The following is a 51,292-nucleotide window of genomic DNA, read 5'->3' as shown; positions in this document are numbered from 1 at the left end:
CAGCGGACGGCCGCCCTGCGGTGGCCGCGGCGGCGGTGTGGACGGCGGAGTCGGCCGGCGCCGCGGATCAGGCGGGCCGGGCGGCTGCTGGTTCATCGAGTGGATCCCCCATGCGGTCGGCAACGCCGTTCGCCCAGGTGGCGGTTTCGGCGTTTCGGCGGTCAGCATAGATCGGCTGGCCTAGAGTGTGTGGCTGTGTTGACGAAATGGGGGACGGCGGTCGTGGCCGTCGCGGCGAGTACGGCCTTGATGGCCCCGCCGACGGATTCGAACGTGCCGAAGGCGCCCGAAGCGGGCCCTTCGCTGACCAACGCGCCGCAACTGCCGAAGCCGCCGCCGCTCGGCGCGCGCGGCCAGCTCGGGCTGCTCCAGCCGCCGAGCGGTTCGGCCGCGAACGTCGCGGTGAAGGTGGAACGCGACGGTTCCGTGTCGATCACCGAGCAGGTGACCGTCCCGGGTGGACAGCACCTGGTGCGGCGGATCCCGTTGAAGGTTCCCGCCACCGACGAGCAGGACCGCGTCTACGGGATCCGTGACGTCTCGGTGGAAGGCGCCGGGAAGACCGAGCTGACCGGTGAGCAGCTGATCGCCACCTTCGACGGCGGCGCGGCCACCCTCAAGTACAAAGTGGACGGAGCGGTCGCCGACATCACCGGCGCGCAGCAGGTGCGCTGGCAGGTCGCGAGCGGCTGGGACGGCGAACTGTCCAGGGTGTCCGCTTCGTTCAGCGCGCCGACGCGGGAAATGCCCACAGTGGACTGTTTCGCCGGGCCGATCGGCTCGGACCGGCAGTGTTCGCTCGCGGAGACCGACCACAGCGGCGTCGTCCGCATCGAACAGGACAAGCTCGCGGCCGGGGAGCGGGTCGACCTCGCCGTCCAGCTGCCGCCGGGCACCGTGCCGGCCAACGCGCGTTTCGAGCGGATCGCGTCGGTCGGTGGCGCGTTCGCCCTCACCACGCCCGCCGGCATCGGGTTCGGGGTACTGGCGCTGTTCCTGATCCTCGGCGCGGTCGCCGTCTGGCTGCTGCGCCGTCGCGACAAGGCGGCGCTCACCGCGGGCACCGGCCCGGTCGACGTGCTCATGCGCGACGGCGATCGGGTGTCCTTCGCCTCGCCGGACGGCGTGCTGCCCGGGCAGGTCGGCACGGTCGTCGACGAAACGGTCGACGTCGTGGACGTCAGCGGCACGGTGGTCGACCTCGCGGTCCGCAACTACCTGTGGATCGCCGAGGTCCGCGGCGCCGGGACCGTCGATTGGCAGATCGCCCGCCGCAACGCGCCGGACGAACACCTCGCCGGCTTCGAGCGCGAGATCTACACCGCGATCCTCCCCGAGGGCACCGATTCCGTGCTGCTGTCGGAACTCCGCGGCCGCGGCACCGTCGATCTCCGCGTCGCCGGTGAGGCCATGTACGCCGACGTCGTGCGCAAGGGCTGGTTCTCGCGCCGCCCGGACAAGTCCAGGAGCAAGTTCACGTGGGCGGGTGTCGGCCTGGTCGCGCTCGGGCTCGTGGGCACCGTGATCCTGACGTTCACCGCCGGGCACGCGCTGCTCGGCGTCGCGGTCGCGCTCGCCGGGGTCGCGGTGTTGCTGGGCGCGTCGTGGGTGCCGCCGAAGACCTCGCGCGGCAGGCGCCTCGTCGGTCAGGTGCGCGGCCTTCTCGAATACCTGCACACGGTCAAGGTCGCCGACATTCCGTTGCGGGACCGCGAAATGGTGTTCTCGCGCTCGCTGCCCTACGCGATCGTGCTGGGCGACACCGAGCACTGGCTGCGGACGTTCGAGGCGCTCGACCCGTCGGCGGACGGTTCGGCCGGGCTGTACTGGTTCGGCGGCCTCGAAGGCGACCGCGACCTGCGCCGGTTCGGCGCGCACCTGCCGTCGTTCCTGTCCGCTTTGGACGGTCTGCTCGCCGAATCCGGGCACCTGCGCTCGATCCGCCCGGAACCGGTCCCCGCCTGACGTGAAGATCTGCTTGTTGGTCGGCCTCCTGCTGGTGCTGGGCGCGGCACCGGCGGGAGCGCAAAGCGAACCGCAACTGCCGACGCTGCCCCACAGCGCGGAGATCTCGCTCAAGGTGGAACGCGACGGCGCGCTGTCGGTCGTCGAGGCGGTCTCCGTACCGAGCGAAGCGACGATGACCCGCCGCATCCCGCTGCGGACGGCCGCCCCGCACGCCCGGGACCGGCTCATCGGCATCCGCGACGTCGTCATCGAGGGCGCGGGCAACTCCGAACTGACCGACGACGAGTTCACCATCCGGCTCAAGGGCGGCACGTCGGTCGTCCGGTACACAGTGGACGGTGCGGTCGCCGAAGCCGACGGCCTGCTGCGGGTCGGCTGGCAGGTCGCGGGCGGCTGGGACACCGGCCTCGAACTCGTGCGCGCCAGCTTCGCCGCGCCCGCCATCCCGAACGCGGTCACCTGTTACGCCGGTCCCGAGGGCTCGCGCGCGCACTGCGGGGCCGCGCAGATCGCGCATTCCGGGCTGACCCGGTTCAGCCAGCAGAACCTCGCCGCCGGGCAGCGGATGGAGATCTCGGTCGAGCTGCCGGGCGGCACCGTCCCGGCGAACGCGCGGCTGGAGCCGTCGAAGACCTTCGCCGGGGCCTTCGTGCTCGCCGCGCCGGTCGGCTGGGCTTGGGGCGGCTTCGCGCTCGCGCTGGTCGTCGGGGCCGTGGCGCTGGTCCTGCTGCGACGGCGTGACAAACAGCCGGGCGACGCCCTCCCGGTCCGCCTGCTCACCGGGAAGGACGAACAGGCCGCTTTCGCCTCGCCCGACGGCGTGCTGCCGGGACAGGTCGGGATCGTCCTCTCGGGTCGTGCCGACGCCGTCGACCTGGCGGCGACGGTCGTCGACCTCGCGGTGCGGAACTACCTGTGGGTGAGCGAGGAGCCCGGCGAACTGAGCGACTGGCGGCTGGTCCGCCGCAACCCGCCGGACGAGCAGCTCACCGCGTTCGAACGCGCGGTGTTCGACCTCCTGCTGCCGGACAGGCGGGAGTCGGTGCTGCTGTCGGAGATCCAGTCCGCGGGGATCGGGATCGAAGCGGTCCGGGGCGCGCTGCACGACAGCGTGGTCGAACGCCGCTGGTATTCGCGGCGGCCCGGCGGGCTCACCCGGGCGGGCCTGCGGATCTGCGGCTACGGCCTGTTCCTCACCGTCCTGCTGGCACTGACCGTCGGCTACGCGCAACTCGGGCTGATCGTCATCGCCGCGGGCGCGGTAATCGCCGTCGCCGCCCGGTGGCTGCCGGTGCGCACCGGGGCAGGCGTCGCGCTGCACCGGCGGCTGCTCGGCGTCCGTGACGCGCTGCTGGCGACCAAGGCGACGGCCGTCCCGAAGCTCGAACGCGAGGTGCTCCTTTCGCGGGCGCTGCCCTACGCGCTCGCTCTCGGCGAACAAGAGCACTGGGTCGCCGGATTCGCCGGACTCAAGGGTCCGCCCAAGATCTACTGGTACGGCAGGGAAGCCGACGGCGAGGCGGAGATCGCGAGGGTGAGCGACTTCACCGCCGCGGTGGTGGGAACCTTCGCCGCGACCCGACAGGGTCGTCGCCTGAAGGCCTGACTAGCCCGTAGGGTGGTGCGCATGGCCGATCCCGAGCTTGTCCGATTCACCCTCGACAACGGTCTGCGCGTGGTGCTCGCGCCCGACGCGACCGCTCCGGTGGTGGGTGTCAGCGTCCACTACGACGTGGGCTTCCGTTCCGAGCCCGAAGGGCGCACCGGTTTCGCGCACCTCTTCGAGCATTTGATGTTCCAGGGGAGCGAGAGCCTGGAGAAGCTCGCGCACTTCCGGTACGTCCAGTCGAGTGGTGGCAGCTTCAACGGTTCCACCCATCCGGACTACACGGACTACTTCGAGGTGCTCCCCGCCGCGGCGCTCGAACGCGCCCTGTTCCTCGAAGCGGACAGGATGCGCGCCCCGAAGCTGACGCAGGAGAACCTGGCCAACCAGATCGACGTGGTCAAGGAGGAGATCCGCCTCAACGTGCTGAACCGGCCGTACGGCGGGTTCCCGTGGATCCTGCTCCCGCCGGTGCTGTACTCCACGTTCCCCAACGCGCACAACGGTTACGGCGGTTTCGAGGACCTCGAACAGGCGACCCTGGACGACTGCGCGGCCTTCTTCGACACCTACTACTCGCCCGCGAACGCGGTACTGACCGTCGCCGGCGACTTCACCGTCGAGCAGGCCCGCGAGCTGATCGAGAAGCACTTCGGCGACGTGCCGTACCGGCCCGCCCCCGTGCGCCCGTCGTTCGCCGAGCCCGCTCCCGAAGGTGAGCTGCGCGGCGAAGAGGTGGATCAGCACGCCCCGCTGCCCGCGGTCGGCGTCGGCTACCGCATGCCGGACCCGATCAACGACCTCGACGGCTACCTGGCGAACCTCGTGCTCGCCGGCGTGCTGACCGACGGCGACGGTTCCCGGCTGCAGCAGCGCCTGGTGCACCGCGAGCCGCTGGTCGTCGACATCGGCGCCGGCGCCGGGCTGTTCGGCCCGTTCGAGGCCCGCGACCCGGACACGTTCACCATCACCGCGATCCACCCGCACGAGGTGACCACCGATCAGGTCCTCGCCGCGCTGGACGAGGAGCTGGAGAAGCTGGCGGCCACGCCGCCGGAGGACCAGGAACTGAAGAAGGTCACCGCGCGCTGGGCCGCGAGCCTGCACTCCGAGCACGACAAACTGGTGTCCCGCACGCTGGCGCTGGGCTCGTTCGAGCTGCTGTACGGCGACGCGTCGCTGGTGTACCGGCTCGCCGAGAAGATGTCGGCGGTCACCGCGGAAGCCGTTTCGGCGGCGGCGAAGGCACTGCGCCCGGATTCGCGCGCCGTCCTCGTCATCCGTCCGGGCAGTGCCGATTCAGGACAGGGATCCTCAGACCAGGAAGGCACCGAGCAGTGAGCGCACCGCACCGCACCGCCGAGGAGATCGGCCGCACGGCCGCCGGGCCGCGTCCGGTCCCGTCGCTGGGGACGCAGCGCGCCGCCGCCGATTTGTCCCATGTGGACAGCACGCTGAGCAACGGGCTGCGGGTGCTCGCCGTCCGCAAGGCCACCGTGCCGCTGGTCGAACTGCGGCTGTGGATCCCGTTCGCCGGTGACGACGCCCTGCACCCGGCGACCGCCGAGGTGCTGGCCGAGACCCTGCTGACCGGCACCGCCCGCCGCGACCGCATCGAGATCGACGCCGACCTGGCACTGATCGGCGGTGACCTGGCGTCCGGCGTCGACCCGGAACGGCTGGCCATCACGGGTACCTCGCTGGCCGACGGCCTGCCGACGATGCTCGACGTCCTCGCCGACGCGCTCACCGGCGCGTCGTACGCGGACGCCGAGGTCGAGCGGGAACGCGAGCGGCTCATCGAGCGGATCGCCGTCTCGCGCACGCAGCCGAGGACGATCGCCCGCGAAGCCCTGCAGAAGCACCGCTACGGCGACCACCCGGCGACCCGTGAGGTGCCGAAGGCCGAAGACGTCGCGGTCGTGACGCCGGAGCAGGTCCGCGCGCTGCACCAGGCTTCGGTGCTGCCGCGGGGCTCCGTCCTGGTGCTCGTCGGCGACATCGACCCGCAGACCGTCATCGGCGATCTGGAGAAGGCGCTCGGCGGCTGGGCTTCGGACCGCTCCGCCGTCCGCCTGCCCGCGCTGCCCGTGCTCACCGGCGGCGACGTCCTGCTCGTGCCGCGTGCCGGTGCCGTGCAGTCGCAGATCCGGCTCTCCGCGCAGACGGTGTCGCGCACGGACCCGGGTTACGCCGCGCTGCAGCTGGCGAACCTCGCGTACGGCGGGTACTTCTCGTCGCGGCTGGTCGAGAACATCCGCGAGGACAAGGGTTACACCTACAGCGCGCATTCCGGATTCGAGTTCACCGACCAGACCGCGGTGGTGAACGTCGACGCGGACACCGCCACCGACGCGACCGCGGCCGCCCTGCTGGAGACCCGGTACGAGCTGGCCAGGCTCGGTCTCGTGCCGCCGACCGCCGACGAGGTCGAGTCGGTGCGTCAGTACGCGATCGGCTCGCTGGTCACGGCGGCGTCGTCGCAAGGGGGGCTGGCCGCGCAGCTGTCCGCGCTCGCCGCGACGGGACTGGGCGTCGAATGGCTCGCCGGGCATCCGGAACGGCTCGCCGCGGTCACCGCCGAAGACGTGGCCAACGCCGCGCTGGAGTTCTTCGCGCCCAAGCGCTTCACCGGGGTCGTCGTCGGTGACGCCGACGTCCTCGCGCCGAAGCTGAAGGCGCTGGGCGACGTGACCGTCGGGGAGCCGGCTGAATGAGCACACCGTTCGGGCTGGGGGCGCTCCCGACGCTTTCGCGCTCCACGGCGGACCGTCAGGAATCCTTGCGCACCAACCCGGACAGGCTCATCGAGCGCTGGCCGGACGCCCGGGTGGTGCTGCTCGACGAGCACGCCCGCACCCCGGTGATCGAGGGTTCCGGCACGCTCGCGACCCGCAAGACGCAGGACTTCGGCACCGAACCGCCCGCCGACGCGGTCTTCCTGGGTGAGTGGCAGGGCACCGACTTCTGGTCGCTGCCCGGCCACCCCGCCGGGGAGACGGAGACCGTCGAGATGGCGGGCAGCTGGGGCGTCGTCGAACAGGTCCCGCGCCACGAAGGTGAGATCTGGGTCGACCTGCGCGGCTACGGCGACCTGCTCGACGACACGTCGGCCGGGCTGTTCACCACCGCGCAGGCGCTGTGGAACTGGCGTCGGCAGGCGAAGTTCTGCGCGAGCTGCGGGAGCCCGGTCGAGGTGGTCCAGCTGGGCTGGGCGAGCAGGTGCACCGGCTGCGGCCGGGAGGAGTACCCGCGCACCGACCCCGCGGTGATCTGCCTCGTGCACGACGACGCCGGTGTCAACGGCGAGCACGTCCTGCTGGCCCGGCAGCCGATCTGGCCGCCGGACCGGTACTCGATCCTCGCCGGGTTCGTCGAGGCGGGGGAGTCGCTCGAAGGCTGTGTCGAGCGGGAAATCCGCGAAGAGGTCGGCGTCGAGGTGCGTGACGTGCGCTATCTCGGCAGCCAGCCGTGGCCGTTCCCGCGGTCGATCATGCTCGGCTTCACCGCGCGGGCCGACATCGCTTCGACGATCGTGCCCGCGGAGGGCGAGATCGAAGAGGCGTTCTGGGTTTCGCGTGAGGAGGTGCGGGCCGCGTTCGCGAACAGCCAGCTGCGGAACGCGGGCGCCGTGCCGACGCCGATCGCCGGGGGTACGCGGCAGCTGGTGCTGCCGGGGAACTCGTCCATCGCCCGGGTGATGCTGGCCGCGTGGGCCGGAGTTTGACGTTCCTGTTCTGTCCGTGAAGGACTCCTTGAGGGACTCTGGGCCCCTCAAGGAGTCCTTCACGGACAGCGCGTCAGGAACGGGTGAAGCGCAGGACCCAGGCTTGCTCCTGGATCTCCTCGTCCGCCAGGGTCCAGCCCTGCTCGCCGGCCACGGCCAGCACGCGCTCTTTCGGAACTTCCTTGTAGCGTGACCAATCGAGCTCGATCCGGGCTCCTGGCACGGCGACCGAATCGCGCAGGGCCCGCACCTGCGCCTCGCGCCGTCCGCGCAGAGTGCTCTCGGGAACGCCGATGGCCTGGACGATCCCGAGGACGACCACGACGGCCAGCGCCGGGACGACGAGGAGCAGGTTCACGGCGTTCTCAGTCATCGAGCGACAACTTCCTCTTCGTGCGCGGTGCTTCGAAGAGCAGGGTGCGCGCCCCGTTGTACGTCCGGCGATCTCCGGTGTACCGGAAGCCCTTGCTCGCCGCGAGTTCCTTGATCATCGGTTCGGACAGCGGGTGAGCGGTCCAGACCGGCACCTGACCGTGCCGCGAAAGATCCTTCAGCGCCCGGTCGCAGCCCTGGCTCAGGGTCTGCCGCGAGCGCCGGACGAAGCCGATGACGAACCACAGTGCCAGTAAGGGAAAGGCCGCGTAGAGAACGATCATCGCTCAGCCGAGCTGGTTCGTGATCGACGACGGCGGAGCCGGGGGATCGAACGAGACACTCTTCGCCACTCCGTTCAAGATCGCCAGATAGGCCCGCCAGTCTGCCAAATCCTCGGTGGCCACGGACAGGATGGCCAGCCGCCGCCTGTCCGGGAAGGCGAAGATGATCTGCGCCTGCCGCATCCGGTGGGTGACCGGTCTCCGCCCGCCGAGCGGGGTGAACGGGAGCGACACCGTGACCTCCTCGCCGACGACGAGTGCCTCGCCCGCGGGGAAGTCCGCGTACCCGATCTCCCGTGGCTCGCCCCGGACGGTGAGCCCGCCGGCGATGGCCGCGAGCGGCTGTTCCGCCCGCAGGTCGGCGGGTTTGACCATGATGGCCAGCTGACCGGTGGTGACGCGGGCCGGGTCGTGGTCCGACCGGGCGAAGATCTGCCCGACGTAGACGGCGCCCTCCTCACGGAGCTTGGCCAGGGACATCTCCTGCGTCAGCGCGAGGTGGACCGCCTGGTGCGGGGTCAAGCCGCGCAGCGCGGCCGGCCATCGTTCGAGCGCCCGCCGGATCCGCGCGTCGGCAGGCTCGGCGAAGTCGACTTCGTGCAGTTGCTCGGGAACCGTGAACCGGAACGGGACCTTCGTCGCCGGGGCGGCGCCCGGTTCGAGTGTGGTGATCATTTCAGCGAGATACCCCCGAGGATCGCGCCGATGGCGCCGGTCGTGTTCTTCGCGTTGGTCGTCGCCTCGGTGGTGTCGACCAGCCCGAGCGCGCTCGGGATCTGCAGTGCGACGCCGGTGCCGCCCTGAATGACCTTGGCGACGTTGTTGCTCATGGCGACCAGTTCCGGCGAGGCGGTCAGGCCGACGCCCATCGCCTTGTCCGCCATCCAGCTGAACGCCTTGGCCGGATCCTGCATGCCGCCGACGACCTTGGCGATGTCGTCGGAGAACGCCTTGCCACCGGCGACCATCGCGTCGGCGGCGGTGTTCATCATCCCGGTCGCCCGGCTGACGTCGACCAGTTTGTCCACGCCCGAAAGCGCGGTGGACGCCGCGTCCACGCCCTTCGCGACCGCGCCGACGCCCGGGATCATCCCGATGACGTCGCCGCCGAGTGACACCCAGGCGTTCGGGTCGTCCCACTTGTCGTTGACCACCATGTCGGCGCCGTGGGCGAGCAGCGCGACCGCGCCGGCGCCCAGCGCGATCGGGCCCATGATCGGGGTGAGGATCGGGATGAACGCGAGCGCGCCCGCCACCGCGGCGACGATGCCCGCGATGTCACCGATGTCGCCGAGGTGGTCCTTCAGCCACTTGCCGACGTCGTCGAACATCGACCCGAGCGAGTCCCAGAACGACTCCGTCGGGGCTTCGCCCGCGGCGTCCTTCAGCTCGTCCGCGCAGTTGTCGGCGTCGTCTTCCCAGGTGTCCTTGAGGTTCTCCGCCTGCTTCCGGAGATCGGCGAGCCGGTCCCAGGCCGCGTTCGCCGCGTTGATCTTGTCGACCGCCGCGTTGTGCAGGTTCGCGTCGTCCGGCTTGCCCATGGCGGACTGCCGGGCCGAGCGCGCCGCCGAGTCGGCCTGTTCGGCCGTCCCCTTGGCCTTCTTCGCCTCGGCTTCGAGTTCGCGTGCCTTCCGCTGGTGCGCGTCGAGCCGGTCGCTCCAGGTGGAAAGCGCCTTGCCGGCCTTGTCCAGCGACTTGTGACTCTTTTCGAGGTACTCGGGCAGCGGCCCGAGCCGCGAGGTGAAGGCCTGTGCGGCGGTGCCGGTCCACAGGTCCCGTTTGTCCTTGACGTTCTTCAGGACTTCGAACGCCTCGTTCGCGTACTTGCCCGTATCGGTCATCTGCCGGGCGAGTTCGCGTACGGTCGCCACGTTGCCGCGCGCGGGATCGAAGCCCAGCGCCGAGAAGTCGTCAGCCATTCGCCGACCCGCTTCCCACGTCTGCGGCCATCTTCTTCAGCGAGTCGGTCAGCCCGGCCTCGAGTTCGGCGTATCCCTTCATCGCCTGGTCGAGGCCGCCCTTCATCTCGTCGACGGCCCTGCGAAGCTCACGCAGGCCGCCTTCCCAGTCCTCCTTGAAATCGGCGCAGGCTTCGTCGAGGTCTTCGGGGCCGATCGAATCGGGCCCGATGTCCTGCATGTGCTTGATCGCTTGATCGATGTTGTCGACGGCACGGCCGAGGTTCTTCCCCAGCGCGTCCATGCCGTCGATGTCGACGGTGAAATCCGGCATTTCGCCCCCAGTGGCTGTTCTGCGCGGCGAGCATAAGGCGAATGGCGCGCCGGTGTGGGCCGAATGGGCGAAATGACCGACCCGTGTCGGCGCTCCGGCGAAGGGTTGGTGATTCGCCCACGGGCGCGAAGATCGTTCGCTAAGCTCCCGGCGTCCACTTTCTGGATCGACACTGGGGAAAACCATGAAGAACACGTTGCGGCGGTTCGCCGTCGCCGGAGCCGCTGTCGCGGCCTTCGCCTCGTTCAGCGCCGTGAACGCCGGAGCGGCGCAGGCCTCGGACTACGAGTACTTCGATACGTACGAGAACCAAGATCGGTGCGGATCCGTCGGCTACCACGGCCAGATGGTCGGGGACTGGAACGGGTGGATGTGTTACCCCTCCAACGTGATCCCCTGGGCGTACGACCTGTACGTGCAGCCCAACTTCTGATCGACGCGTAGCCGAAGGGCCGCTCAGGACACTCCTGAGCGGCCCTTTCGTCGTTTTGCGCGTGAAGGCCCTCTTCCCTCGGCTCAGCCGAGGGAAGAGGGCCTTCACGCGCAACGCAAGTAGTCGACTACTTGCGACGGTGCCTCTCGCTCACCGTGCCCCCACGTGTACCCACTGTGCGGAACATCGCAAGCGTTACCTCCCCGTTTCCCCATCCCGTTGACGGCTGTGGTTCGGCTCACTACAGTCCCCGGAAACCGTCTGTAAAGTTTCCTAACGAAGTCGGGAGCGAGTCCACGTGCGAGCCGGCAGTCCGCGAATGCTGCGCGAGATCAACGATCGCGCGGCCATCGAGGTCCTCCTCCGGGAGGGCCCGCTGACGCGTTCCGAGCTCGAGGTCGCGATCGGCCTGTCGAAGCCCGCGACGGCGCAGCTGCTCACCCGTCTCGAACAGGACGACATCGTCGGCAAGGCGGGCGTGCGCGGCGGTGGACGCGGGCCACGGGCGCAGCTTTGGCAGGTCAACGGCGGTGTCGCCTACGTCGCGGCCGTGGACCTCACGCCTCAGAAAGCCGATTTCGTGGTCGCCGACGTCACGGGCGCGGTGCTGGCCGAGTACCAGGTCCCGTTGCCGGTCCACGAGGGCGCGGACGTCGTCGGCACCTTCGGCGCGGCGCTCACGAAGGTCGCCGACGACGCCGGACTCGCCGCCACCGATCTCCGCCAGGTCGTCATCGGCGCTCAGGGTGCCTTCGATCCGCACACCGGTCTGCTCTCTTCGGCGCCGCACATCCCCGGCTGGCTCGGCTTCGACGTGCCGAGCAGGCTCAGCGCGGAACTCGGCGTCGAGGTCACCATCGAGAACGACGTCAACCTCGTCGCGATCGTGGAAATGACCGTCGGCCAGGCGGTGGGCCTGGACGACTTCGTGATGATCTGGCTCAGCGACGGCGTCGGCGGCGCGGTGGTGGTCGGACGGCGGCTGCTGCGCGGCGCGACCGGCGGCGGCGGCGAGATCGACTGGATGCGCGTTCCCGATCCGGTTTCGGTCGCCCGGCGAGGGGAAAAGCCGCGCGCCGGAGACCGCTTCGGTGACCTCGTCGCCTCACCCGCGGTCGTCGAACTGGCCGCCGCGCACGGGATCGAGGCCGAGACCGGCGCGGACGCCGTCACCCAAGCCCGCGAGAGCGAGAACGAAGGCTTCCTCGACGACCTCGCCCGCCGTGTCGCGGGCGGCGCGGCCGGTCTCATCGCGGTCGTCGACCCCGAACTCGTCCTGCTGTCGGGTGACACCAGCCGCGCCGGCGGCGAGGAGTTCGCCGCGCTGGTCGCGACCCGGCTGCACGAACTCGTCCTGCCCCGCACCCCCGTCGGGGTCGCTTCGGTACAGGGCAACGCGGTGCGTGCGGGCGCGCTCCAATCGGCGCTCGCCACCGTTCGCAGGGACGTCTTCGGCGTCAACACCCCTTCGCTCCTCGGGCCCAGGCGGTCCGGGGCGGGAGAGCCCAACCCGATCGTGGCTGTCCCGGATTCACGAACAGAACCACCGTCTCCCGCCCCAACCAACTAGGAGGAGGGTCATGAGTTCCACGACCCAGGTTCGGAGAAGTGGCCGCCGTTGGCGCGGCTCGATAGTGCTCGGCGCGGTCACCGTCGCCGCACTGGTGTCCGCCTGTTCGGGCGCCGCAAGCGGCCCGAACTCCGGCTCGGGTGACGCGGCTGCCGCCCCCGCCGCGGACGCGAAGCTCACGCTGACCGTCTACAGCAAGTTCACCGACCGCGAGTACAACGTGGTCACGGCCGGGCTCAACAAGCTCAAGGCGAAGTTCCCGAACATCGAGATCAAGCACGAAGGCCAGCAGGACGACGACAAGATCACCCAGTCCATCCGCGGTGGCAACCCGCCGGACGTGGCGATCTCGTTCTTCACCGACAACCTCGGCGCGTGGTGCTCCACCGGCAGCTTCCAGGATCTCAAGCCCTACATCGACCGCGACAAGATCGACCTGACGCAGATCCCCGACGCGGTCCGCAGCTACACCGAGTTCCAGGGCAAGCGCTGCGCCATGCCGCTGCTCGCCGACGTCTACGGCTTCTACTACAACAAGGACATGTTCGCGGCGAAGGGCATCACGTCGCCGCCGAAGACGACCTCGGAACTGTTCGAGGCCACCAAGAAGCTGACCGAGTTCAACCCGGACGGCTCCATCAAGGTCGCCGGCTTCCTGCCGTCGATGCCGTTCTACGCCAACTACGCGCAGTACTGGGCCCCGAACTTCGGCGCCACCTACCTCGGCCCGGACGGCCAGTCGCACCTCGCCGACAGCCCCGAGTGGAAGGCGATGTTCGACTTCCAGAAGCAGCTCGTCGACTTCTACGGCGGCCACGCCAAGGTCGAGCAGTTCAAGGCCGGGCTCGGCGAAGAGTACTCGGCGGACCACGGTTTCCAGCGCGGCAAACTCGCGATGATGATCGACGGCGAGTACCGCACCGCGTTCATCAAGGACCAGGCGCCCACCCTGAAGTTCGGCACCGCGGCCCCGCCGGTGCTCGACAGCAAGCCGGACCGCTACGGCGGCGCGTTCACCACAGGCACGATCATCGCGATCCCCAAGGGTGCCAAGAACCCGGGTGCGGCTTGGGAACTGATCAAGCAGGTCACGCTGGACACCTCGACGCTGGTCGAACTCTCCAACGGGCTCAAGAACGTGCCGAGCACCAAGGCCGCGCTGACCGACCCGAAGCTCGAGGTCACGCCGGAGTTCAAGACGTTCCTCGACCTGTACAACGGCGGGAAGCTGCTGCCGAACCCGTCGACCCCGATCGGTGACGCGCACCTCAAGGCCGTCAACGACTTCGCGGAGAAGTGGCAGGCCGGGAACATTCCCGACATGATCGCGGGTCTGAAGCAGGTCGACGCGCAGATCAACGACGAACTGGCCCAGAAACGCGCCGGCGGCTGATCGCATGACATCGACCCTGGATTCCAGGGCGGTCGCCTCCCCTTCCGCGTCCACCCGGACGCGGAAGGGGAACGCGGCGCGCCGCCGTCGTACGGTCTTCTACTTCATCGCCCCGGCGATGCTCGGGTTCCTGATCTTCTTCGGTTACCCGCTGATCGCCACGGTGTACTACTCGTTCACCCGCTACGACCTGATCAACGCGCCCGAGTTCATCGGCTTCGACAACTACATCCGCATGTTCACCAGTGAGCAACTGGTCGGCACCGCCGCGTACAACACGCTGTGGCTGGTGATCGTGCTGACCTTCTGCCGGGTCGTGTTCGCGCTCGGCGTGGCGTCGATCATCTCGCGGCTGAAATCGGGCGTCGGCCTCGTGCGGACGCTCTGCTACCTGCCCTCGCTGGCCCCGCCCGCCGCGGCGACCCTGGCGTTCGTGTTCCTGTTCAACCCGGAATACGGCCCGGTCAACGCTTTCCTGCGGACGGTCGGCATCGACGGCGGGCTGTGGTTCAACGACCCGGCGATGTCGAAGCCCGCGCTGACCCTGCTGGTGATGTGGGGTTCGGGCGAGCTGATGATCATCATCCTGGCGGCGCTGCTCGACGTGCCGCAGGAACAGTACGAAGCCGCCCAGCTCGACGGCGCCGGTCCGGTCCGCCGGTTCTGGCACGTCACGCTCCCGTCGATCTCGCCGGTGCTGCTGTTCGGTGTCGTCAACTCGATGATCTTCGCGCTGCAGTTCTTCACGCAGGCGATCGTCGCGGGTTCGGCGGCCGCGGGCGCGGCCGACGTCGCGGGCAACACGAGATTCATCGGTGCGCCACAGAACTCGACGCTGACCTATCCGGTCTGGCTGTACGTCCAGGGTTTCCGGTACTTCAACATGGGTTACGCGGCGGCGATGGCGGTCCTGCTGTTCGTCGTCTCGGCCGGGTTCACCTGGATTCTCGTGCGGCAGCTCCGCAAGTCCCAGCACCAGGAGGAGGGGGCATGACCACCCTGGCCGAGCCCCGGCACACCGCGCCGGCGTCCGAACCGCCGAAGGTGCGGGTGCGGCGCCAATGGGACAAGAAGCTGTACTGGATCGCGACGCACAGCGTGGGCATCGCGATGGGCGTGATCTTCATGCTGCCCATCCTGTTCGTGTTCCTCACCGCGGTGATGTCCAGCGACCAGGCGCTTTCGTCGAACTTCTGGCCGAAGGAATGGCACTTCGAGAACTTCATCGAGGTGTTCGAAAAGGCGCCGCTGCTGCAGTACTTCGGCAACAGCATGCTGTATTCGACGCTGGCCACCCTCGGGGCGCTCATCTCGGCGATCCCGGCGGCGTACGCGCTTTCGAAGCTGAAGTTCCGCGGGCAGAACCTGTTCTTCATGCTCACCGTGGCCGCGATGATGCTGCCGCCGCAGGTCACCGTCGTGCCGTTGTACGACCTGTGGGTGCGGCTCGGGTTCACCGGGACCCTGGTCCCGCTGATCGTGCCGTACTTCTTCTTCGACGCCTTCTCGATCTTCCTGCTGCGGCAGTTCTTCCTCACCATTCCGAAGGACTATCTCGAAGCGGCGAAGATCGACGGCTGCAACGAGTTCCAGGCGATGCTCAAGGTGCTGATCCCGATGGCGAAGCCGGGGATCGCGGCCACCGCGATGTTCTGCTTCCTGTTCACCTGGAACGACTACTTCGGTCCGCTGCTCTACACCGGTGAGACCCGCGACAGCTGGCCGCTTTCGCTGGCGATCGCGTCGTTCCGCGGGATGCACCATGTGGAATGGAACCTCACCATGGCCGCCACCGCGCTGATCATGCTGCCGGTGATCGTGCTGTTCGTGTTCGCGCAGAAGTCCTTCGTCAAGGGCATCACATTCACAGGGGTCAAGGGATGAAACTGGCAGTCGTCGGTGGAGGATCCACTTACACGCCCGAGCTGATCGACGGGATCGCCGGACGACGGTCCACTTTGGACGTCGACGAGATCGTGCTGATCGATCCGGACGCCTACCGGGTGGAGGCGGTCGGTGACTTCAGCAACCGGTTGCTGAGCCACGCCGGGCATCCGGCGCGGGTCCGCACCACGTCGAATCTCGAAGAGGGTGTCGAGGGCGCGTCGGCGGTGCTGATCCAGTTGCGGGTCGGCGGGCAGCGCGCGCGGCGCGGGGACGAGACCTTCCCGCACGTCTGCGGCTGTGTCGGGCAGGAGACGACGGGCGCGGGCGGCCTCGCGAAGGCGCTGCGCACCGTGCCGGTGGTACTCGACATCGCCGACAGGGTCCGGAAGATCGCCGGGGACGACACCTGGATCGTCAACTTCACCAACCCCGTCGGCATCGTCACCCGGGCGCTGCTGAACGAGGGGCACCGCGCGGTCGGGCTGTGCAACGTCGCCATCCATCTCCAGCGGACGTTCGCGCATCTGCTCGGCGCCGGGACCGACGACGTCAAGCTCGTGCACACCGGGCTCAACCACCTGAGCTGGGAACGAAAGGTGCTCGTCAACGGCGAGGACCGGTTGCCGGAACTGCTGGCGGAGCACGCGGAATTCCTCGGCGAGCACGTCACCGCGCCGGTCGAATGGATGCGGCGGATGAACGTCGTGCCGTCGTACTACCTGAAGTACTACTACGGGCACGACGAGCAGGTCGCGAAGCAGCGCACCGAGCGGCCGCGCGCGGACGTCGTCAGCGACGTCGAAGAGGAACTGCTCAAGGTGTACCTCGACCCGGAGGTGGTGACCAAACCGGAGCAGCTGGAGAAACGGGGCGGTGCCTACTATTCCGAGGCCGCGGTGCAGCTCGTGCACGCGCTGACCTCGGGCGGCCCCGCCGAAGAGCACGTCGTCAACGTCCGCAACGAAGGCACTTTCGACTTCCTGCCGGACGACGCCGTCATCGAGGTTCCGTCCCTTGTGGACGGTAAGGGGCCGAGGCCGATCGCGCAGGAGCCGGTGGAGCAGCGGTTCGCCGGGCTCATCGCCGGGGTGACCGCCTACGAGCACCTCGCGCTGGAGGCGGCGATCAAGGGCGGCCGGGACCGGGTGGCCGACGCGCTGCTCGCGCATCCGCTGGTCGGCCAGTACGCCAAGGCGGATCAGCTCGCGGACGAGCTGGTGCGGGTCAACCGCCAGTTCCTGCCGTGGGCGGGGGCATGACGGCCGGCTCACGGGACGTCGTCGTCGCGATCGACGGTGGCAACAGCAAGACCGACGTCCTGATCGTCTCGCGGGACGGGCGGGTGCTCGGACGGTCGCGGGGACCGGGCGCGTCCCCGCAGAACATCGGCGTCGACGCCAGCGTCCGCGCACTGGAGGAGCTGGTCCTGGAGGCCCTTCGCGGGGCAGGGCTTCCCGACGAACGACCGTTCGCGGCGCATACGTCGGCCTATCTCGCGGGGCTGGATTTCCCGCAGGAGGAAGCGATCCTGCACGCGGCGCTGGCCGCGCGCGGCTGGAGCGAAACGCTGATCGTCGGAAACGACACGCTCGCGCTGCTGCGTGCGGGCAGTTCCGACGGGACCGGGGTGGCGGTGGTGTGCGGCGCCGGGATCAACGGCGCCGGCGTCAGCGCCGACGGCCGGGAGCACCGGTTTCCCGCGCTGGGCAAGATCTCCGGCGACTGGGGCGGGGGCTACCGGCTGGGCGAGGAGGCGCTGTGGTGGGCCGTCCGCGCCGAGGACGGCCGTGGGCCCGGTACCGCGCTGCGGACCGCCGTCGCCGCGCATTTCCAGGCGTCGTCGGTGCTGGAAGTGGTGCAGCGCCTGCATTTCGAGGAGCTGCACTCCGACGCGATCCACGGCCTGTGCCCGCTGCTGTTCGCCGTCGCGGCGGGCGGCGACGAGGTGGCGCAGGACGTGGTCGGCCGGTTCGTCGAGGAGGTGGCCGTGCTGGTCGCGGTCATCCTGCGACGGCTCGAACTGACCGAGGAGGCGCCCGAGGTCATCCTCGGCGGGGGAGTGCTGACCGGGGTCGGCGCGCAGGTGATCGCGGAGATCGAGCGACGGTGTCTGAAGGTGGCGCCGCGTGCCGCGATCCGCGTCGTCGACGTCGCCCCCGTGGTCGGCGCGGCGTTGTTCGGCCTGGACACCATCGGTGCCCCCGACACCGCGAAGGCCGCACTGAAGGCCGCCACCAGACGGGTCTAGGGAGGGCTGAAGGGGCCCTTCACCGCTGCGATGCGGTGAAGGGCCCTTTCGTCGCGTCTTATGCGGGGAAAGGGCCCTTCAGCTCCCGGCTCAGGAGGCGGCGGGGACGAGCGGGGCGTCCGTCTCCAGCAGCGACTTGAGGTCCGACAGGATCCATGCCCAGCCGCCACCGGCGTTCTCGCCCGGCCCGGCGGTGATGTCCTCCTGCGAGCCGTTGACCAGGGCGGCCGTCCACGGCGCGCCGGTGACGTCGTGGGTGACGGTCAGCCGGGTGCCCGCGGTCTTCGTCTCTTCGATCTCGTAGGTGAGCTTGGTGTACGGCTCCTTGTCGAAGGCGGAGTCCATGTGCAGTTTCCAGGTGATGACCAACTTGCGCGGTGGGTCGACCTCCAGGACCTCGCCGTCGGCCAGGTCGCTGGTGAACCCTGCTTGGACGTAGTCCGGCGTGGGGTGGGTGGCGAACTTGCCGCCCGGCCTCAGGTCGAAGTCGACCAAGCCGGAGTAGCCGTACTTCTGCGACCACTCGGGTTTCGTGATGGCGTCCCAGATCTTCTCCGGGGTGGCCTTGATGTAGACGCGGTAGACCTGGGTGTCGGTCATGAGGGCTCCTCGTTCTCGAGTTCGGCTTTGAGGTCGAGCAACGCGGTCACGTTGCGCTCGGTGAACTTGTCGATCCACCTGTCGTGGATCTGCCGGATCGGTACCGGGTTGAGGAAATGCTTCTTCTCCCGGCCTTCCTTGCGCGTGACGACAAGTCCGGCTTCTTCGAGCAGTTTCAAGTGCTTCATCACACCGAACCGGCTCATGTCCACTTCGGACTCGAGTTCGGTCAGCGTGCGGCCGTCACGCGCGAACAGCTGGTCGAGCAGGAACCTGCGGGTCGGATCCGCCAGGGCCTTGAAAACCAGGTCGTCGTCGGGCACGTCGAAAGAATAGGTGACCAAAAGGTCACATGTCAACCGGGAGTTCCCTGAAGCGCGTGAAGGCCCCCTTCCCTCGGCTCAGCCGAGGGAAGGGGGCCTTCACGCGCAGGGGCTTCGGCTATAGAAGGGCGCCCAGCGGCAGGATCAGCGCGATCGCGACCACGGAGATGACCGTCTCCATGATCGACCAGCTCTTCAGCGTCTGCCCGACCGAAAGCCCGAAGTACTCCTTCACCAGCCAGAAACCGGCGTCGTTGACATGCGAGAAGAACAGCGACCCGGCACCGATCGCCAGCACCAGCAGCGCGCTGTGGGACGGATCCATGGTCGCCGCGAGCGGGGCGACGATGCCTGCCGCGGACACGGTCGCGACCGTCGCGGAACCGGTGGCGAGCCGGATCGCGACCGCGACCAGCCAGCCGAGCAGTAGCGGCGACAGATTCGCGCCGGTCGCGAGACTGGTGATGACGTTGCCGACCCCGGCGTCTACGAGGGTCTGTTTGAAGCCGCCACCCGCGCCGACGATGAGCAGGATCCCCGCGATCGGCGGCAGGGAATCGCCGATGGTGGACGACATCCTGTCGCGGGTGAACCCCGCCGCGCGGCCGAGGGTGATCATGCCGAGCAGGACGGCGGCGAGCAGGGCCACCAGCGGGTCGCCGATGAAGTCGAGTACGCGCCGGAGGTGGTTTTCCTTGTCCAGCAGGATGTCCGCGAGCGCCTTGCCCATCATCAGCACGACCGGCAGCAGCACTGTCGAGAGTGTCGCGAGGAAGCCGGGGCGGCGGCCGTCCCCTGAAGTCGATTCCGGGACGAGCCGTTCCGGCGCGACGGCGTCCGGGACCATTTTCGCGGCCAGCCTGCCGAACAGCGGTCCGGCGATGATCACCGTCGGGATGGCGATGAGCAGACCGAAGGCCAGGGTGAGGCCGACGTTCGCGTTCAGCGCGCCCGCCGCGGCGAGCGGGCCGGGGTGCGGCGGGACGAGGCCGTGCAGCACCGAAAGCCCGGCGAGTGCGGGGATTCCCAGCAGCAGCAACGGTTTCCCGGTGCGCTTGGCGACCAGCAGGATCACCGGGATCAGCATGACCAGGCCGATCTCGAAGAACATCGGCAGCCCGATCAGCGCGGCGACCAGCGCCATCGCCCAGGGCAGCGTGCGGTCGCCCGCGCGGCGCAGGATGGTGTCGACGATCTGGTCCGCGCCGCCGGAGTCGGCGAGCAGCTTGCCGAGCATCGCGCCGAGCGCGATCAGCACGCCGACCGAGGCGACGGTGGAGCCGACGCCGGAGCTGAAGCTCTTGATCAGTTTGTCCACCGGCATGCCGCCGGCGAGCCCGAGCGCGCCCGAGCCGAGGATCAGGGCCAGGAACGGATGCAGTTTCGCCTTGGTGATGAGGACGACGATCACGGCGATGGCGAGCACCGTCGCGCCGATGAGGCGGGTGTCGTGTCCGGTCCAGGCGGCGGCGAGGGTGGTGGTCATTTGCGGTCCTCGAGAGCGGAGAGGGCGGAGGCGATGATCTCTTCCGGCGTGTGCGCGATGTCGGCGACGAGGCCGGATTCGTCCGGCCGCAACTGTTCGAGGTCGGCCAGCTGACTGTCCAAAAGGGACACCGGCATGAAATGGCCGGAGCGGGTCTTCATCCGGTCGGCGAGCAGGGCGCGGTCGCCGTGCAGGTGCAGGAACCAGACGTCGCCGCCGCCGCGCAGGACGTCGCGGTAGCGGTACTTGAGCGCGGAGGAGGTCACGACGCCGCCGGAGGACTGGTGGTCGGAGATCCAGGCGGCGATGGCTTCGAGCCAGGGTTGCCGGTCTTCGTCGTTCAGCGGGTGACCGGAACTCATCTTGTCGATGTTCGCCTTCGGATGGAACGTGTCCGCTTCGGCGTAGTCGACGCCGAGGCGTTCGGCGAGTGCCGTGCCCACGGTCGTCTTGCCCGAGCCGGAAACGCCCATCACCACGATGACGGTCATCCGTACCTCCCACGTCGTTGTAGCCGGGACGAGTACAGCTCAAAAGTACTACTTAAGCAATATGAAGTACTACTTAATCGAATCAGAACGCTAGGGTTCCCAGGTGGGCAATGACAGGCATGCCGAAATGCTCGACGCGCTCGGCTCCGCGATCGCGAACGGGGAGTTCGCGCCGGGTTCGGTGCTGCGGTCCGAGGAGCTGCAGGAGCGCTTCGGCGCGTCGCGCACCGTGGCGCGCGAGGTCGTCCGCGTACTGGAGACGATGTGCCTGACCAGCAGTAAGCGCCGGGTCGGGATGATCGTCCGCAACCCTGGGGAGTGGAACCACTACGACCCGCGGCTCATCCGCTGGCAGCTCGACGGCACCGAACGGAAGACCGCGCTGCGCACGCTGACCGAGCTGCGCTCCGCCGTCGAACCGAGCGCGGCCCGGTTCGCCGCGCTGCGGGCGACGCCGGAGGAGGGTGGCCGCCTGCGCGCGCTGGCCAAGCGGCTGGAGGAGACGGCGCACCGGCGGGATCTCGTGACCTTCCTCGGCCACGACGTCGCCTTCCATGACCTGCTGCTCTCCTCGTCGCGGAATCCGATGTTCGCGCAGCTTTCCGCGGTCGTCGCCGAGGTGCTCGCCGGGCGCACCGGGCACGGGCTGATGCCGGAGGAGCCGCAGCCCGAGGCCGTCGCGCTGCACGTCGAGGTCGCCGCCGCCGTCGACACCGGTGACCCTGACCGGGCCGAACGTGCCATGCGGGACATCGTCAGCCAGGCACGCGACGAGATGGCCGTCCTCCTGGACGGATGATCTTCGAGTAATCTCTGCAGGTCTTCGAGGGAACTGCATGCAGGGGGCGACGGTGAGCGCGGCACGCGCGATCGGTTTGGTGTTGGGGGTGGCGGCCGACGGGGCGATCGGGGATCCCCGGTCCCGGCGCCCGGTGACGGCGTTCGCCAGGGCGGCCGCCGCGGTGGACGCGAAGGTCCGGTCGAAGCATCCGGCGGCAGGCGTGCTCTGGACCGGTGGTCTGGCGGGTTCCGCCGTGCTGGCGGGCGCCCTCGCCGAACGCGCCGGACGGCGCAGCCCCGTCCTGCAGGCGACCACGACCGCGGTGACCACCTGGGCCGTTCTCGGCGCCGCCGGTCTCGCCGCGCACGGCACGTCGCTGGCGAGGGATCTCGAAGAGGGCGAACTCGAAACCGCGCGCACCACACTGTCCACACTGGACCCCCGCGTCGCCGACAGTCTCGGCGTCATCGGACTTTCGCGCGCTTCGGTGGAGACGCTCGCCGAGAACACCGCGAACGTCGTCGTCGCGCCGCTGGTGTGGGGCGCACTCGCGGGCGCGCCCGGTCTGCTCGGCTCGCGCGCGATCAGCCTGCTGCGCGGCCTGGGCCGGGGCCGTCCCGAGCGGTACCGGTGGTTTGTCGCCCGGTTGGATGAAATCGTCCATCTCGTGCCCACCCGCGTCGCGGCCGGGCTGACCGTGCTCGCGGCCCCGGTCGTCGGTGGTTCGGCGGGCGGCGCGTGGCGGGCATGGCGGCGGGACACGACCGCGCATCCGAGCCCGAATGCGGGCCGCGTCGAGGCCGCGTTCGCCGGGGCGCTGGAGATCCGGGTCGGCGGGCGGACGGTGTACCCGCACGGGGTCGAGGAACTGCCGGTGCTCGGCATCGGCCGCAACCCGGACGCCGGGCACGTGACGCGGGCCGTGGAGCTTTCGCGGGTGGTGGGGTGGCTGGGCGCGCTCAGCTCGGTGGTGCTGGCCGCTGTCGTCGGTCTTTGGCGGCGGCGCCGGTAGCAAGGGACCTTTGCTATCACCTAGGCTGCTGACCTGCGTAAAGGGAGCAGGGGACCTTTGCTGTCGCCCAGGAGGAGAGCCGATGACCGCGACCCAGCGCTGGGCGGAGCACCTGGCCGCGTGGGCGATTCCGGACGACATCCTGAGCGGCGCGCCCGAATCGCCCTGGGTGCTCCCGCGTCAGGTGTTCATCCGTCGGGCGGACGCCCAGATCGCCCGGCCGGCGGGCGCGACCCACGCCGCCGCCGTCGCGGCGCTGGCCACCCCGGGCACCGTCCTCGATGTCGGCGCCGCCGCCGGGGCGACGAGCCTCCCGCTGCTCGGCCGGGCGCCGGTCCGGGCGCTCACGGCGGTCGACGCGGATACCGAACTGCTCGCCCACTTCGCCGCCCGCGCGCGCACGCTCGGCACGACCGCCCGCGTCGTCGAAGGCCGCTGGCCAGAGCAGGCCGGGCAGGCGGGGGCCGCCGACGTGGTCGTCTGCGGGAACGTCCTTTACAACGTCGTCGACCTGGGCCCTTTCGTCCGGGCGCTGACCGCGTCCGCCCGCCGGACGGTGATCGCAGAAATCGCGGCCGCGCATCCGCTCACCGAGCTGAACCCGTTGTGGCGGCGTTTCCACGGCATCGAACGCCCGGCTGGGCCGACCGCGGAGGACTGCGTCGCCGCGTTGGCCGAACTGGGCGTTGAACCCAAAGTCGAGCGATGGCGTCGAGAGCCCGAAGCCGAGTACGCCACCTTCGCGGAGCTGGTCGATGTCACGCGAAGGAGGCTTTGTCTTCCTCTGAAGGCCGAGTCCGAAGTCGAGGCCGCCCTACTGGACCTCGGGGTCGACCCGGCGGTACCGCCGGATCTCGGCTCCTCGGGTCGCGAACTGGTCACCCTCAGCTGGCCGGTCTGAGCCCGGCTGTCGAGTTACCGTCTCCCTGTTCGTCATCCTCTGCGAACGATCCGTTTCGGACGGCTGGAGGACCCGTGCGATATCTGCTCCTGATCTACAACTGCAAGCGGCCGGAGCCCGGGGACCCCGCCTTTCCCGATGCGCTGGCCAGGGTGAATGCCTTCGCCGACGAATGCCGCCGCCGCGGTGCCTTCGTCGGCGGGCATCCGCTGCGGCCGGAGAGCACGGCGACCGTCGTCGAGGTGCGGGGCGGTAAAACGCTCGTCACCGACGGGCCGTTCGTGGAAACCCACGAGCACCTCGGCGGCTACTACGTCCTCGACTGCCGGAACCTCGACGAAGCCCTTGAGCTGGCCGCGCTCTGTCCGCTGGCGAGCGAAGGCTCCATCGAGGTGCGGCCGATCGCCGGTGTGCCGGGGCTGGATCACCGGCCGTCCGACCCGGTGGCCGCCGCGGAATGACGGCCGACGTGGTGGAGCGGGTCTTCCGCGAACACCGCGCCCGGATGCTCGCCGCGCTCGTCCGCGCCCTCGGCGACTTCGAACTCGCCGAAGACGCGTTGCAGGACGCGTGCGCGCAGGCGCTGCGGCGCTGGTCCGAGCCGCCGGACGATCCGGTCGCCTGGCTGCTCACGGTCGCGCGCAACAGCGCCATCGACCGGCTGCGGCGAGCCCGGCTCGGCCGGGAGAAACAGGAAGAGGCGGCCGCGCCGGTGGAGGCGACGATGTCCGACTTCGACGACAAACGGCTGCTCGCCGTCGGCGACGAACGGCTGAGCCTGATCTTCACCTGTTGCCATCCCGCGCTGGCCGAGGAGGCACGGGTCGCGCTCACACTGCAGGCCGTCGCCGGGCTGACCGCGGCGCAGATCGCGCGGTGTTTCCTGGTCGCCGAAGCGACGCTCGCGCAGCGGTTGGTGCGGGCGAAACGGAAGATCCGCGACGCAGGCATCGGCCTGGAGGTCCCGGCCGACCACCTGCTGCCCGAGCGGCTGTCCGGCGTGCTGTCGGTCGTGTACTTGATCTTCACGCAGGGCTACACCGCTGACGACGCGGTGGTGCGGCGAGAGGCGATCCGGCTCGGCAGGCTCGTGGCCGCCCTCATGCCCGACGAGCCCGAAGCGCTCGGCTTGGTCGCTTTGCTGTTGCTGCACGACTCGCGGTCCGCCGTCCGCCGCGACGACGCCGGCGATGTCATCCTGCTGGAGGATCAGGACCGGTCCGGATGGGATCACGGCGAGATCGCCGAAGCGGTCGGCGTCCTCGACCGGGCGCTGCGCCACGGGGCGCCCGGGCCCTACCAGCTCCAGGCCGCCATCGCGGTGCTCCACGCGCAGGCACCGTCCACAACGGACACGGATTGGCCCGGGATCGCCGCGCTCTACGGTGAACTGCTGGCGCTGACGCCCTCGCCGGTGGTGGCGCTGAACCACGCGGTCGCCGTCGCGATGGCCACGACGCCGGAGGACGGGCTCGCGCTCATCGACCGGATCGGGGGGTTGGAGGGCTACCACTTGTTCCACTCCGCACGCGCGGATCTGCTTCGCCGTCTCGGCAGGCGCGACGAGGCGATCGCCGCGTACCGCCGCGCGCATGACCTCGCCACCGCCCCCGGCGACCGGCGATTCCTCAGTGGACGGTTGCGGTCACTCGATTCCCCGGCTGCCGAGCCGCCCGGCCGAGGAACGCCAGCAACCGGGTCAGCTTGTCGGCGTCCTCGGGCGGGGTGAGCTCCGGCCCGAAGAACCCGGGACGGCGCACGACATGGGCGCGAGCCCATTCGAAGGCGACGTCGACGAGCGGGGGAGCGGTCCGGACGTCCATCCCGAGGGCGTACCCGATGTCCCAGGTGTGGGCGACGTGATCGGTGATCAAGAGGGTGACGATCGCGGCCAGCGGGACTTCGCCCATCCCCGTGATCGAGGTGATCCTGGCGAGTGTGTCCGGCGTCAGCGCCGCGACCGACTCCTCGCGCGCCGCCCGCCAGGTCCGCAGCGGATCGGCTCCGGCCAGCACCGCCGGATGCGGCGCGCCCGGCGCACCCGCCGGTTCCTTGTAGTCCTCACCGGTCGCCCAGGCACGCATTTGGTGCTGGCCCCAGATCACGTGTCCGGCGACGTCGCGCACCGACCACTCGGAGCACATCGACGGTTTGTCCCATTGATCCGGCCGGACCGCCGCGAGGACCGCGTCGAACCCGTCCTGGGCGTGCCGGTACGACTCCATCGTTTCCATGTCTGTTCCCTTCCTCGAGATGTCGTGCACCCCGAGGACGAACGGGAGGGGCGCGACTCGACACCGGAGGGGGAGCAAGGGACCTTTGCTATCGCCCGGCTCTCTGACCTGCGGAAAGAGAGCCAGGGACCTTTGCTATCGCTCCCGCCGGGCCAGCTGAGCCCGTGCCCGCCCGTCCATCGGACCGCCGCGCCGCTCCAGTTCCGCGTCGATCCGCGCCCGGTCGGCGGGCTGCTTGTTCCCGCCGAACTTGAACTTCGCCCGCACCCCGGTCACGGTCAGCTCGACCCCGCGGATGCCGGGGAGCAGCCGCTTGTCCGGGGCCTCGGTGGCGCTCACGGCGACACGGTCACCGGAAGGCTCGAAGTGCGCGAGCTGCCGGTCCAGCAGCGCCGCCTTCTCCTCGGCGCCGTCGACCAGCCGGACGTCGCATTCGAGCTGGACGGACGCGTAGTACGACGTCGGGACGCCGTGCGGCGGGTCGGCCGGGGTGTTCCAGCCGGACTGGATGTAGGTGTGGTCGTCGGTCACCGAGAGCAGCGCGCGCGGGTGCTCCTCCAGGAGCGGCCAGACCGGATTGGGGCGCGCGAGGTGCAGCAGGACCGTGCGGGCGCCGTCGTAGACGAAGTGCACCGGGTTGACGATCGGCAGGTCACGGCCCTTGCCTCCGGCGATCAGCTGGCCGAAGTCGTGTTCGGAAAGCCACTCCCGCCATTCGGCGTCGTCGTGGGCGGAGTCCCACGGGTGAATCAGCATGATCGAGTATGAGCACGCGGAATGGCCCTATAAAAGGTCCAGTTTCGCGTCAGATCAGGTGGCCACTTCGGAGCGTTCGTCCTCGGCCAGCATCTCCGCGACGCTCTTGCGGCGCTGCGGCCGTTCCGTGGTCAGCGCGCCGCCCGGCTTCAGCTCGCGGACGGTGAAGTACAGCCAGCCGAGCAGCGCCATCGCCCCGAACGCGATCCACTGGAGCGCGTAGGAGAAGAACGGCCCCGCGTCGGTCTGCGGCAGCGGCAGCGCGCCCAGCACGCCGGGCTGGTTCACGTCGAGCTGGAAGTACCCCGGCCGGATGTCCAGTTTCGCGGCCCGCGCGACGACCTGGGAATCGACGACGTAGCTCTGCAGCTTCCCGCCGGTCGACTCGTCGGCGAAGGCGTCGCGGTTCTTCCCGTCCCTCTCGTCGTGACGCGCCCGCGTGATGATGTCGACGACCCCGGTGGGCGGCGGGGCGAAGGGCAGGGCGCGCGACTTCGCGTCGAGCCGCACGTACCCGCGGTCCACCAGCACCACGGTGCCCTCGACGGTCCGGAACGGTGTCAGGACCTCGAAGGCCGCTTCGCCCTGTACGGAGCGCAGACGGGCCACGACCTCGCCCTCGGGAAGGTACGTGCCCTTCATCGCGACCAGATGCCATTCGGTGCGCTGATCAGGGGCGGCACCCGCGGGAAGCAGTTCGTCCAGCGACTTCGGCTGCCCGGTGAACGACTCCCGCAGCGCCGCGTTCTGATGCTCGCGCTCGGTGTTGCGGGAGAACTGCCACGGCGCCAGCAGGGTGAAGCAGCAGACGGCGAAGGTGAACACCACCAACGTCAACGCCAGCCAGCCGGGCCGTAGCAGGAACTTCAACCGCACCCCACCACGGTAAGCGGTCCGCTTCAGGCGTGTGCGCGCACCCACTCGAGCAGGCCCGGAACGGTCCGCTCGATCATGCCGAGGACGTCTTCGAAACCGTCGTCCTCGCCGTAGTACGGGTCCGGGACCTCGGCGCCTTCGGGCGCGGACGGATCGAACTCCCGCAGCAAGCGGACCTTCGCCGGGTCGGTCACCTTGCGCCGAAGGAAGGAGAGGTGGCTCTCGTCCGCGGCGAGCAGCAGGTCGGCGGCGAGATGCCCGCGGTCGACCTCGGCGGCGACGTGGCCGGTCGGGTAACCGTGTTCCGCCAGCTTCGCGCGGGCCCGCTTGTCGGCGGCCTCCCCGACATGCCAGCCGCCGGTGCCCGCGCTGGACGCCTGGACGAGGTGGTCGAGACCGGCTTCCTCGGCCTTCGCGCGGAAGACGAGTTCGGCCATCGGTGAGCGGCAGATGTTGCCGGAGCAGACGAAGACGATGTGCAGCACCTGATCAGTGTGAACGCAGAGAGAGATCGACCGCTCACCGGCTCCGAACGGCTATCGGGCGCGCGAAGCTGGAAAGCCGGGACGAAGCGGGAGTAGACCTCCTGGAGAGAAACACGCAGGAAGGTCGCGTATGAGCGCACCAACACCCACCGTCGAATCCCCGGCAACCGGGCTTCGCTGGTACCGCATCACCGTCAAGCATCCGCATCCCTACGAGGTCGGGCGGATCCTGTCGGAGCACCACTTCGTCCAGGCGAGATCGCCGAAAGAGGCGATGACCAGGATGCCGTTGCACCTCCGGTCGAGCGCGTCCGTCGCGCCCTATCAGGTAGACCACCCCGACGTCCCCGATCACACGACGAAGGCGTACCGGGCGATGATGTGGACGGGCCGGGTCATGCGCGCGGCAGGCCGCTGGGCGGTCAACAAGGACGCGAAGGCGCTGGAGTGACCCGGGGCGCGGGGGCGACAGCAAAGGTCCCTTGCTCTCTTTTCGCAGGTCAGCGGGTCAGGCGATAGCAAAGGTCCCTTGCTCCCCCCCGAGGTCACGGCCGCGAGCAGGCCGACCGCACGGCGTCGCCGAGCGCGGCCGAGTGCAGCCGGTCCAGCTCGCGCCGCGCGTCCACCAGCCGCACTGTGACCCCGAGCCGCGCCTCGCAGGACCGTCGCGCCCGCGCGTCCCGGGTCTGGGCGAGTTCCGTGAGCAGGCCCGCGTTGAGCCGGTCGATCACCGGCCGGACCTCGGTCGCCAGGTCGGGCCGTTCGGGCGGCCGCGAGCCGGGGTCCTCGGTCCACCGCGCGTACAGGCCGCGCTGCACGAGCTTGTTCGCCTCGATCTGGTCGCGGAAGAACCGCACCGCGTCGCCGGCGTCGAGACCGAGGCCGGGTGCCTTCGCCGCGACCGAGTCGAGGATCTGCTGTTCGCGCGCCGGGTCGTCGATCGGCGACGGCGTGCCGAACTTCGCGGCCGCGACCTTGTCGGCGATCTCCACGCGCTGAGCGGACAGATCGGTCAGCGTCCAGAAACCGGATGACGCCGAGGCGGGGGCGGGCATCGCCAGCGGTCCGGCCACGAGCAGCGCGCAGAGCACCCGAAGTCGCATGCCCGGAAACGCTACATGCGAAAATCCCCGGGTGCCCGCGTTAGCCGAAGTCATCGCCGCCCTGGAGCAGGCGTACCCGCCCGAACTCGCCGAATCGTGGGACGCCGTCGGACTCGTCTGCGGCGACCCGGCCGAGAACGTGGACAAGGTCCTGTTCTGCGTCGACCCGGTCGAAGAGACCGTCGACGAGGCGATCGACGGCGGCGCGCGGCTGATCGTCGCGCATCACCCGCTGTTGCTGCGCGGCGTCCACGGCGTCCCGGCCGACAGCACCAAGGGCCGCCTCGTGCACCGGCTGATCCGCGCCGGCGTCGCCCTCTACTGCGCGCACACCAACGCCGATTCCGCGTCGCCCGGTGTCTCCGACGCGCTCGCCGAGGCCATCGGCCTGACCGTCCTCGGCCCGCTCGACCCCCGCGAGGACGGCGTCACCGGCATCGGCCGCATCGGCGAACTGCCCGCGCCGGAACCGTTCTCCGCCTTCGTCGAACGCGTCGCGAACGCCTTGCCGCGTACGGAACCCGGCGTCTACGGCGCGGGTGATCCCGGTCGCCCGATCCGCCGCGTCGCCGTTTCCGGCGGGTCCGGCGACAGTTATCTCAAGCGTGCCACCGCCGCCGGGGTCGACGCGTACGTCACCGCCGATCTCCGGCACCATCCGGCCGGCGAGCACCTCGCCGACATCGCCGAAGTCCCCGCCCTGGTCGGCGTCACGCACTGGGCGAGCGAATGGCCGTGGTGTGAGCAAGCCTCGGCCGTCGTCCGCGCCGCGTTTGCGGGTAACGTCGACCTTCACGTCTCCACGAGGTGCACCGACCCGTGGACGCTACGGGCCACCCGAACCGAGCACTAAGAATCAAGGAGCACCGTGAAGGCTGACCCCGCCATCCAGCGCCAGCTGCTCGAACTCGCGAAGGTGGACGCCGAACTTTCGCGTACCGCCCACCGCCGCCGCACCCTCCCCGAAATCGCCGAGATCGACGCGGGTGAGAAGACCGTCCGCGAACGACGTGACGCGCTGGTCTCGGTCCAGACCGCGGCGTCCGACCTCGACCGCGAGATCGCCCGGCAGGAGAAGGAGATCGAGTCGGTGCGCGCCCGCGGGGACCGCGACCGCAAGCTGCTCGAATCCGGTTCCGTCGCGGCGAAGCAGATGGCCGACATCGAGCACGAGCTGAACAGCCTCACCCGGCGTCAGTCCGCGCTCGAGGACGACCTGCTCGAACTGATGGAACGCCGCGAGGCGCTCGAACTCGACGCCCAGCGCACCAGCGCCGAGGTCGCCAAGGCCGAGAACGAGGTCGCCGAAGCCATCCGCCGCCGCGACGAGCAGTTCGCCGACTTCGACACCACGCAGGCGCGCCGCGACGAAGACCGCGCCAAGCTCCTGCCGCGTTTCCCGGACGACCTCATCAAGCTCTACGTACGCGTCCGGGCGCAGAAGGGCATCGGCGCGGCGCTGCTGCGGGCCCGCCGCTGCGGTGCCTGCCAGCTGGACATCGACCGCCGCGAGATCGCCGAGATCAAGGCCGCCCCCGAGGACAACGTCATCCAGTGCGAGAACTGCGGCGCCATCCTGGTGCGCACGCTGGAGTCCGGCCTGTGACCGACCACGTACTCGTCGAGGCCGACGGCGGTTCGCGGGGCAACCCCGGGCCCGCCGGCTACGGCGCCGTGGTCAAGGACGCGGACACCGGTGCGGTGCTCGCCGAGCGCAAGGCCTACGTCGGCATCGCGACCAACAACGTCGCTGAGTACTCCGGCCTGATCGCCGGACTCGCCGCGGCCGCCGAGCTCGGAGCGTCCACAGTGGACGTCCGGATGGACTCGAAGCTCGTGGTGGAGCAGATGTCCGGGCGCTGGAAGGTCAAGCACCCGTCGATGCAGCCGCTGAACGCCGAGGCCAGGGAACTGGCGGCGCGGTTCTCGCGGGTGCACTACGAGTGGATTCCGCGCGCGGAGAACTCGCACGCCGACGGGCTCGCGAACGAGGCGATGGACGCCGGACGTGACGGCGCCCAGACCGCGACGCAGGCGGAGGCGCCGAAGCCGGTGAAGCAGGACAGGTCCAGCCCGGTCGGCTGGACCGGCGCCACCGGGACGCCCACCAAACTGCTCCTCGTGCGGCACGGCCAGACGGCGATGTCGGTCGAGAAGCGCTACTCCGGCCGCGGTGACGTGCCGCTCACCGAGCACGGCAAGCAGCAGGCCGCCGCCGCCGCGAAACGGCTCGGCGCGATGGAAGGCCTGGTCGTCGACGGTGAAGCCGCGCCGATCATCGCCTCGCCGCTGATCCGCACCCAGCAGACCGCGCAGGCGATCGCGGACGCGCTCGGCGGCCGGGTCGAGACGCACCCCGGGCTGATCGAGACCGACTTCGGCGACTGGGAGGGCCTCACCTTCAAGGAGGCCATGGACCGCGATCCCGAATTCCAGACCGGCTGGCTGTCCGACACCTCGATCCCCGCGCCGGGCGGGGAGAGCTTCGACGGCGTCCACCGCCGGGTCCGCAAGGCCCGCGACGAGCTGCTCGCGAAGTACGGTGGCCGGACGCTCGTGCTGGTCAGTCATGTCACGCCGATCAAGGCGCTGCTGCGGATGGGCCTCGACGCCGGGCCGTCGCTGCTGTTCCGCCTGCATCTGGACCTGGCTTCGCTGTCGATCGTCGAGTTCTATCCGGACGGCAACGCGTCGGTCCGGCTGGTGAACGACATCTCGCATTTGTCCTAGCTCGGGAAATGTGGCGCGGATCACGCCTGGATATGACGTGTCGCGGGCGGCCGATGGGGTATTGGCTACAGTCTCGGCAACGGCACGTGAGCGAAAAGGCAAAGACGGGGACATGACGGCGAGCGCACTCAGCGAAGCTTCCGAAAAAGACGTGCCCGAACCGGCGGAGACGCCGGCCTCCCGTGGTGCGGCCGCCCGGATCGCGCCCTACCTGGCGATTCTCGCCGGAGTCGCGGCGCTCGCCTGGCATGCGACCCTCTACGGCCACTGGATCGTCGACGACGCGGCCATCACCTTCTCCTACGCGCGCAGCTTCGCCGACGGCCTCGGCCCGGTGCTGCAGCCGGGGCAGCCGTCGGTCGAGGGCTGGTCGAACTCGACCTGGCTGGTGCTGCTGGCGCTCGGCAAACTCGTCGGCGTCTTCGACAGCGGCATGCTGTTCGGCCTGCCCGACTACGTGCTGTTCCCCAAGCTGCTCGGCCTCCTGTTCACCGCCGGGACGCTGGCGGCGTGCCACGTCGCGGCGAAGCAGGTCTTCGAGCGCTTCGCCTGGTTGGCCACGCTGGTGGTCGGGCTGACGCTCGCCGCGATCCCGTCCTTCGTCATCTGGACCATCTCCGGGCTGGAGAACTCCCTGTTCGGGATGGCGGTCGCCTGGCTCGCCGTGCTGTTGTTCGTCGCCGTGCGCAGGGACACCGTGCTCACCGCGAAGGTCGCCGTCTGGTCCGGGGTGCTGGTCGCGTTCGCCGCGCTGACCCGCCCCGAAGGCCTCATCTACGGCGGCGCGTACCCGCTGGTCGTGCTGTTCCAGCTGCGTAAGCCGCTGCTGGGGCGGAGCGTCAAGTTCATCGTGGTGTCGGTGGTCGCGTTCGCGATCCCGTTCGGCGCGTACCTCGCCTGGCGGATCGCGGAGTTCGGCAGGCTGCTGGCGAACCCGTCGATCGCGAAGGGGCAGGGCCTGCCCGGCCTTTCGGCACTGAAGCAGCCGTTCGAATTGGTCGGCTACGCGGGCGTCGCCGGGACGATCCTGCTGGCGCTGACCATCGGCTACGCGGTGGTCCGCGCGGAATGGCGCCGCAGCCTGATCGCGCTGCTGGTGCCGCTGGCGCTGGGCATCGTCGCGTACGGCGTGATGGTCCCGGACTGGATGGGCCAGCACCGCTTCGCCACCCCGATCTGGATCCTCGCCGCGCTGGCGGGAACGCTGGCGGCGGGCGAACTGCTGCGCCGTTCGCGGGCCGTCCTGCGGAGTGTCGTGGTGCTCGTGCTGGTCGCGGCCGCGATCCCGTCGGGGATGGGTTTCGCGTCGGCGTCGGAGAAGTTCCAAGAGGTTCCGACGGTGCCCGCGTGCCTCATCGCCGACCGCTTCGGCCGCGGCTTCAACACCATGGCCGACATCCTCGGCCTCCAGCAGGCTTCACTGCTGCTGCCCGACCTCGGCGGTTCGTCGATGACCAGCCGCCTGCACCTGGTCGACATGGCCGGGCTGGTCGAGGCGGACGTCGCGGACTTCGTCAAGAACGGCGACATGCCGGGGCTGCGCGACTACGTCTTCGAGACGGTCAAGCCGACCTTCATCCACTCGTGGGGCCCGTGGGCGGCGGGGAACGGCATCACGGTCGACCCGCGGATCGACCGTGATTACGAGCCGATCTTCGTGTACCCCGGCGCCGGGCCGCGCAACGGCGACTTCGTGCGCAAGGACGCCATCTCCAGCCCGGAGAAGCTGAAGGCGGTCCAGGACTACGCCGCGAAGACCCTTCCGGACGTCGAGAAGGCGCGCTTCGGCGGCCCGCTCAAGGACTGCGGCCCGACCATGCACCCCGGCGAGACCGTCTACCTGCCGTAAACCCCCGCATTTCGTCCTCTGGATGCGGTAGTTGCACACGCATGAATCGCGAAGGCCGCTTTCCCGAGGGGACACCCCGGGAAAGCGGCCTTCGTCGTCAGGTCCGTTCGGTGTAGTCGAAGCCCCACGAGGTTCCGTTGGGCCGGTAGCAGGCCTTCACGATCCGGTAGTAGCGGGCGTAGTCGGACTGCTCGTCGAGGCAGACCGACTGCTTCCACCACGGGCCCGCGAACCGTATTTCGCCGGCCTGTGCGGAAGGCGCCGAGACAAGCAACGGTGCGATCGTCGCCGCCGTGCAGGCGACGGTGACCGCGATCCGCTGACCGAGTGACCTTCGCGCCGTCGTCCGTTCGACAGGGTGCATGTGATCCCCCAGGATCTTCGGGTTTCGGATTACGGCGGGCAGCGTATTCCGAAGCGCTGCCAAAGCACTGTCGTCGTCTACGTGCCGCGAAACCATGCGTTTAGTCCTCTGGAAGCGGTAGTTGCACGCGCATACACCGCATCCAGAGGACTAAACGCGGGAGCGGCCGAGCGCGGAGGTCAACTCGGTCCGTCCGGTGATCCCCAGCTTCCGGTAGGCCCCGGACAAATGCAGTTCGACGGTGCGGCGCGTCAGGTGCAGCGCTTCGGCGATCTCGCGGTTGGTGAGACCCTGGGACGCCATCACCGCGACGCGGTATTCCTGTTTGGTGAGGCCGTGTTCGTTGTCCTTCGCGATCGTCATGGCGGCCCTGGCGACCCGCAGCGCCTCGGCCGCCCGCCTCGCCAGCGGCCGCGCCCCGCAATGCCTGCTCGACTGCGCGGCCCGCCGCAGCGTGACGACAGCCTTCTCGCCCTGCCCGTGCCGCGCCTGCAGCGCGCCGAGTTCGATCAGCGCCTCGGCCAGCGCCAGTTTCGCGGTCGACCCGCCGAGGACGTCGACGGCCCTGGTGAGCAGGCGTTCGGCCTCGTCGTCATCGCGGACGAGACCCGCCGTGGTCAGCGCGCCGCCGAGGATTCTCGGCGCTCCCCAGCGTTCCGCGGCTTCGAGATCCTCTTCCGCGAGCCGCGCCGCCGCATCGGTGCGCCCGAGCTCCAGCGCGGCGCGGACGGCATACGCCCGCCAGGGCGCGAAGCCGGGGAAACGCATGCCGTGGTGTTCGAGACGACGTCCGCAGCCGCGCAGATCCTCGTAGCCGAGTTCGGGCTCACCGGTGGCCGCCCGGAGCCTGCCTCGCGCGTAGAGCAGGTAGTTGTGCGTGAAAAGTGCTTGCGTGGCCCCGAAATCGATCCTTTCGAGCAGGGCGTTCGCGACGTCGAACCGGCCGAGGTCGACCGAGGTCTCGATCAGCCTGGCCACGCACAGCACGGCCACCGGGCATCGGCTGGTGGCGCCGCGTTCGTCGAACTGCCGCACCAGGGTTTCGTAGTGGACACTCGCCCGCACCAGGTCGCCGCCCGCCTGCAGGGCGATCCCGCGGGCGAGTGTGGCGAGGGCGCCCTTCGGCACATGGAAGTCCCACGGCAGGCGTTTGGTGTCGAGCACCTGGCAGAGCTTGTCGGTGAGGGCGGCCTCATCGGCGAGCACGGCCGTCGCGAGCGTGAAGAAGTAGGGCTGCTCGAACAGTTCCGGTTGTTCGCCGGACAGTGCCTCCCCGAAATGGCGGACGGCGTTCGCCGAAGAGTTCCCGCTCCGCACCGTGTCGAGCGCCAGCAGCCCCGAGCGGCTCTGCTGCGCGGCGGGGTCGTTCAGCGGCGCCCACTGCTGCTCGAAGTCGCGGAAGTCCGGCGGCGGCCCGAGTCTGCTGCCCGCCTCGGCGAGGTAGGTCATGCACAGCAGCGGCCAGACGGCGTCGGGCCCGCCCGCGTCGAGCCGCGCGGCGAACTGGCCGGCGGAGTTGATCGCCAGCCGCGCGTCCGGGCCGCAGCACAGCGAAAGGATCATGGCCGTCGCGACGAAGGCCGCGGTTTCGCGGTCGTCGATGTGGTCGACGGCCTCGCGCACCCTGGCGGGCGCCAGATCCGGGTCGCAGTGGAACTCCGCGTGCGCGAGCTGGAGCAGGATCGCCATCCGCTTGCGCTCGCTGAGCCGTTCCTCCAGTGCCCGCAGCAGGAACCGGACCGACAGCTCCGGGTCGCCGTTGACCACCGAGTGCCGCGCCGCGAGCCGCAGGATGTCGATCGCCCAAGGGACCCTGACCGCGGTCGCCTCCAGCAGATGCGCGGCGACCCGTTCGGGCGGGGCACCGGCCTCGTGCAGGAGCCGCGCCGCCCTGGCGTGGGTGACCGCCCTGGTGGCGAGCGGCATGTCGGCGAGTACCGAGTTGCGGGCGAACCGGTAGGTGAGCGCGGGCAGATGGCTGTCGCTCAGCAGGTGCACGCGCACCATCTTGTCGATGGCCTCCAGCGCGGTGATCTCGTCGACGCCGGCGAGCTGCGCCAGCAGGTCGAAACTCGCGTCCTCGCCGAGGATCGCGACCGCTTCGAGCATCTTCGGCGCGGCCGTGTACTCGTGCATGCGGACCCGCAGGATCTCGCCGATCATCGCCGAGCCCGCGGTTTCGAGGTCCATGCCGGGGACCATGCGGCGGCGAAGCGCGCCGAGCAGGAAGGGGTTGCCGCCGGTCACCTCACGGCATTCTTCGGGGAACCGGCCGGGGGAGACGCGGAGGAATTCGGCGACGTGCTGGGAACTCAGCCCGCGCAGCCGGATCGTCGCCGGGGTGCAGCCCGCCATCTCCAGCAGCGCGACCTCACCGGTCTGCAGATGCCCGATCAACGACGTCAGCACGATCATCACCGGCAGGTGTTCCACGCGGTGCCGGATGTAGGCGAGGCAGCGCATCGACCACGGGTCGGCGAGGTGGATGTTGTCGACGCCGAGGAAGACCGGTCCTTGTTCGGCGGCGTCCCGGACGATGCGGAAGAAGGCGTCGAGTGCCTCGGTCTGCTCATGTTCGTCCCGTGGCCGGTGGTCCGGCAGGGTCTCGCTCACATGCGGTGCGCGCGGCCGCGGCGATCCGGATACGGCAGGGGCGTGGGTGAGCCCTTCGACGAGCTGACGGCCGACGCCGCCGCTCAGATGTGTCTCCAGCCGGGACGCGGCGGCGATCGCGACGGTGAATCCGGCCGCCTTGGCCAGCTCGCCCGCCGCGCTGAGCACCGACGACTTGCCCATCCCGAACTCGCCGACCACCACCGCGCTGGTGGCGCGCCCGTGGAGGGCGGCGCGGAACAGCCCGGTGATCGTGGCCAGTTCGCTGTCGCGGCCCAGCAACCCGGCGGCGCGGCGCTTCGGTACCGAAGGCTCGCCGAAGGGACTCTCGGGATTTACTTCGGTATGCACCGTAGAGACCTTCGTGTCGGCTTGCGGCAGACTACTGGAACGGAAGCGGTAGTGGGAGTAATCGCTGGTCGGAGTCCTCGGCCGGCCCGTCGTCGAGGGGAGCCGGGAACAAGATGTCCGGATCCGAGGAGGCCCGCCGGTACCGGCCGGACGACCGGTGCGACGACAGCAAGGCCGCGACCACACACGCCAGGAACACCACCACGAGGTTGGCCGTGATCATGGACGGCCGCCCGCAGCGCCGGACGACCAAGGTCCCGGAACGGCGCGCGACCTCGGCACCGGGGGACAGGTAGCGCAGATCGGCCTTCGCCAGCGCGCCCTCCACCGACGTGAATTCCGCGACCTGGGCCCCGCAGCGCCCGCAGTCCTTCAAGTGCTTCTCGAAGGCGTATGCCTCGGCTTGATCGAGCACACCGAGCACATAGGCCGCGACATCGGTGTGTTTCACCTTTCGCCTCCTCATCGCGAACCCAGCTCTCCTAACGACCGTCGCAATGTCCTCATAGCCGCGTACAGCCGTGATTTGACCGTTCCCTCCGGGATTCCCAATATCACCGCCGCCTCCCGGACCGTATGTCCGGTCAGATACGTCTCGTAGATGACCGCCTGATATTTGCGGTCCAGATATCGTAGCGCTTCGGAAATGACGAGCGCGGACAGTGACTGATCCGTCTGGTCCGCTATTTCGGCGTTTTCGGAACTGTCCAGCTCCACCTCCTGCGGGCGGGCGCGCCGGTTTCGCCAGCCGTCGATCACGATCCTCCTCGCGACCGTGAGCAACCAGCCGCGCAGCATTCCCGGCTCGCGGTTCAGTGTGTCCGAATGTTGCCAGGCGCGAATCAACGTCTCCTGGACGACATCCTCGGTCCACTGTTGGTCGTGGCCGGTCAGGTACATCACCTGGCTGAACAGAGTCTCCCGAAAATCCTTGTACAGCAACGAAATAAGCTCGTCGGACGGATCGTCGGGAATGTCGGCGGCCTGGTGATCGTGGCCGAACCGGCACCCTCTGCCCAGTGCTTCCATAAAGTTTGCAACCTCCCCAGCGGTGGAGGATTTCACGAGTGCGTACACCGTAGCGCAGACTATCGCCGTGAGCCATGTGCAGTAGTGGTTCATTTACCATTAGTTGCCCGGTACGTATGGCGGCGATAAACGGTTCTAAATGTGTCGTGTGATGCACGTCACACTGGCCTGCCTGGTGGAGATCGAACCGGCCGCTCCGGTTTCCCGTACTTCCAGTGAGGCACTTTGCTGAACGGGGACGGGTGAAATGATCTATCGACTGCTCGGAGTGGTGATCGCCTGCCTGGCGATATGGGCGGGAACCCCCGCCCATGCTTACGCGGAAATCGACGCCCATGATCGGGAACTGCTCGTCCGCGTCCGGCAGGCCGGTCTGTGGGAAGGCCCGGTCAGTCGTCAGGCGGAACAGCGCGGGACCGGGCAACGGGTGCGCGAGGTCGGCCGCAAACTCGCGGACGACCACGATCGGCTCGACGTCCAGGTCCGCGAACTCGCGTCGAAGATCCGGGTCGAACTTCCCAGCGAACCCACCGAAGAACAGCGGTCCTGGGTCGAGGAGGTCACCGCTGCCGCCGGCGCCGACTTCGACCGTGTTTACGTCAACCGTGCCCGCGCCGCGCACGGGAGCATCTTCGGGCTCGCCTCCCAGGTCCGGGCGGCCACCCGCGACGACGCGATGCGTTCCTTCGCGCAGACGGCCGTCGACACCGTCATGCGGCATATGACCCTGCTCGAAAGCACCGGTATCGCCGAGACGACCTCGCTGATGGTCGTGCCCACCGGCGGCAACGAACTCGACGGCGGTGACATCGCGTTCGGCGTGCTCATGGCCGGCCTCGCCGGCGGCGCGACCTTTGGCCTGGTGCGGGTGCTCGGCTCACCGGGCAGGCGCGCATGACCGCCTCGCTCCTCGCCGTCATCCCGGCCCCGTCGCCGCACGACAGCGGGGTGCGGGACATCGCCACGCTGTCGGCCCGGTTCGCCTACGTGACGATGTGCCTGACGCTGGCTTGGGGCGTCTTGAGCGCCACCGGCTGGATCCGGCGGGTCACCGGGCACGAGGCGCTGCGCGGCGGCCATATCGTCCTCGCCGCGTTCACCCTCGCCACCGGCGTGGTCCACGGGCTGTCCTATCTCTTCCTCGACGACGACTCGTTCGGTTTCTTCATGCTGCTGATCCCGTTCGCGGGCGGCGGGTTCGCGCGGCACGCGGCCGGGGTCGTCGGGCTGGAACTGTTCGTCGCCGTCTCGGCCACCGCCGCGCTGCGCCGCAGCGTGGTCAACCGCAGCTGGCAGCGTTTCCACCAGGTCAGCTATTTCTCGGTCGGCCTGCTGGCGATCCACTCCTGGCTCGGCGCGGTCGCGAACGGCAACCTGGCGACGGTGTGGCTCGGTGGCATCACCGTGCTCACCCCGGCCGTCGTGCTCACCGTGCTCCGGGTGCTCCCGCCACGGGCGCTGGTCCGGCTCGGCCTGCTCGACGGCGACACCGGCCGGGCCAAACCGGTCCGGATCTCCGTCGACGACAAGAAATGCCACCGCTACGCGATCTGCCAGGCCGAAGCGCCGCAGGTCTTCCAGCTCACCCGTGACGGGCAGCTGCGGTATCTCCGGAAACCCGGCGCCAAACAGGTGTCGCAGGTCCAGGCCGCGGCCAGAGCTTGTCCGATGCGAGCCATCCAACTGCAAGGGGCGGGACAATGAGCGAACGGATCGTCGTGGTCGGTGGCGGACTCGCCGGGCTGCGGTGCGCGGAACGGTTGCGGGAACTGCGGTTCGACGGCGAACTGGTGATCGTCGGCAACGAGCCGGATCTGCCGTACCACCGGCCGGCGCTGTCGAAGCAGCTGCTGACCGGTGCCACGCATCCTGGCGAGATGATGCTGGCGCGGCTCGACGAGATCGACGCCGAATGGCGGTTCAGCACCCCGGCCACGCATTTGCAGCCCGGCCGCCAGGTCGTCCATCTGCCAGGAGCGGAGGAACTTCCCTACGACGGGCTCGTCATCGCCAGCGGCGTCGAACCGCGGCGGCTGTCCGGGATCCCGCACGGGCATCCGCGCGTGGTCGTCGTCCGGACGCTGGCCGACGCCGCCGCGCTGCGCGACAACCTCGCCGCCGACCGCGGGCCGGTCGCGGTGCTGGGCAGCGGTTTCATCGGCTGCGAGGTCGCCGCGAGCCTGCGCGAGATCGGGCGGGAGGTCACCATCATCGGCCGGTCGGCGAACCTGCTCGGCGAGGTCGTCGGGAAGCACATCGGGCAGAAACTCTCGGCGCTGCACCGGTCGCGAGGGGTGCGGCTGGCGCTCGGCGCGTCCATCGACAGCTGGCAGACCACGGCGACGGGACTGCGGCTGCATTCCTCCGACGGCTGGATCCTCGACGTCTCCTGCGTCGTCGTGGCCGTCGGCACGGTGCCGTCGATCTCGTGGCTGCGGGGCTCCAAACTGCCGCTCGACGACGGCGTCGTCTGCTCGCCGACCTGTCACGTGCTGGGGATGAGCAACATCGTCGCCGCCGGTGACGTCGCGCAGTGGCCGAACCTGCGGTTCGACGAAACGCCGAGACGGGTCGAGCACTGGCTCAACGCCGTCGAGATGGGCCGGGCGGCGGCGGAGAACCTCCTCGCCGGGCCACAGGCTTCGCGGCCCTTCGCGCCGGTGCCGCGGTTCTGGTCCGAACAGCACGGGGTGCGGATCCAGGCCGGCGGCATCCCCAAGCTCGGCACCGACACCGTCGCGCTCGCTTCGCCGCTCGGCGGCGAGAAACCCGTCACCGGCTTCGTCCGCAAGGGCCGCCTCGTCGGTGTCGTCGGCCTCGACAGCCCGTCCGCCGTCCTCCACTGGACCAACGAGATCGCGGAGCAGAACCCCGTCAGCCACCCAGGAGAAACGGAGAAGCCGGATGCGCCGATCGCGGTTGACCATGCTCGTCGTCATCGCGGCGCTCGTCGTGGGCGCCGCGATGTGGTGGCAGGCGGTTGATTCCGGGGAGCAGGCGGCGCTGACGGCCGGGGCCCCGGTCACCGAAGCCCTGCCCAGTCCGCGCGTCCCGCCGTCCAGCACTCCCCGGCGAACCGGCACGAGTCCTCCTTCGGCGACTTCGGAGGCTCCGCCAGGTACGCAGCTCACCGCCGTCTACATGGCGAAGATGGGACAGGCCGTCCTCGACGACACCGGCGCCGTTCTCTTCCGCTTCGAACGCGACAACCCGCACAAGGCCCGCTCGGCCTGTCTCGGGGACTGCGCCGCGGTGTGGATCCCGGTCACGACCTCGGGTACGCCGCAGGTGACCGGCATCGATCCGGCGCTCGTCGGGACCGTCAAACGACCCGAAGGCGCCCAGCAGGTGACGTTGGCGGGCTGGCCGCTCTACAAATTCGCCAACGCGCGGCCCGGCGAATGGACCGGCCAGGGCACCGACCACCTGTGGTTCGTCGTCAAACCCGACGGGCAGCGCAACCTGAACTGCCTGCCCGCACCCGTGCAGTAGGATTCGCCGACGGACGAGTCGGCGGGGCGGCCGCGAGCCGGGAGACCGGTTCGAGGAAAGTCCGGACTCCACAGGGCAGGGTGGTTGTTAACGGCAACCCGGGGCGACCCGCGGGACAGTGCCACAGAAAACAGACCGCCTCCGCGTGCTTCGCGGGCGGAGGTAAGGGTGAAACGGTGGTGTAAGAGACCACCAGCGTCCTGGGTGACCAGGACGGCTAGGTAAACCCCACCCGGAGCAAGGTCAAGAGGGAGCCGCGAGGCTCCTGCGCAGGCGTTCGAGGGCTGCCCGCCCGAGCCTGCGGGTAGGCCGCTCGAGCCCGTCGGCGACGGCGGGCCTAGATGGATGGCCGCCACTCGCGGAGCCGCAAGGCGAAGCGAGGACAGGATCCGGCTTACACGCCGGCTCGTCCGTACTTCTTCCCCTCGCTCAGGCGCAGGGCTGAAGGGAACTTTCCCCTCATCTCACGCGGTGAAGGGCGCTTTCCCCGCGTCGCATGCGGGGAAAGCGTCCTTCAGCCCCTTTGGACGCTGCGCCCCCTGCCTACTTGCCGGTAGGGTGCCCGCATGGGTGAAGCGAGTCGGGTCACGGGACGGTTCCGCGGGACGTTCGATGTACTGCATTCCCTCACTTACTTCGCGCCCGAGACGGAGGCGGCGCTCACGGACGCGGGTCTCCGGCCGGGGCGCATGACCTACTTCGCGGGCCGCGCGGCACCGATGGGCGCGGTGAGCCCACAGGTCGTCGCCGCCACCTTCTACAACTTCAACCCCGAGCTGGTCGCCCGCCACATCCCGCGCGCGTGGACGCTGGCGTCCCCCGACCGGATCATCGAGGCCCGGTTCGAAGCCGTCGACGCGGCGCTGACCCGGCTGCTCGGCAAGGACGTCCTGGACTCCGAAGAGGTCGCCGAAGCCGCCGAACTCGCCCGCGAGGCGACCGCGGGCTGCCAGGCCGACGGCCGCCCGCTCTACGCCGGTCACGCCGACCTCGACTGGCCGAGCGAGCCGCACCTCGTGCTCTGGCATGCCATCACCCTGCTGCGCGAGCACCGCGGCGACGGCCATATCGCCGCACTCGTCCTCCACGGCCTCGACGGGCTCAGCGCTCTCGTCTCGCACACCGCCACCGGCAAGGGCTTCCTCGCCGAGGCGGCCAAGTCGTCCCGGGGCTGGAGCGACGAGCAGTGGAACGCGGCGGCCGACGCCCTCCGCGAGAAGGGTCTTCTCGACGCCGACGGCGGCCTGACCGAGGCCGGGAACGATCTCCGCGAGCAGATCGAAGCCGCCACCAACGCTGCCTCGACCGGCCCCTGGGAGCGGCTCGGTGAGGAGAAGACGAAACGCCTTCACGAACTGTGCGGCCCTTTGAGCCGTCGGGCCGTCGAAGCGGGGGCTTTTCCCGCGAATGTGTTCTCGACCCGGCGGTAATCACGCTATGTAGTGAAAATGCCCGGCCCGATTTCGCGTTGGGTAACGGAAGTGTGACTTTCCCTTGATCGGCGCCCACGATTTTTGTCAAAGGCGAGCTCACCCAGCGGACTCGGAAGAAGCCACCGAACGAGTCATGTCACACTGGTCGCGGCCGGATTCTCCTCGGCCGGCCCGTACTCACAGTGAACAGGAACCTCGCAACCGGGTGAGTTCGTCAGCACACTGCGAAATACGGGTGGCCGGGGTTAATCCAGACGACCCTTGCAACGATGATGGAGACCGAGGATGGTCGTGGTGCTGTGCCTCGCTCTGTGATCAGTGGACAAATCGATATCTACAGAGCGCGCTTTGACCACTACCCCTCGTGACGCCATGATGTTCGAAGCACCACCGAGCCAGAACCGCGCGAACCCCCTCTCCGCGCACCGGGAGTAATGCGATGATGACCTTGACCACCCTCGACACGCTGGCCGCCGGCGAGCTCGGCACCGGCAACGTCCGCACCTGGCTGATCGACAACATCATCCCCCTGGTGCTGCTGGCCGTCGCGCTCCTTCTGCTGTGGCTGGGCGGTGGCAAAGGGGACAACGCCGGTGTCATGCGCCGTCTCGCCGGTGTCGTGATCGCGCTGGCGATCATCGGCCTCGCGGTGAGCGGTGCCGGAGTCAACGTGGGCCAGTGGATCGCCGGCCTCTTCACGGGCTGAGGCAGGGCTCGCGTTGCGTATCCGCACCGATGACGAGGTTTACCGGGTCGATGCCGTGTGGCTCGGCCCGCCGAAAGCGACTTTTCCCTGGAGAGCCCGCTACGTCGCGTGGCTCGTCGGTATCCCGGTCTTCCTGCTCGTGCTCACCGTCGAACGGTGGGCCGGCTGGAGCTTCGGGTTCTTCTCGACCGCCTGGGCTTTCGTCGCCACAATTGTGATCACCAGATTGATCACGGCCAAGATCAGCCACGAGCGTCCGCTGGGCGCCGTGGCCGCGATGGCGGCGAAAGAGCTCAACACACCAAGAGAACGGACCACGGGCACAGGAGGCGCGGCCAGCGCCTCCCGCGTCCGGGTGCGGGCGACCCGCCCGCTGCCGAAGCACCGCAGGAGACGGCAATACCAGCACCACGGCTACGGCGGCGGCGCCGGAGCTCAGGGAACACCACGAGCGCGTCGGAGCCGCCCTGCGGCTCAGGCCGGGAGGTAGTCGTTGTTCGGTCGCGGCGGAAGCCGAGGAAAACGTGATCGTGACCTGCACCAAGGGGCCTGGAACCCGCCCCAGCAGGTTCGCTCCGCGCAGCCCAAAAAGGCTTCGGGCAAGGGAAGGCGGCTGCCCGGCGAGGCGGCCATACCCACCTATACCCCGTCGATCGCCGCGCGAAGCATCGACGGGCACCTGTTGCGCACCGGCTATGAGGTCTACGCCTGGTACCGGCTCGCGCCGCAGCGCTGGTCGTTCCGGTCGGACTCCCAGCGCCGCGACCTGATCGCGGCCATCGCCGGTCAGTACGCGGAACTCCAGGGCCGCTGGCTGCACCTGCGCGTGACCAACCGGCCGTACCCGATCCGGATGTGGGCCGAGGCCCACGTCCACAACGCCGTCGGCCGCCCCCAGGACGTCCCGGGCGCGCTGTCCTTCGACGACTACCTCATCGGCGAGCAGCAGCAGCTGATGGGCCGCTCGATGGCCGAGAAAGAGGTCTATCTCGGCGTCCAGGTGCAGACGCGGCGAATGATCGACCGCGCGGTCGAGAGCGCCGCCCCGGTGCTGCGCAAGATCCTGCCGGAGGCCGTCGACGCCGAACTGGCCGCGCTCGACTCCGAGGTCGAGCATCTCGACCAGGTGATCGGCTCGGCGGGTCTCGAAGGCCGCCCGGTGCACGCCGAAGAGATGTCCTGGCTGATGCACCGCTCGTGCTCGCTGGGCCTGCCCGCGCCGCGCAACATGCCCGCGGTCCCCGGCGCGGCCTGGGAGCCCGAGGACCTCGCCAGCTTCACCGACGCGGCGGACTTCCACGCCGAGCCGTACGCGCCGACGGTCACCGTGCGCGGCCGCACCGGCTCGAACGCCGGGGTCTCGCGGCATCTCGCCGTCCTCACCGTCGGCCAGATGCACGGCCTGCAGATCCCCGAGGTCGACGATCCGTGGATCCAGCACGCGGACAGGCTGCCCGCGGCCGTCGAGGTGTCCGCGCGGATCTACGTCCGGCGGCCCGAAGAGGTCGCCGGTGAGCTGCAGCGCCAGATGAACAAGGTGCGTTCGCAGGTCAAGCACTACACCGACGAGCACGAACTGGAGCCACCGCAGTCGCTGGCGCGGCAGGCGGGCCGGGTGCTGGAGATCGACGACGAGATGACGTCGGGCTTCACCGCGCTGGCCACCCGGGTGCGCTCGTGGTGGCGGCTGGCGGTGTCCGGGCCGACCGAGCGCGACGCGTTGCGCCTGGCCCAGCAGCTGCTCGACCTCTACAAGCCGAAGATCGCCGTCGAGCATCCCGAAGCCCAGTACGCGCTGGCCAGGGAGTTCATCCCCGGCGAGCCGCTGGCCTCGGCGGCGTACATGCGCCGCGGTTCGGTCGTGTGGGCGTCCTCGGCGGTACCGACGGCGACGGCCGAGGTGGGCGACCGCCGCGGCATCCTGCTCGGCGAGACGGTGACCGCGACCCGGCGCCCGGTGGCGTGGGACCCGTGGATGGCGCAGGAGATCCGCGACGGATCGGGCCTGACCGCGATGGTCGCCGGTCTCGGTGGCGGTAAGTCCTTCCTCGGCGGCGGCATCGTCTACAAGACGCTCCGCGCGGGCGCGCACTGGACGATCCTCGACCCGTCGGGCCCGCTGTCGCGGCTGTGCGACCTGCCCGAACTGCGGCCGTACGCGCGGAACATCAACCTGCTCAACGCGCAGCCCGGCATCCTCAACCCGTACCGCGTGGTCGCCGAGCCGCAGCTCGAACACTTCATGGACGAGGACGACCCCGAGCGCTCCTGGCGGCGGGAGAAGGCCCTCGCGGGCGCCACCCGGCGCCGTCTCGTGCTCGACGTCCTCACCGGTGTCCTGCCGTACGAGGTTTCGCGGATGGCGCAGACGCGGATCGTGCTGCTGCGTGCCGTCCGCGCGGTCGGCGGCCGGTTCGAAGCCGATCCCGGCCAGGTCATCGACGCGCTGCGCCGGGACTCCAGCGAGCACCACGAGCACGCCGTCGTCGTCGCGGACTTCCTCGACGAGATGCGCGAGCGGATGGCGCTGCTCATCCCGGAGACCGACGCGGACCCGTACGCCGAGACCCGTGACGACCGGATGACCGTGCTGACCATGGCGGGGCTGACCCTGCCCAAGGACGGCGTCCCGCGCGAATACTGGACGGACGCGGAATCCCTCGGCGTCGAGATGCTGAACCTCGCCGCCTGGCTGACGCAGCGGTCGGTGTACGAGAAGCCGAAGGAACTGCGCAAGGGCGTCTGGATCGACGAGGCGTTCTTCCTGTCCGAGGTCCCGACAGGCCGCGTGCTGATGAACCGCTTCGCGCGTGACTCGCGCAAGTGGAACGTCCGGGTGCTGCTGTCCTCGCAGATCCCCGCGGACTTCCTGAAGATCCAGGGTTTCGTGGCGCTGCTGGACTCGGTGTTCGTCGGCCGTCTCGACGACGACGACGCCCAGGCCGACGCGCTGCGCCTGCTGAAGGTCCCGGTCGGCGTCGGCTACGAACAGGTCGTCGCCGCGCTGGGCCGCCGCCCCGGCTCGTCCCGCGATCTCCAGCGCGACGTCGAGCCGCGGCAGTTCATCTTCGGCGACGGTGCCGGTGGCGTGGAGCGGATCCGCGTCGACTTCTCCGGCCCGCACCTGGAACACCTGCGCCGGGTCATGGACACCACGCCGGGCTCGCCCGACGCCAAACCGTCCCGGCCGGGTAACGAACTGGCCGTTCCGGCGGAGAAGCAGTTCGTGGCGTCGCCCCCGGAGGAAGACGACTTCGAACTCGAAGAGGATCTCGAACTGGCGGCCGAACTCGAGGTCGGCCTCACCGACGAGCAGATGCTCGGCGCGCCCGACCCGCTGGCCGCCGAGACGGGTGAAGTGCAAGGCACCGTCCAAAATGGACATAACGGCGACGGAGGAAAAGGCGAGCACGCGCGGGTCGGCAAGGGTGGCACCGGCAGGGATGCCGCATGAACACGGTGATCACACTGGCGGGCGTTCTCGCGTTCGCCGCCGGCTGGCACGCGCTGCGCCGCCGTCTGAAAGAGGGGCCTCGACCCGGCAAGGCCATGCCGAGCCGCCGCGCGACCATGTTCGTCGTCGTGCTGATCCTGGGCCTGCAGGCCGTGGCGACCGCTCCGGCGGCGTCGGCCGCGGCGTGCGGTGAAGCGCCGAACCCGGAACGGCCCGGCGCCGGCATGGTCGGTGCTCTCGACCCGCCCGCGACCGCCCGCGGTGAAGGTGGCAGCCCGTACAACGTCTACGGGTACGCGGGACACGTCTGGGACACCTACGAAACCGACTGCGGACCGCTGGCAGGCATCACTTCGCCCAACTCGACGATCGACACCTGGGCGGGCAACCAGCTCTTCAACATCGGCAAGAACATCGTCGGTGCCACGAACTCCCTGCACTACACCGTCCTGCAGGGCAGCCTCCTCAGCCCGCTGTACAACGCCGTCAAGGCCGGGGCCGAGAAGGTCTACAACAACATCTACGCCCAGTTGTTCGGCCTGGTCGCGCTGATCATGTCCATCATGTTGTTCCGCAACATCTGGCGCGGCGACCTCGCGGCGGTCAGCAAACGGGCGCTGTACGGCCTGGCCGCGGTCTGGCTGGCGGCGTCTTCCCTGGCGCTCCTGCGTTTCCTCGATCCGATCGACAACGCGATCGTGCAGACCACGACCAACATCCAGGCCGGGTTCATCGACGAGCCCAAGACCCCGCCGCCGTCGCAACCGCCTCCGCCCTCGGCACAGCCCTGCCAGGCCACCCCGGAGGCCGTGGCCGCCCGCCAGCCATGGGACCGGGTCCCGACCGAACTGCATTGCCGGGTCGTCTACGACAACTGGCTCAGGGGCGAGTTCGGCAGCCCGGACTCACCGCAGGCGTTGCAGTACGGTCCGCCCCTCCTGGACGCGCGTGCCTTCACATGGAGCCAGATCCAGCAGGGCGGCGACGCCGACACCGCGCTGGTGGACTCCAAGAAGGCGGCGTTCAAGGACATCTCCACCAAACTCGGCCCGGCCACCGGCTACTTCACGGGTGAGGACGGCAGCCGCGTCGGCGCCGGTTTCCTTTCCCTCGGCCAGGGAATCGTCTACTCGCTGTTCCAGCTGCTGGCCAAGGCCACCGTCCTGCTCGCGCAGGTGCTGATCCGGATCTTCGTCCTCACGGCTCCGCTGATCGGCTTGATCGCCCTGCTCCAGCCGCAGATCATGCAGCGCATCCTGAAGGTGATCGGTGCCGTCGCCTTCAACCTCATGGTGCTTTCGGTGCTGGCCGGTGTGCACACCCTCCTGCTGGAGGCGATCTTCACCGCGGGGAACTCGCTTTCCCTGCTGACGAAGATGGTGCTGGCGGGCATCGTCACCGTGCTGCTGTTCATGGTCGGCCGTCCCGTGCGGCGGCTGTGGCAGATGGTCGAGATGTCCGTCGGCATGGTCGGCGGCGCGGTGCCCTCGCCGCGCGGCGGGCTCTTCTCCCGCTTCCGCAGGAAGAACAACGAGCCGACACCGCAGGACGCGTTCTGGCAGAACGTCCGCGACACCGACGACGTCGTCGACGGCGACCTCCGCGGTCCGGTCGGCGCGACGGTCGGTGGCGGCCGATTCCGGCCCGAGGCGACGATCTTCGCCAGTTCCCAGCGGCTCGACAACGGTTCCGGGGCGATCAGGCCCGCCGCGGCCTGGTCCGGGGCGCCGTGGCCGGGCGCGGTCGGCGGTGGTGGCGGCATGCCCGCGCTTCCCGCCGGTGGTGGCGGCGGCGTACCGGTTTTCGGCCAGTACAACCCGTCCGCCGGTAACCCGGGCGACTCCATGTTCACCTCGGGTGGGCGGAGCCCTGTCCAGGTCCCGAGCCGCCGGGTCGACACCTCGCCGGTCGCCGACAGGCGGTGGAGCGACGAGCCGGAGCCGGTCGTGGTGCCGTCGCGGATGAATTCCGCCGGTGGCGGCTACGCCACACCGGACTACTCGGGGGCCGTGCCGGTGCAGCCGGGGCCGTCGACACCGCGTCCTCGCCGCGTCGATCCCGAAGTCGTCGCGGGCAAGCCGGTCTTCGTGCTGTACCGGCCGTCGCGCGGGCTCGAGGTCCGCGAGGAAGTCCGCGATACAGACCACGCAGTGGGTCGGTGACCCATGCCGATCCGGACCAATCGCGGGCGTACCGCGGTCTACCGCAGACTGTGGGGCTGGCCGCTGCGCTCGCCCCGGCACCTCATCGGCACGCTGGTGGTCCTCGCGGTGGTGCTCACCGCGGTGGGCATCCTGCTGCCCAAGGCCATCGACAAACCGGGGCAGACGGCCGGCGGGCCGGGCACTTCGGCGACAAGTACCTCACGTCCCGGCGTCGCCGCGCCGGTCACCGTGACGTCGACGTTGCCGCCGAGGCTGACCACCCAGCCGCCGCCGTCGTCCGCACCGATCGACCAGGACGGGACCAGGGTCGCCAAGGAGTGGGTGACGGCATGGGCGAACCATCCGGACGGTACGACGACCGAACGCTGGCTGGCCGGATTGCGGCCTTACACCACCGAGGAATACCTGGCGGGGGAACTGACGACGGTGGACCCCGCCAACATCACCGCGACCAAGGTGACCGGCGAGCCGCAGGTCGTGTCCTCGGTCGTCGGATCGATGGACGTGGACGTCCAGACGGACGGGCCCAAGGTCCGGGTCACCGTCGTCAAGACGAACCCGGGGTGGCGGGTCACCAAGTTCACTCAAGCGGACTGACCCGATGAAGATCGGGATCATCGTCGGCGTGCTGATCGCCGCGGTCTTCGCCGCGGTGGTCACCACGGGCACGGTCACCAAGGTGGTGACCGACCATCTGGAGGCGCAGGCCGGCGGCGTCGTCAAGACCTCGTGCGACGCGTCGATCGGGCCGACCCTGCCCGGCCAGGTGGACCGCGGTTCTTCGGACATCAACAAGCTGGACGAGGAACAGAAGGGGATCGTCGCGCTGATCATCTCGATCGGCAAGCAGCGGTCGCTGTCCCCGCGCGCGTGGCAGGTGGCGATCCAGGCCGGGATGACCGAGTCCAAGCTGCGGAACCTGACCTACGGCGACCGCGACTCGCTCGGCATCTTCCAGATGCGGCCGTCGATGGGCTGGGGCACCGTCGCGGAGGTCACCCATCCGCCGTACCAGGTCAACAAGTTCTACGACGTGCTGCTCGGCGTGCCGGACTGGGAGAACATGCGTCCCGGCGACGCCGCCCAGCGCGTCGAGCGGTCCGGTTTCCCCGACCGGTATCACAACTGGGAGCCGATGGCGGCGCTCCTCGTGCAGAACGAGGGCCAGATCGTCGACGTCGTCGGCTGCGGTTCGAGTGTGGGCAGTGTGGTGCCGCCGAGCCAGGCCGCCGCGCAGGCCATCAAGTTCGCTCTCGGCGAGCAGGGGAAGCCGTACGTGTGGGGCGCCACCGGGCCGAACACCTATGACTGTTCCGGGCTGATGCTGCGGGCCTACGAGTCGGCCGGGATCGTCCTTCCGCGTGTTTCGCGGGACCAGTACAAGGCCGGCGCGATGCTGCCGGTCCGCGAGGCGCAGCCGGGTGACCTGCTGTTCCTGGCCACCGTCCCGTCGAATCCGGCGACCATCCACCACGTGATGATGTACCTGGGCGACGGCAAGATCGTCGAGGCGCAGCAGACCGGCGTGCCGGTGCACATCCGCGACTTCTCCTTCGACGAGGCCGAAGTGGTCGCGCAGGCGGTCCGTCCTGGCGTTTAGCATGGTGAACGGGTGGTTCCGCGACCGCGGGACCATCGGATTCACCCGAAGTGGCGGCCTGTCCACCGGCGAGCGGCCGCACACTGGCAGAGGATGAAGAACGTGGCACGGAAATTCGGAAGGCGAGGCAAGCCCGCGGCGGGCGTCGGCCCGGAGGTCGATCCCCGCGATCTTTTCGGTACTCCACAACCCGCACGGCAGGCCGCGCGGCCGGCGTCGAGCACGCCGCTGGCCGATCACCTGAACCGGGGCTGGCCGGGTGTCGACCCCGGTTACGTCGTGTTGCCGCGTTCCCTCGCCGAGGGGATGTCGTTGCCCTGGCAGCAGCAGATGGCGGCGTTGCTGGCGCAGTTCCACCACGAGAACGCCCACCTCGCCTGGCCGATCTACCGGGTCGTCCCGTCGCGCTACGAAAAGCTCGTCGACCTCGATGAGGAACAGTTGGCGGAGGCCGGCTACCTGGTCGAGATGGACACCGAAGGCGAGATGATCTACCGCGAGCGCAGCGGCCGGAAGATCGAGGATCCGGCGAACACCACGGTGCTCGTCTCCTGCCTCGACCCGATCCCGAAGCCCGCGCAGCGCCCGGCGCCGCCGCCGTCGCAGGCCGCCCCGCCCGCGTCCGGTCAGCCGCCGAGGGCCCCGGCGCCGATGAACATCGGGCCCGCCCCGGTGTGGCGCACGGTCACGCCGCCCGCCGGTCCGCCCGCGCCGCCGTTGCCGGGTGGCCCCGCCGCA

At 69.6% G+C, this 51,292-nt stretch carries 52 protein-coding genes, 1 other RNA gene and 1 pseudogene; 36 read left to right on the top strand and 18 right to left on the bottom strand.

The features are described from left to right. From L324_RS43740 to nudC, 6 genes are all read left to right on the top strand, one after another. Positions 1-184, top strand: a 184-nt coding sequence (locus tag L324_RS43740; protein WP_235783693.1) for a hypothetical protein, incomplete at its 5' end; no start/stop codon positions are given. Positions 185-195: 11 nt separating this feature from the next. Then, positions 196-1,965, top strand: a complete 1,770-nt coding sequence (locus L324_RS30710; protein ID WP_051174168.1) for a DUF2207 family protein — start codon at positions 196-198, stop codon at positions 1,963-1,965. Between the two features lies 1 nt (position 1,966). Continuing rightward, entirely contained in the window at positions 1,967-3,574 is a 1,608-nt protein-coding gene (locus L324_RS30705; RefSeq protein ID WP_037316886.1) for a DUF2207 family protein, read from the top strand. A gap of 21 nt (positions 3,575-3,595) precedes the next feature. Further along, on the top strand, positions 3,596-4,915 hold the full coding sequence (locus tag L324_RS30700) for a M16 family metallopeptidase (RefSeq protein ID WP_037316883.1): 1,320 nt from the start codon (positions 3,596-3,598) through the stop codon (positions 4,913-4,915). Then, a complete protein-coding gene (locus tag L324_RS30695) occupies positions 4,912-6,291 on the top strand; it encodes a M16 family metallopeptidase (RefSeq protein ID WP_037316880.1) in 1,380 nt (459 codons plus the stop codon). Before L324_RS30700 ends, L324_RS30695 begins: the two co-directional genes overlap by 4 nt. Beyond that, positions 6,288-7,301 (top strand): NAD(+) diphosphatase, encoded by a 1,014-nt coding sequence (gene nudC, locus L324_RS30690; protein ID WP_037316877.1) that lies wholly within the window; start codon positions 6,288-6,290, stop codon positions 7,299-7,301. Before L324_RS30695 ends, nudC begins: the two co-directional genes overlap by 4 nt. Before the next feature lie 73 nt (positions 7,302-7,374). On the opposite strand, the gene L324_RS30685 is transcribed toward nudC, so the two are convergent. Genes L324_RS30685 through L324_RS30665 form a run of 5 tightly spaced genes read right to left on the bottom strand, consistent with a single transcriptional unit; the run spans position 7,375 to position 10,189 of the window. After that, positions 7,375-7,674 (bottom strand): hypothetical protein, encoded by a 300-nt coding sequence (locus L324_RS30685; protein ID WP_037316874.1) that lies wholly within the window; start codon positions 7,672-7,674, stop codon positions 7,375-7,377. Next, positions 7,667-7,957: a hypothetical protein gene (locus L324_RS30680; RefSeq protein ID WP_037316870.1), complete on the bottom strand. Its 291-nt coding sequence runs from the start codon at positions 7,955-7,957 to the stop codon at positions 7,667-7,669. Before L324_RS30680 ends, L324_RS30685 begins: the two co-directional genes overlap by 8 nt. Positions 7,958-7,960: 3 nt before the next feature. After that, complete coding sequence (locus L324_RS30675) at positions 7,961-8,632, bottom strand: hypothetical protein (protein WP_037316867.1); 672 nt, start codon at positions 8,630-8,632, stop codon at positions 7,961-7,963. Further along, positions 8,629-9,876, bottom strand: coding sequence for a putative T7SS-secreted protein (locus L324_RS30670; protein ID WP_037316864.1), 1,248 nt, complete (start codon positions 9,874-9,876; stop codon positions 8,629-8,631). The genes L324_RS30675 and L324_RS30670 overlap by 4 nt, the downstream gene beginning before the upstream one ends. Further along, complete coding sequence (locus L324_RS30665) at positions 9,869-10,189, bottom strand: nitrate- and nitrite sensing domain-containing protein (protein ID WP_037316861.1); 321 nt, start codon at positions 10,187-10,189, stop codon at positions 9,869-9,871. Before L324_RS30665 ends, L324_RS30670 begins: the two co-directional genes overlap by 8 nt. 184 nt (positions 10,190-10,373) lie before the next feature. On the opposite strand from L324_RS30665, the gene L324_RS30660 reads away from it, so the two are divergent. From L324_RS30660 to L324_RS30630, 7 genes are all read left to right on the top strand, one after another. Next, entirely contained in the window at positions 10,374-10,622 is a 249-nt protein-coding gene (locus L324_RS30660) for a hypothetical protein (protein WP_037316858.1), read from the top strand. Positions 10,623-10,941: 319 nt separating this feature from the next. Beyond that, positions 10,942-12,192, top strand: coding sequence for an ROK family transcriptional regulator (locus L324_RS30655; RefSeq protein WP_037316855.1), 1,251 nt, complete (start codon positions 10,942-10,944; stop codon positions 12,190-12,192). Between the two features lie 10 nt (positions 12,193-12,202). Beyond that, on the top strand, positions 12,203-13,585 hold the full coding sequence (locus L324_RS30650) for an extracellular solute-binding protein (protein ID WP_037316852.1): 1,383 nt from the start codon (positions 12,203-12,205) through the stop codon (positions 13,583-13,585). 4 nt (positions 13,586-13,589) lie between these two features. Continuing rightward, complete coding sequence (locus L324_RS30645; protein ID WP_037316849.1) at positions 13,590-14,579, top strand: carbohydrate ABC transporter permease; 990 nt, start codon at positions 13,590-13,592, stop codon at positions 14,577-14,579. Beyond that, a complete protein-coding gene (locus L324_RS30640; RefSeq protein WP_037316846.1) occupies positions 14,576-15,469 on the top strand; it encodes a carbohydrate ABC transporter permease in 894 nt (297 codons plus the stop codon). The genes L324_RS30645 and L324_RS30640 overlap by 4 nt, the downstream gene beginning before the upstream one ends. Next, positions 15,466-16,731: a 6-phospho-beta-glucosidase gene (locus L324_RS30635; RefSeq protein WP_037316843.1), complete on the top strand. Its 1,266-nt coding sequence runs from the start codon at positions 15,466-15,468 to the stop codon at positions 16,729-16,731. Before L324_RS30640 ends, L324_RS30635 begins: the two co-directional genes overlap by 4 nt. Then, positions 16,716-17,720 (top strand): N-acetylglucosamine kinase, encoded by a 1,005-nt coding sequence (locus L324_RS30630; RefSeq protein WP_037316840.1) that lies wholly within the window; start codon positions 16,716-16,718, stop codon positions 17,718-17,720. Before L324_RS30635 ends, L324_RS30630 begins: the two co-directional genes overlap by 16 nt. A 90-nt stretch (positions 17,721-17,810) precedes the next feature. On the opposite strand, the gene L324_RS30625 is transcribed toward L324_RS30630, so the two are convergent. The 4 genes from L324_RS30625 to L324_RS30610 all read right to left on the bottom strand — a co-directional run bounded on the left by L324_RS30625 (position 17,811) and on the right by L324_RS30610 (position 20,620). Beyond that, positions 17,811-18,320: an SRPBCC domain-containing protein gene (locus L324_RS30625; RefSeq protein WP_037316837.1), complete on the bottom strand. Its 510-nt coding sequence runs from the start codon at positions 18,318-18,320 to the stop codon at positions 17,811-17,813. After that, positions 18,317-18,643, bottom strand: a complete 327-nt coding sequence (locus L324_RS30620; RefSeq protein ID WP_037316906.1) for an ArsR/SmtB family transcription factor — start codon at positions 18,641-18,643, stop codon at positions 18,317-18,319. The genes L324_RS30625 and L324_RS30620 overlap by 4 nt, the downstream gene beginning before the upstream one ends. Before the next feature lie 118 nt (positions 18,644-18,761). Continuing rightward, positions 18,762-20,129, bottom strand: a complete 1,368-nt coding sequence (locus tag L324_RS30615; RefSeq protein ID WP_037316834.1) for a GntT/GntP/DsdX family permease — start codon at positions 20,127-20,129, stop codon at positions 18,762-18,764. Next, positions 20,126-20,620: a gluconokinase gene (locus tag L324_RS30610; RefSeq protein ID WP_037316831.1), complete on the bottom strand. Its 495-nt coding sequence runs from the start codon at positions 20,618-20,620 to the stop codon at positions 20,126-20,128. Before L324_RS30610 ends, L324_RS30615 begins: the two co-directional genes overlap by 4 nt. Positions 20,621-20,747: 127 nt before the next feature. On the opposite strand from L324_RS30610, the gene L324_RS30605 reads away from it, so the two are divergent. The 5 genes from L324_RS30605 (at position 20,748) to L324_RS30585 (ending at position 25,043) form a co-directional block, all read left to right on the top strand. Beyond that, positions 20,748-21,419: a FadR/GntR family transcriptional regulator gene (locus L324_RS30605; protein ID WP_037316828.1), complete on the top strand. Its 672-nt coding sequence runs from the start codon at positions 20,748-20,750 to the stop codon at positions 21,417-21,419. Between the two features lie 52 nt (positions 21,420-21,471). Beyond that, positions 21,472-22,413: a cobalamin biosynthesis protein CobD/CbiB gene (locus tag L324_RS30600; RefSeq protein ID WP_037316903.1), complete on the top strand. Its 942-nt coding sequence runs from the start codon at positions 21,472-21,474 to the stop codon at positions 22,411-22,413. A gap of 82 nt (positions 22,414-22,495) precedes the next feature. Further along, positions 22,496-23,314 (top strand): class I SAM-dependent methyltransferase, encoded by an 819-nt coding sequence (locus L324_RS30595; RefSeq protein WP_037316825.1) that lies wholly within the window; start codon positions 22,496-22,498, stop codon positions 23,312-23,314. A gap of 74 nt (positions 23,315-23,388) precedes the next feature. Next, entirely contained in the window at positions 23,389-23,775 is a 387-nt protein-coding gene (locus L324_RS30590) for a YciI family protein (RefSeq protein ID WP_037316822.1), read from the top strand. Beyond that, complete coding sequence (locus L324_RS30585) at positions 23,772-25,043, top strand: RNA polymerase sigma factor (protein WP_051174167.1); 1,272 nt, start codon at positions 23,772-23,774, stop codon at positions 25,041-25,043. Before L324_RS30590 ends, L324_RS30585 begins: the two co-directional genes overlap by 4 nt. Here the strand turns inward: L324_RS30585 and L324_RS30580 are convergent. The 4 genes from L324_RS30580 to L324_RS30565 form a co-directional block, all read right to left on the bottom strand. Beyond that, positions 24,943-25,548, bottom strand: coding sequence for a TIGR03086 family metal-binding protein (locus L324_RS30580; RefSeq protein WP_037316819.1), 606 nt, complete (start codon positions 25,546-25,548; stop codon positions 24,943-24,945). The two genes, L324_RS30585 and L324_RS30580, sit on opposite strands and share 101 nt — an antisense overlap. Positions 25,549-25,683: 135 nt before the next feature. Beyond that, entirely contained in the window at positions 25,684-26,304 is a 621-nt protein-coding gene (locus L324_RS30575; RefSeq protein ID WP_037316817.1) for an FMN-binding negative transcriptional regulator, read from the bottom strand. A 54-nt stretch (positions 26,305-26,358) separates the two neighbouring features. After that, positions 26,359-27,180, bottom strand: coding sequence for an SURF1 family cytochrome oxidase biogenesis protein (locus L324_RS30570; protein ID WP_037316897.1), 822 nt, complete (start codon positions 27,178-27,180; stop codon positions 26,359-26,361). Positions 27,181-27,203: 23 nt separating this feature from the next. Continuing rightward, the gene (locus L324_RS30565) at positions 27,204-27,665 is read right to left on the bottom strand and encodes a low molecular weight protein-tyrosine-phosphatase (protein ID WP_037316814.1); all 462 of its coding nucleotides are present in this window, start codon (positions 27,663-27,665) and stop codon (positions 27,204-27,206) included. Positions 27,666-27,795: 130 nt separating this feature from the next. On the opposite strand from L324_RS30565, the gene L324_RS30560 reads away from it, so the two are divergent. Then, positions 27,796-28,116, top strand: a complete 321-nt coding sequence (locus L324_RS30560; protein ID WP_037316811.1) for a hypothetical protein — start codon at positions 27,796-27,798, stop codon at positions 28,114-28,116. A gap of 94 nt (positions 28,117-28,210) precedes the next feature. Here the strand turns inward: L324_RS30560 and L324_RS30555 are convergent, their stop codons facing one another. Further along, positions 28,211-28,768 (bottom strand): chorismate mutase, encoded by a 558-nt coding sequence (locus L324_RS30555; RefSeq protein WP_037316807.1) that lies wholly within the window; start codon positions 28,766-28,768, stop codon positions 28,211-28,213. 31 nt (positions 28,769-28,799) lie between these two features. Between L324_RS30555 and L324_RS30550 the strand changes: the two genes are divergently transcribed. From L324_RS30550 to L324_RS30535, 4 genes are all read left to right on the top strand, one after another. Continuing rightward, a complete protein-coding gene (locus L324_RS30550) occupies positions 28,800-29,621 on the top strand; it encodes a Nif3-like dinuclear metal center hexameric protein (protein WP_037316804.1) in 822 nt (273 codons plus the stop codon). Between the two features lie 15 nt (positions 29,622-29,636). Beyond that, entirely contained in the window at positions 29,637-30,374 is a 738-nt protein-coding gene (locus L324_RS30545) for a zinc ribbon domain-containing protein (RefSeq protein WP_037316801.1), read from the top strand. Then, on the top strand, positions 30,371-31,498 hold the full coding sequence (locus L324_RS30540) for a bifunctional RNase H/acid phosphatase (protein ID WP_037316798.1): 1,128 nt from the start codon (positions 30,371-30,373) through the stop codon (positions 31,496-31,498). The genes L324_RS30545 and L324_RS30540 overlap by 4 nt, the downstream gene beginning before the upstream one ends. A gap of 112 nt (positions 31,499-31,610) precedes the next feature. Continuing rightward, entirely contained in the window at positions 31,611-33,347 is a 1,737-nt protein-coding gene (locus L324_RS30535) for a hypothetical protein (RefSeq protein ID WP_037316794.1), read from the top strand. 97 nt (positions 33,348-33,444) lie between these two features. Here L324_RS30535 and L324_RS30530 read toward each other — a convergent pair whose 3' ends face one another. From L324_RS30530 to L324_RS30515, 4 genes are all read right to left on the bottom strand, one after another. Further along, positions 33,445-33,711 (bottom strand): hypothetical protein, encoded by a 267-nt coding sequence (locus L324_RS30530; RefSeq protein ID WP_037316791.1) that lies wholly within the window; start codon positions 33,709-33,711, stop codon positions 33,445-33,447. Between the two features lie 150 nt (positions 33,712-33,861). After that, positions 33,862-36,675 carry an AAA family ATPase gene (locus L324_RS30525; protein WP_037316788.1) on the bottom strand — a complete coding sequence of 938 codons (2,814 nt, stop codon included), beginning with the start codon at positions 36,673-36,675 and terminating at the stop codon, positions 33,862-33,864. Positions 36,676-36,706: 31 nt separating this feature from the next. Beyond that, complete coding sequence (locus L324_RS30520; RefSeq protein WP_235783691.1) at positions 36,707-37,126, bottom strand: zf-HC2 domain-containing protein; 420 nt, start codon at positions 37,124-37,126, stop codon at positions 36,707-36,709. Positions 37,127-37,137: 11 nt separating this feature from the next. Beyond that, on the bottom strand, positions 37,138-37,704 hold the full coding sequence (locus tag L324_RS30515) for a sigma-70 family RNA polymerase sigma factor (protein WP_037316782.1): 567 nt from the start codon (positions 37,702-37,704) through the stop codon (positions 37,138-37,140). Between the two features lie 247 nt (positions 37,705-37,951). On the opposite strand from L324_RS30515, the gene L324_RS30510 reads away from it, so the two are divergent. The 13 genes and pseudogenes from L324_RS30510 to L324_RS30455 form a co-directional block, all read left to right on the top strand. Beyond that, positions 37,952-38,602 carry a DUF4142 domain-containing protein gene (locus tag L324_RS30510; protein WP_037316779.1) on the top strand — a complete coding sequence of 217 codons (651 nt, stop codon included), beginning with the start codon at positions 37,952-37,954 and terminating at the stop codon, positions 38,600-38,602. Beyond that, positions 38,599-39,408 (top strand): 4Fe-4S domain-containing protein, encoded by an 810-nt coding sequence (locus tag L324_RS30505; protein ID WP_037316776.1) that lies wholly within the window; start codon positions 38,599-38,601, stop codon positions 39,406-39,408. Before L324_RS30510 ends, L324_RS30505 begins: the two co-directional genes overlap by 4 nt. Beyond that, positions 39,405-40,688: an NAD(P)/FAD-dependent oxidoreductase gene (locus L324_RS30500; protein WP_037316773.1), complete on the top strand. Its 1,284-nt coding sequence runs from the start codon at positions 39,405-39,407 to the stop codon at positions 40,686-40,688. The genes L324_RS30505 and L324_RS30500 overlap by 4 nt, the downstream gene beginning before the upstream one ends. Then, positions 40,609-41,196 (top strand): COG4315 family predicted lipoprotein, encoded by a 588-nt coding sequence (locus tag L324_RS30495; RefSeq protein WP_235783690.1) that lies wholly within the window; start codon positions 40,609-40,611, stop codon positions 41,194-41,196. The genes L324_RS30500 and L324_RS30495 overlap by 80 nt, the downstream gene beginning before the upstream one ends. 14 nt (positions 41,197-41,210) lie before the next feature. After that, positions 41,211-41,609: RNase P RNA component class A (gene rnpB, locus L324_RS41050), an RNA gene on the top strand. Positions 41,610-41,762: 153 nt separating this feature from the next. Next, a complete protein-coding gene (locus tag L324_RS30490) occupies positions 41,763-42,626 on the top strand; it encodes an SCO6745 family protein (RefSeq protein ID WP_037316767.1) in 864 nt (287 codons plus the stop codon). 442 nt (positions 42,627-43,068) lie between these two features. Further along, positions 43,069-43,335 (top strand): hypothetical protein, encoded by a 267-nt coding sequence (locus L324_RS30485; protein WP_005166545.1) that lies wholly within the window; start codon positions 43,069-43,071, stop codon positions 43,333-43,335. Between the two features lie 13 nt (positions 43,336-43,348). Continuing rightward, positions 43,349-43,825, top strand: a complete 477-nt coding sequence (locus L324_RS41810) for a hypothetical protein (RefSeq protein ID WP_081736522.1) — start codon at positions 43,349-43,351, stop codon at positions 43,823-43,825. A gap of 3 nt (positions 43,826-43,828) precedes the next feature. Beyond that, on the top strand, positions 43,829-46,789 hold the full coding sequence (locus L324_RS30475; protein ID WP_037316762.1) for an ATP-binding protein: 2,961 nt from the start codon (positions 43,829-43,831) through the stop codon (positions 46,787-46,789). Next, positions 46,786-48,951 (top strand): hypothetical protein, encoded by a 2,166-nt coding sequence (locus L324_RS30470; protein WP_037316759.1) that lies wholly within the window; start codon positions 46,786-46,788, stop codon positions 48,949-48,951. Before L324_RS30475 ends, L324_RS30470 begins: the two co-directional genes overlap by 4 nt. 3 nt (positions 48,952-48,954) lie before the next feature. Then, a complete protein-coding gene (locus L324_RS30465; protein WP_037316754.1) occupies positions 48,955-49,551 on the top strand; it encodes a hypothetical protein in 597 nt (198 codons plus the stop codon). A gap of 4 nt (positions 49,552-49,555) precedes the next feature. After that, positions 49,556-50,554: a C40 family peptidase gene (locus tag L324_RS30460; RefSeq protein ID WP_037316751.1), complete on the top strand. Its 999-nt coding sequence runs from the start codon at positions 49,556-49,558 to the stop codon at positions 50,552-50,554. 102 nt (positions 50,555-50,656) lie between these two features. Next, positions 50,657-51,292, top strand: a pseudogene (locus L324_RS30455) (hypothetical protein); the annotation flags it as partial.

This window comes from Amycolatopsis orientalis DSM 40040 = KCTC 9412 (assembly GCF_000478275.1).
GTDB classification, from domain to species: Bacteria; Actinomycetota; Actinomycetes; order Mycobacteriales; family Pseudonocardiaceae; genus Amycolatopsis; species Amycolatopsis orientalis.
Note: the sequence above shows the minus strand (reverse complement) of the source record. Positions and strands in the feature narration are given on the sequence as shown.

Excerpts from the sequence above, each read along its gene's own strand:
- L324_RS30700 (WP_037316883.1), top strand. The coding sequence starts at position 3,596 with ATGGCCGATCCCGAGCTTGTCCGATTCACCCTCGACAACGGTCTGCGC.
- nudC (WP_037316877.1), top strand. The coding sequence starts at position 6,288 with ATGAGCACACCGTTCGGGCTGGGGGCGCTCCCGACGCTTTCGCGCTCC.
- L324_RS30685 (WP_037316874.1), bottom strand. The coding sequence starts at position 7,674 with ATGACTGAGAACGCCGTGAACCTGCTCCTCGTCGTCCCGGCGCTGGCC.
- L324_RS30680 (WP_037316870.1), bottom strand. The coding sequence starts at position 7,957 with ATGATCGTTCTCTACGCGGCCTTTCCCTTACTGGCACTGTGGTTCGTC.
- L324_RS30675 (WP_037316867.1), bottom strand. The coding sequence starts at position 8,632 with ATGATCACCACACTCGAACCGGGCGCCGCCCCGGCGACGAAGGTCCCG.
- L324_RS30670 (WP_037316864.1), bottom strand. The coding sequence starts at position 9,876 with ATGGCTGACGACTTCTCGGCGCTGGGCTTCGATCCCGCGCGCGGCAAC.
- L324_RS30665 (WP_037316861.1), bottom strand. The coding sequence starts at position 10,189 with ATGCCGGATTTCACCGTCGACATCGACGGCATGGACGCGCTGGGGAAG.
- L324_RS30660 (WP_037316858.1), top strand. The coding sequence starts at position 10,374 with ATGAAGAACACGTTGCGGCGGTTCGCCGTCGCCGGAGCCGCTGTCGCG.
- L324_RS30655 (WP_037316855.1), top strand. The coding sequence starts at position 10,942 with ATGCTGCGCGAGATCAACGATCGCGCGGCCATCGAGGTCCTCCTCCGG.
- L324_RS30650 (WP_037316852.1), top strand. The coding sequence starts at position 12,203 with ATGAGTTCCACGACCCAGGTTCGGAGAAGTGGCCGCCGTTGGCGCGGC.
- L324_RS30645 (WP_037316849.1), top strand. The coding sequence starts at position 13,590 with ATGACATCGACCCTGGATTCCAGGGCGGTCGCCTCCCCTTCCGCGTCC.
- L324_RS30640 (WP_037316846.1), top strand. The coding sequence starts at position 14,576 with ATGACCACCCTGGCCGAGCCCCGGCACACCGCGCCGGCGTCCGAACCG.
- L324_RS30635 (WP_037316843.1), top strand. The coding sequence starts at position 15,466 with ATGAAACTGGCAGTCGTCGGTGGAGGATCCACTTACACGCCCGAGCTG.
- L324_RS30625 (WP_037316837.1), bottom strand. The coding sequence starts at position 18,320 with ATGACCGACACCCAGGTCTACCGCGTCTACATCAAGGCCACCCCGGAG.
- L324_RS30615 (WP_037316834.1), bottom strand. The coding sequence starts at position 20,129 with ATGACCACCACCCTCGCCGCCGCCTGGACCGGACACGACACCCGCCTC.
- L324_RS30610 (WP_037316831.1), bottom strand. The coding sequence starts at position 20,620 with ATGACCGTCATCGTGGTGATGGGCGTTTCCGGCTCGGGCAAGACGACC.
- L324_RS30605 (WP_037316828.1), top strand. The coding sequence starts at position 20,748 with ATGCTCGACGCGCTCGGCTCCGCGATCGCGAACGGGGAGTTCGCGCCG.
- L324_RS30595 (WP_037316825.1), top strand. The coding sequence starts at position 22,496 with ATGACCGCGACCCAGCGCTGGGCGGAGCACCTGGCCGCGTGGGCGATT.
- L324_RS30585 (WP_051174167.1), top strand. The coding sequence starts at position 23,772 with ATGACGGCCGACGTGGTGGAGCGGGTCTTCCGCGAACACCGCGCCCGG.
- L324_RS30580 (WP_037316819.1), bottom strand. The coding sequence starts at position 25,548 with ATGGAAACGATGGAGTCGTACCGGCACGCCCAGGACGGGTTCGACGCG.
- L324_RS30575 (WP_037316817.1), bottom strand. The coding sequence starts at position 26,304 with ATGCTGATTCACCCGTGGGACTCCGCCCACGACGACGCCGAATGGCGG.
- L324_RS30560 (WP_037316811.1), top strand. The coding sequence starts at position 27,796 with ATGAGCGCACCAACACCCACCGTCGAATCCCCGGCAACCGGGCTTCGC.
- L324_RS30555 (WP_037316807.1), bottom strand. The coding sequence starts at position 28,768 with ATGCGACTTCGGGTGCTCTGCGCGCTGCTCGTGGCCGGACCGCTGGCG.
- L324_RS30535 (WP_037316794.1), top strand. The coding sequence starts at position 31,611 with ATGACGGCGAGCGCACTCAGCGAAGCTTCCGAAAAAGACGTGCCCGAA.
- L324_RS30530 (WP_037316791.1), bottom strand. The coding sequence starts at position 33,711 with ATGCACCCTGTCGAACGGACGACGGCGCGAAGGTCACTCGGTCAGCGG.
- L324_RS30515 (WP_037316782.1), bottom strand. The coding sequence starts at position 37,704 with ATGGAAGCACTGGGCAGAGGGTGCCGGTTCGGCCACGATCACCAGGCC.
- L324_RS30510 (WP_037316779.1), top strand. The coding sequence starts at position 37,952 with ATGATCTATCGACTGCTCGGAGTGGTGATCGCCTGCCTGGCGATATGG.
- L324_RS30505 (WP_037316776.1), top strand. The coding sequence starts at position 38,599 with ATGACCGCCTCGCTCCTCGCCGTCATCCCGGCCCCGTCGCCGCACGAC.
- L324_RS30500 (WP_037316773.1), top strand. The coding sequence starts at position 39,405 with ATGAGCGAACGGATCGTCGTGGTCGGTGGCGGACTCGCCGGGCTGCGG.
- L324_RS30495 (WP_235783690.1), top strand. The coding sequence starts at position 40,609 with ATGCGCCGATCGCGGTTGACCATGCTCGTCGTCATCGCGGCGCTCGTC.
- L324_RS30490 (WP_037316767.1), top strand. The coding sequence starts at position 41,763 with ATGGGTGAAGCGAGTCGGGTCACGGGACGGTTCCGCGGGACGTTCGAT.
- L324_RS30485 (WP_005166545.1), top strand. The coding sequence starts at position 43,069 with ATGATGACCTTGACCACCCTCGACACGCTGGCCGCCGGCGAGCTCGGC.
- L324_RS30470 (WP_037316759.1), top strand. The coding sequence starts at position 46,786 with ATGAACACGGTGATCACACTGGCGGGCGTTCTCGCGTTCGCCGCCGGC.
- L324_RS30465 (WP_037316754.1), top strand. The coding sequence starts at position 48,955 with ATGCCGATCCGGACCAATCGCGGGCGTACCGCGGTCTACCGCAGACTG.
- L324_RS30460 (WP_037316751.1), top strand. The coding sequence starts at position 49,556 with ATGAAGATCGGGATCATCGTCGGCGTGCTGATCGCCGCGGTCTTCGCC.